Source organism: Streptomyces sp. NPDC086519, from assembly GCF_040686075.1.
Classification (GTDB): Bacteria; Actinomycetota; Actinomycetes; order Streptomycetales; family Streptomycetaceae; genus Streptomyces; species Streptomyces shenzhenensis.
In genome coordinates, this window is the sequence record NZ_JBFBJL010000044.1 from 1 (window position 1) to 55693 (window position 55693).

Here is a 55693-nt window from a genome sequence, read left to right on the forward strand (position 1 = left end):
GGTGCTTCCTGGGGGGGGGGGGGGGGGGGGGGGGGGGGGGGGGGGGGGGGTGGGGGGGGGGGGGTGGGGGGGGGGGGGGGGGGGGGGCCCCCCCCCCCCCGCGGCTCGGGGCCATGGCTGTCGTGCCGCCGGTAGCTGGGGCATGGTCTCCCCGAACAGCCACATTCGCCCTCCAAGCGGGAGAAAAAGGGTCTGATCGAGTGTGTATGGCATTCGGTGCGGAGGAGGGTGCGACGCCGGGGCGCGGAGAAAGTCTCACCCGATGGGAGCTTCCGCCGTGCCACTCGTTCGGGTGCCGCAGGCGCCGCCCGGCTTCACCGTGGCCCGCAGGGGCGTCACCAGGGGCTGACGCAGCAGCACCGGCCTGCCGTCCGCGTGCGGTTCGCGCAGGTGCAGCACCAGGGTGCGGCGGGCGCCCGCGGGCAGTTCCAGATCGAGCGTGTACACGGAGTGGCCGCGTTCGACGGCGGGTGCCAGCAGGGCGGGGCGGCCGTCCAGGGTGGCGCCGACGAGGTCGGCTCCGACCCCGGCGTAGTACGACACCAGGAGCCGGTTGTCACCCGGCCGGGTGCGGTGGGGCGGGTGGTCCTCCCGCAGCGTGACGTAACCGGGCAGGCCGGCGGACGGGGCACGGTTGGTCAGGGTCACGGTCGCGGTGACCGCGCGTGCGCCGTCGGCACAGCCGTTCGCCTCCCAGACCAGGCTCCGGTCCAGGTAGTAGTCCAGCTTCGAACCCGCCGCGTTGTTCACCACGAGTCCCGCGAAGGGGCCGGGCGTGTCCGGGAGGGTGCCCGCGTAGGGGCGCGTCTCCAGCAGCCGCTGTTCTGGCGGGTGCGCGCTCCACAGCTTCAGCCGGCCGTCGCGCTGGGCCTCGTGCACGGCCATGAGCAGGGCGGGCAGCCGGCGGGGGTCGTCGTAGGCGGCGAGCAGGGGCGCGGCGACGGCGCGTGCCGTGTCGACGAAGAAGGCCTTGCGCCGGGTGACGTCGTCGTAGCGTGCGTAACTGGCCCGCTCGGTGAGGTCCAGGACGTTGCCGGCGGTGAGCTCGGTGCCGTCGGCCAGGTGGGCCGGACCGGTGACCCGCAGGAAGCGGCCCAGCGTGGCCGGGTCGAGGGCGATCGCCCCGTCCACGCGCTCGCCGGTGTGGTCGCGCCAGGCCGCGGCCCAGATGCGGGCCGCGTAGGGGAAGTGCGGACTGAGGTTGGAGTTGGCCCACACCCGGGTGGGAGCACTGCCCGCGTAGCGGTCCGCGAACTCCGCGCCCAGGTCGATGTCGGCCTTCGCCGCCGCCATCTCGGTGTTGTTGCCGAACCGTTCGAACGACACATGGCCGTGGTCGGCCCGGAGCACCGCGAAGGCCCCCGCGACCCCTCCGGTGCCGCGTGCCTCGGCGGTGTTCTGGAACGCCAGGAAGTAGCGGCGTTCCCCCTGTTCGCCGAGCAGGGACGGCAGGAGGCGGGCCGCCACGGAGGCGTCGGTCATCGCCGGGGCGAGACGGTCGATCTGCTGCGCGAGGGCGGTCCGGGCGCGATCGGCCGCCGGCAGCCAGGTGGACCGGGGCAGCCCGCGCACGTCGGCCTGTACCCGGGTGGCGACGTCTGCCGCCCGGACGATGTCCGGGGCGTGTGCGCGCAGGGACGTCAGCGCCCCGGACACCCCGGCCCCGCCGTCCGGTGCCGGCAGGACGCGCAGCAGCGGGGACAGGACGCCGGCGGACAGCCGGTCCGCTGCGGACGCGGCGCCGCGCACGGTCTGCAGCGGGCCGCCGAGGAAGGGCAGGCGGGCGGCGGAGTACCAGGCCGGTCCGGTGGTGAGGCGGTGCGCCCGCGCGGCGTGCGCCGCCGCGGACCGCACGGCGCGCCGCTCTCCGGCGGCCGCGCCGGGAGCCGGTGCGGCCGCCACGGACCGGCGCAGGGCGTCGAGGTCCCGCTGGGCGGCGAGCAGCTCCGTGCGGGCGAGCAGTCCGGTGACCGCGATCCAGGCGGCACCGGCCACGGCCAGCGCCGCGACGGCTGCCAGGGCGTAGCCGCGCACGCGGCGGGGGACCGGCGCCCGGCCGGGCGCGGGCGCGCGGACGGCGCCCCGGCGGAAGCCGGGACGCCGGCGGAGCACCCTACGCGGGTCCCGGTCCGTCATGAACTGCGGCGGCGCCGCAGGGCCAGCATCGTGCCGCCGCCGAGCGAGACCAGACCCGCCGCGGCCGAGCCCTCGGCGAGAGGCGTGGGTCCGCCCTGGTCCGCGGCGTCCGCGTCCGCGGGCCGGCCGCTGTCGTCCGGCGCGTTGCCGGGTTCGTTCAGGTCTGCCCGGTGCTCCGGGCGCAGCACCCTGATCCGGGCGGAGGCCTTCCGATAGGGTTTCCGGCCGACCAGTTCGAAGGTGTGGAAGCCCGGGGTGGTGCGCCGCGGGATGGTCACCGTGCCGGTGACCACTCCGTGTGCGTTCGCCCGGAAGTAGCCCAGTACGACGACGTGCGACCTCAGGTCGGCCTCGACCTGCTGCCGGGGGGCGAAACCCGTGCCCCGGAAGCCCAGTCTGTCTCCGGCGTGCACGGTGGTGGCGCTGAGCGTCAGGGTCGGCGGCGGCGGGGGATACGGCTGCGCGGTCTCCGCGTGGGCGGGTTGCGCGCCCATCAGCGGTACGGCGACGAGCACGGCGGCCGATGCCGCCGATGCAAGCGTGCCTCGCCATTGGGGCGGTCTCGTCATGTTCGCTCTCCTCGACTCGGGTCCGGAACAGGCGACGATGTCGGCAGTCGTCATGACCTGGATACCTGGAAAAAGTGGGATATACGGCGCCATCCGGCGTGACATGGCCGAGGAGTCATCGGATGGGGGCAGCGGGTGTCCGCGCGACGGCCTCCTTGGGGGTGGCTCCCCCGTTCGGCGCGCGCGAGTCTCTATGGTCGGCTGCGTCCACAGGGAACAGAACATCCCGATACGGGTGGTTTCCGCAGTTCGATGAGGGGTGCAGCTTGGATCTCCACCGCTTCCTGAAGGCTCTTGCCGGACGCTGGCCGACCGTCGTCGTCTGTCTGGTTCTCGGGGTCGGGGCGGCGCTCGCCGCGACGATGCTGAGCACCACCGTCTACGAAGCCAGAACCCAGCTCTTCGTCGCGACCCGCGCCGGGGAGGGCACGGCCGAACTCAACCAGGGGCAGAGCTTCTCCCAGGCACGGGTGCAGTCGTACGCGGAGATCGTGACGTCCCGTCAGGTGACCGTGCCCGTGGTGGCGGAGCTGGGACTGCGCACCACGCCGGAGGAACTGGCGTCCCGGATCACCGCCCGGGCCCCCCTCAACACCGTGCTCATCGACATCACGGTCCGGGACACCGCGCCTCGACGCGCGGCGCGGGTCGCCAACGCCGTGGCGGAGCGGTTCATCGCGGTCGTCGAGAGGCTGGAGACGCCCAAGCGCGTGGCCGGCTCCCAGGGCGGGAGGCGGACCGGCGAGGGGACCTCCCCCGTGTCCCTCCGTGTCACCCAGGAGGCCGTCACCCCCGCCGGCCCCGTCTCGCCCCGCCCGCTGCTGAACCTGGCCGCGGGTGTGCTCGGCGGCCTGCTGCTCGGCGCCGGCGTCGTCGCGTTGCGCGAGACGCTCGACACCACGGTCAAGACGGTCGAGTCGCTGGGGGAGTTCACCAGGCTGCCGGGGCTCGGCTCGATCCCGTACGACAGGAACGCCCCCAGGCAGCCGGTCATCACCGTCGGCGGGCACTCCCGGCGCGCCGAGGCCTTCCGCAAGCTGCGCACCAACCTCCAGTTCTCGCAGGTCGACGACCCGCCGCGGATCATCGTGGTGACCAGCTCGGTGCCCGGTGAGGGCAAGACCAACACCGCGGTGAACCTCGCCCTCTCCCTGGCCGAGGCGGGCGTCTCCGTCTGCCTGGTGGACGCGGACCTGCGCCGCCCGTGCGTGGCCCAGGCCTTCGGTCTCGTGCAGGACGCCGGCCTGACCACCGTGCTCATCGGGCGGGCGCGGATCGCGGACGTCATGCAGCAGGCCGCGGACGGACTCTCGGTGCTGGCCAGTGGCGCCGTACCGCCGAATCCCACGGAACTGCTCGCCTCGGCGCGCATGGAGAAGGCGCTGAAGGAGCTGGCGGAGCTCCACGAGGTGGTGATCGTCGACACCGCGCCGCTGCTGCCGGTCGCCGACACCCTGGGACTCGCCTCGCTCGCTCAGGGCACGCTGCTGGTCGTCCGTGCCGCCCGGACCAGGCGGGACCAGGTGCGCACGGCGTTGGAATCGCTGGAGCGGGTGGGTGTGCGCGTCCTCGGCACGGTCTTCAGCATGGCTCCGGCCGCCCAGGGCGGCCGCTACGGCTACCGGAGCTACGGCGAGCTGCCCGCGCCCCGGACATCGGGTCCGCCCGGCGGGGCGGCCGTGCCGGCCCGGACCCCCGAGACGGATGCGGAATGACCCCGGTCCTGTTCGTCTGCACCGGCAACGTGCACCGCTCCGTGCTCGCCGAACGGCTGCTGGCCGCCCGGCTGCCGCGTGGTGCGGCCGTGCGGCCGCGGAGCGCCGGTACCCGGGCGTGGCCCGGTCCGGGCATGGAGCACGCCACCAGGGAGGCGCTGGAGCGGCTGGGCGGCGACGGCTCCGGTTTCGGCTCGCACCGGCTCACCGCCCCGCTCGTGCTGGGTGCGGAGCTGGTGCTCGGGCTGGCCCGGGAGCACCGCGAGGCGGCCGTGCGGCTCGCGCCGTCGGCGCTGCGGCGCTGTTTCACCCTGAAGGAGTTCGTGCGGCTCGCCGGCGGCCGGGCCGGGGACGACGCGCGGCGGCCGGACGGCGTGGGTGACTTCGCGGGCGTGGTCGCGGCCGCCGCCGCCCGTCGGGGGCGCGCCGCCCCGGTCCCGCCCGAGGAGGACGACGTCGCCGACCCCTGGGGGAGGCCCCGTGCGGCGCTGGACGAGTGCGCCCGGGAGATCGACGACCTGGTGGGACGACTTGTTCAGTTGTTCGGAATCCCTGCATCGGTGCAGGTCAGCGAGCACTTGCGTGTAAGGAACGGATAAGACTTGAGTCTGCTCCACTCAGGTCTGTTGACCCAGAGCGAAGCGTGATGCACACTTGAGCCTGTTCCACTCAAGTCAGTTGGAGGAAATCACCATGGCACGTGCGGTCGGCATCGACCTGGGCACGACTAACTCCGTCGTCAGCGTTCTTGAAGGCGGCGAGCCCACCGTCATCACCAACGCCGAGGGTGCCCGGACCACGCCGTCCGTCGTCGCCTTCGCCAAGAACGGCGAGGTTCTGGTCGGCGAGGTCGCCAAGCGCCAGGCGGTCACCAACGTGGACCGGACGATCCGGTCCGTGAAGCGTCACATGGGCACCGACTGGAAGATTCAGCTGGACGGGAAGGACTTCAACCCCCAGCAGATCTCCGCGTTCATCCTGCAGAAGCTCAAGCGGGACGCGGAGGCCTACCTGGGCGAGAAGGTGACCGACGCGGTCATCACCGTCCCGGCCTACTTCAACGACTCCGAGCGCCAGGCGACGAAGGAGGCCGGCGAGATCGCCGGTCTGAACGTCCTGCGCATCGTCAACGAGCCCACCGCCGCCGCGCTGGCGTACGGCCTCGACAAGGACGACCAGACGATCCTCGTCTTCGACCTCGGTGGCGGCACCTTCGACGTGTCCCTCCTGGAGATCGGCGACGGCGTCGTCGAGGTGAAGGCCACCAACGGCGACAACCACCTCGGTGGTGACGACTGGGACCAGCGCGTCGTCGACTACCTGGTCAAGCAGTTCGCGGCCGGCCACGGCGTGGACCTCGGCAAGGACAAGATGGCCCTCCAGCGCCTGCGCGAGGCCGCCGAGAAGGCCAAGATCGAGCTGTCCAGCTCCACCGAGACCTCGATCAACCTGCCGTACATCACCGCCTCCGCCGAGGGCCCCCTGCACCTCGACGAGAAGCTCACCCGCGCCCAGTTCCAGCAGCTGACCGCGGACCTCCTGGAGCGCTGCAAGACGCCGTTCCACAACGTCATCAAGGACGCCGGCATCCAGCTGGGCGAGATCGACCACGTCGTTCTCGTCGGCGGCTCCACCCGTATGCCCGCCGTCGCCGAGCTCGTCAAGGAGCTGACCGGCGGCAAGGAGGCCAACAAGGGTGTGAACCCGGACGAGGTCGTCGCCATCGGCGCCTCGCTCCAGGCCGGTGTGCTCAAGGGTGAGGTCAAGGACGTCCTGCTCCTCGACGTGACCCCGCTGTCCCTCGGTATCGAGACCAAGGGCGGCATCATGACCAAGCTCATCGAGCGGAACACGACGATCCCGACCAAGCGGTCCGAGATCTTCACCACCGCCGAGGACAACCAGCCCTCCGTCCAGATCCAGGTCTACCAGGGCGAGCGCGAGATCGCGGCGTACAACAAGAAGCTCGGCATGTTCGAGCTGACCGGTCTGCCGCCGGCCCCGCGCGGTGTCCCGCAGATCGAGGTCTCCTTCGACATCGACGCCAACGGCATCATGCACGTGACCGCGAAGGACCTGGGCACGGGCAAGGAGCAGAAGATGACCGTCACCGGCGGCTCCTCGCTGCCGAAAGACGAGGTCGACCGGATGCGCCAGGAGGCCGAGCAGTACGCGGAGGAGGACCACCGCCGCCGCGAGGCCGCCGAGACCCGCAACCAGGGCGAGCAGCTCGTCTACCAGACCGAGAAGTTCCTCAAGGACAACGAGGACAAGGTCCCGGGCGAGATCAAGACCGAGGTCGAGGCCGCCGTCGCCGAGCTGAAGGAGAAGCTCAAGGGCGAGGACACCGCCGAGATCCGCACCGCCACCGAGAAGGTCGCGGCCGTCTCCCAGAAGCTGGGCCAGGCCATGTACGCCGACGCCCAGGCCGCGCAGGCCGCCGGTGGTGCCCCCGCCGGTGACGGGGCCGACGACGTGGTGGACGCCGAGATCGTCGACGACGAGCGCAAGGACGGTGCCGCGTGACGGAGGAGACCCCGGGCTTCGAGGAGAAGCCCGACGTCCCCTCCGGCGCCACCCCCGACGACGCCGAGCCGAAGGCCGCTCCCGCACAGGGGGCGGCCCCGGCCGGGGACGCAAGCGCACAGCTCGCCGGTCTGACGGCACAGCTGGACCAGGTACGCACCGCACTCGGTGAGCGCACCGCGGACCTCCAGCGCCTGCAGGCCGAGTACCAGAACTACCGCCGCCGCGTGGAGCGCGACCGGATCACGGTGCGGGAGATCGCCATCGCGAACCTCCTGACCGAGCTCCTGCCCGTGCTCGACGACATCGGCCGCGCCCGGGAACACGGCGAACTGGTCGGCGGTTTCAAGTCGGTGGCCGAATCCCTGGAGACGGTCGCGGCGAAGATGGGCCTCCAGCAGTTCGGCAAGGAGGGCGAGCCCTTCGACCCGACGATCCACGAGGCGCTGATGCACAGCTACGCGCCGGACGTCACCGAGACGACGTGCGTGGCCATCCTGCAGCCCGGGTACCGCATCGGCGAGCGCACCATCCGCCCCGCGCGGGTGGCGGTCGCCGAACCGCAGCCGGGAGCGACGCCGGCGAAGGCCGAGGGGACCGAAGAGGCCCCCGCGGCGGCAGACGAGAAGGACAACGGCCCTGAGGAGGGCTGACGTCGTAGGTAACACGTGGAAGGAGGGGCGTCGGGGATGAGCACCAAGGACTTCATCGAGAAGGACTACTACAAGGTCCTCGGCGTCCCCAAGGACGCCACCGAGGCCGAGATCAAGAAGGCGTACCGGAAACTCGCCCGCGAGTTCCACCCGGACGCCAACAAGGGCAACGCCAAGGCCGAGGAGCGCTTCAAGGAGATCTCCGAGGCGAACGACATACTCGGCGACCCCAAGAAGCGCAAGGAGTACGACGAGGCGCGCGCCCTCTTCGGCAACGGTGGCTTCCGCCCCGGGCCGGGCGCGGGCGGCGGCAACTTCAACTTCGACCTCGGCGACCTCTTCGGGGGCGGCGCCCAGGGCGGGGGCGGTGGCTTCGGCGGCGGCTTCGGCGACGTCCTGGGGGGCCTGTTCAACCGGGGCGGCGGCACGGCCGGCCGGACCCAGCCGCGGCGCGGCCAGGACATCGAGTCCGAGGTCACGCTCAGCTTCACGGAGGCCATCGAGGGCGCCACGGTCCCGCTGCGGATGTCCTCGCAGGCCCCCTGCAAGGCCTGTTCGGGCACCGGCGACAAGAACGGCACCCCACGGGTGTGCCCGACCTGCGTCGGCACCGGCCAGGTGGCGCGAGGATCCGGAGGCGGCTTCTCGCTCACCGACCCCTGCCCGGACTGCAAGGGCCGCGGCCTGATCGCGGAGCACCCCTGCCTCGACTGCAAGGGCAGCGGACGCGCCAAGTCGTCGCGGACCATGCAGGTCCGCATCCCCGCCGGGGTGACCGACGGCCAGCGCATCCGGCTGCGTGGCAAGGGCGCGCCGGGTGAGCGCGGCGGCCCGGCCGGCGACCTCTACGTCATGGTGCACGTCGACACCCACCCGGTGTTCGGCCGCAAGGACGACAACCTCACGGTGACCGTCCCGGTGACCTTCACCGAGGCGGCGCTCGGCGGCGAGGTCAGGGTGCCCACCCTGGGCGGCCCGCCGGTCACCCTGAAGCTGCCCCCGGGCACGCCCAACGGCCGCACCATGCGCGCCCGCGGCAAGGGCGCGGTCCGCAAGGACGGCACCCGCGGCGACCTTCTGGTCACCGTCGAGGTGAGTGTGCCCAAGGACCTGGCGGGGAAGGCTCGTGACGCACTGGAGGCGTATCGCGAGGCGACCGCGGGCGAGGACCCGCGGGCCGAGCTGTTCGAGGCCGCGAAGGGAGCATGACAGAGATGGACGGCCGTCGACGCAGTGACAATTTCCGCGGGCCGTATGAACTGACCGAGGAGACCCCGGTCTACGTCATCTCGGTGGCGGCCCAGCTCTCCGGACTGCACCCGCAGACGCTGCGCCAGTACGACCGCCTCGGCCTGGTCTCCCCGGACCGCACGGCCGGGCGGGGCCGCCGCTACTCGGCCCGCGACATCGAACTGCTCCGCCAGGTGCAGGCGTTGTCGCAGGACGAGGGCATCAACCTGGCCGGCATCAAGCGCATCATCGAACTGGAGAACCAGGTCATGGCGCTCCAGCAGCGGGTCGCCGAGCTCCAGGCGGCGGTCGACGGCGCGGCGGCCGCGATGCAGCAGCGCGAGGCCGCCGTCCACGCCTCCTACCGCCGCGACCTGGTCCCGTACCAGGAGGTCAAGCAGACCAGCGCGTTGGTGGTGTGGCGCCCGAAGAAGGCCAAGGACTAGCCCCGCCCTCAGCGGCGAGGAGGGCCCGGAGGTTCACCCGAACCTCCGGGCCCTTTCGCATGCCGGTCACGGTTCCAGGACCGCCCAGGTCGACTTCGCGGACGCCGTCGGGGCCGGAGGCGGGCGCGCGGCTCCAGCTCTCGTCGGCCGTGGTGTTCGCGAACAACTCCCGCATGTAGGCGGGGGAGGCGCAGGTCGTGGCGGCCGAGGCGGCTACGGCGGTGCCGCCGAGCAGGGTGCCGGCCGTGGCGAGCACCACGGCGACGGCCGCGGTGCCTCTGGCTGAGTTCATTCGGTCCTCTGGTCGTACGGCCGCGCCTGGGGCGGCTGTCATCGATCACGACTCACGAGGAAAGGGCATGGTTGTACCGATCTTTGCCCTCCCGTGAACTCCCTTTGGATGGAGGGTCCGTAAAGAGTGTTTGGAGGGGGTTCCGCATCGCCTTCACAGGTGCAGCGGAGCGTGGCGTTGCGCACTCGTTAAGTAGTTCCGCTTGACGCCGGGTGTGGCGTACGCGTTGTCTTTTCAGACATCTGGGTCGCAGAGCAGCCCCACGTCCGGAACGCACCTGAAGTGAGCCCCCGTATGCGTCGTATAGCCATGTCCGTGGCCGCGTCCACGATGACCCTTTCGCTCGCCGGATGCGGTGTGCTCAACGCGACGGGATCGTCCACCACCGCGACCCCGACCAAGGGCAACGACATCACGGTGGGCGTGCTGATGCCGGACAAGATCAACACCCGGTACACCAACTTCGACTACCCGATCATGAAGTCGAAGATCGTCGAGCTCACGAACAAGCAGGGGCGGGTCGACTACGAGAACGCCGCGTCGTCCGCCGCCACGCAGACGAAGCAGATGCAGAAGATGATCGACGGCAAGGTCGACGTGATCATCCTGGACGCGGTCGACGCGCACGCCATCGCCTCCACGGTGAAGAAGGCCAAGGTGGCCGGCATCCCGGTCATCGCCTACGACCGCCTCGCCGAGGGCCCCATCGACTCCTACGTCTCCTTCGACAACGAACTCGTCGGCGAGGTCCAGGCCCGTACGCTCCTGGAGGGCCTCGGGTCGAACGTCGACAGCTCCGACAAGGTCGTCATGGTCAACGGCTCGCTGACCGACCCCAACGCCAAGCAGTTCAAGACGGGCGCGGTGTCCGAGCTGACCGGCAAGGTGACGATCGCGGCCTCGTACGACACCAAGGACTGGGACCCGGGGGTCGCCCAGAAGGAGGTCGCCAAGGCGATCGCCTCGATCGGCAGGGACAACATCGCCGCGGTCTACTCCGCCAACGACGCCATGGCGGCCGGCGTCGTCAAGGCCCTCAAGGCGGCGGGCGTCACCAACATGCCGCCGATCACCGGCCAGGACGCGGACCTCGACGCCATCCAGCGGATCCTCAGCGGCGAGCAGTACATGACCGTCTACAAGCCGTACCCGGACGAGGCCGAGGCCGCCGCCGAGATGGCCGTCTACCGGGTGCAGGGCAAGGACATCCAGTTCGACGCCCTCACCCAGGACACCGTCGACAGCCCGACCAACAAGGACATCCCGTCCCAGCTGGTGCAGGTCAACGCCGTCACCAAGAGCAAGATCAAGGACACCGTCGTCGCGGACGGCATCTACAAGATCTCCCAGATCTGCACGGCCGCGTACAAGACCGCCTGCGCGGAGGCGGGCCTGAAGTAAGCCCTGCCGACAGCCCCGTTCCCCACGCAGGGAACGGGGCCGCCGCGGCCGCCCCAGCGGCACGACCGCCCGCGGCTGAGGCTGAAGGACACGGTCGGACAGCGCCCCGTCAGGGGCGCGGGGCTGTGCCGGTATGCGGCTCCGCCGCGTGGGCGCGACCAGCCCTCACCGGCCTGCACCCGGCCCGGCTACGCGACCCTCGTGAACTCCACCGTCACCTCCGGCGCCCCTCCCGCAACCCCCCGGTAGATCCCCTTGTGCGGCGTGACGTCGTCGTAGTCCCGCCCCCGCCCCACCACCACGTGGTCCTCCCCGGCCCGCACCCGGTTCGTCGGGTCGTACCCGCACCACTCGCCGGCCCAGTACTCGACCCACGCATGGCTCTGCCCGGCGACCGGCCGGTTCAGCTCCGCCTCCCGCTCCGGGTGCAGGTACCCGGAGACGTACCGGGCCGGTAGCCCCAGCCCCCGCAGCAGGGCGATCGTGAGGTGGGTGATGTCCTGGCACACGCCCGCCCGCTGGGTCCACGCCTGGGCGGGGGAGGTGTTCACCCCGGTCGCGCCCGGAAGGTACGTCACCCGGTCGGCGACCAGCCCGGAGACGGCCATGGCGGCCTCGTGCGGCCCCAGCCCCTCCGCCGCGTCCCGCGCCTTCCTCACCAGCTTCCTCGGCACCGACGTACGCCCCGTCGGCGTCACGAACTCCACCAGCCGTGATCCCGTCGCCCGTTCGGCCAGCTCCGCCCACCCGGGCGCGTCCGGCAGCGGTCCCGGCGCCGCCGTCTCCACCAGGCTGGACGCGGTGATCGTCAGATCCTCGTGCGGCTCCAGGAGGTCGAAGCCGGTGACCTGGGTGCCCCAGTAGTCCCAGTACGACCAGACGGCCGTGGCCGGCTGCACCGTGACCCGCGCGTCCAGGGTGGTCTGCCCCGGCAGGGTCAGCGGGGTCATCCGGACCTCGTTGTGCGAGGAGGCCGCGGGCTGCGCGTAGGAGACCCGGGTGGTGTGCCGGATGCGGAGGCGACGAGCCATCTCAGGCTCCTTCCTGGGCCCACTGGACGAGCCCTTGGTACGGGAAGAACCGCTCCGCCACCGCGTCGGCGGACGCCATGCAGGCCTGCTGGAGGTCGCGCAGCAGCACGGGCAGCTGCTCCTCCAGGGAGGCGGTGTCCAGGTATTCCAGGCGGGTACGGGCCCGGCCGACCGGCGAGCGGGCCGGGTCCTGGCGGGGCCGGCCGAGCGCGGCCAGGCACTCCTCGGCCGTGGTCAGCGCGTGCAGCGCCGAACGCGGGAAGTCCCGGTCCAGGAGCAGGAACTCGGCCACTCTCGGGGTGTCCCCGAACCCGCTGTGCACCCGTGCGTACGCCTCGTCGGCGCCGCTCGCGCTGAGCAGCGTCGGCCAGTCCGGCGCGTGCGCCGCGTCCAGCACCCGCACGGAGAGCAGCCGTACCGTCATGTCCACCCGCTCCAGGCTCCGCCCGAGGACGACGAACCGCCAGCTGTCGTCCCGGCTCATGGTGGAGTCGGCCAGCCCGAAGAAGAGCGCGGCCCGGCTGCGGACCAGCTCCAGATAGGCGTAGGGGCCGGTGCGGCGGGCCGCGCGGCGCCGGTCGCCGAGCGCGTGCCAGGTGGAGTTGAGGCACTCCCACATCTCCGAGGAGATGGCCTCCCGGGCGCTGCGCGCGTTCAGCCGGGCGGCGCCCAGCGCGCCCTCGATGGAGCACGTGGAGCGGGCGTCGAAGGCGAGCTGGTCCAGCACCTGCTGCATGTCCACCTGTTCCGCGCCGGCGTCCACGCCGAGGATCGCGTACAGCGACCGGCAGGCGGCGTCCTCGTCACGCCAGGGGTCCTCCAGCATCCGGTGCAGATAGGCGTCGAGGATCCGGCCGGTGGCGTCCGCCCGTTCGACGTACCGCCCGGTCCAGGTCAGCGCCTCGGCGATTCGGGAGAGGATCACGTCGGTCACTGCTGCGCTCCTTCCGGTACGACCGCACGGGTCCCGTCGGGGCCGAGGCGGCGCGGGGCGATCGCGGGGATGGGGCCCGCGCCGACCGGCTCGGGGTGCTCGGCGGGTCCCTCGGCGAGCACCCAGGTGTCCTTGGAGCCGCCGCCCTGGCTGGAGTTGACGATCAGGTTGCCCTCCTGGAGGGCGACCCGGGTGAGGCCGCCGGGCAGTACCCAGATGTCGTCGCCGTCGTTCACGGCGAACGGCCGCAGGTCAATGTGGCGCGGTGCCATCCGGTCCCCCGACAGGGTGGGGGAGGTGGACAGGGCGACCGGGCGCTGCGCGATGAAGCCGCGCGGGTCGGCGGTGACGGCTTTGCGAGTGCGTTCCAGGGTCTCCCTGTCGGCCTTCGGGCCGATCACGATGCCCTGCCCGCCGGCCCCGTCGACCGGCTTCACCACCAGCTGGTCCAGCTGGTCGAGGACCGCCTCCAACTGCCCCGGTTCATCAGGGCGGTAGGACTCGACATTGGGCAGGACCGGGTCCTCGCCGAGGTAGTAGCGGATCAGGTCCGGGACGTAGGTGTAGAGGAGTTTGTCGTCGGCGATACCGTTCCCTACGGCGTTCGCGAGTGTGACGTTGCCCGCGATGGCCGCGCTCAGGATGCCGGGGCAGCCGATCACCGAGTCGGGGCGGAAGTGCAGCGGATCGAGGAAGTCGTCGTCGAGGCGCCGGTACACCACGTGCACGGGCACCTCGCCGCGCGTCGTGCGCATCCACACCCGGTTGCTCCGGCACACCAGGTCGTGCCCCTCCACCAGTTGCACGCCCATCAGCCGGGCGAGCAGGGCGTGTTCGAAGTAGGCCGCGTTGCTGGGCCCGGGGGTCAGGACGACCACCCGGGGATCGCTCGCCGCCCCGCCGGGCGCGGCGGCGCGCAGGGCGGCGAGCAGCCGTCCCGCGTACCCGTCCACCGGGAGGACGTGCTGCTCGGCGAAGAGCGAGGGGAAGACCCGGGTCATCGCCCTGCGGTTCTCGATGACGTACGACACCCCGCTCGGCACCCGCACGTTGTCCTCGAGTACCCGGAACGCGCCGGCCTCGTCCCGGACCAGGTCGATTCCGGCCACATGGACGCGCACCCCGCCGGGCGGCTCCACCGCGTGCGCCGCCCGGTGGAAGTGCGGCGAGCCCAGCAGCAGCCGCCAGGGCACCACGCCGTCCTCGAAGGCCCGGGCGGGTCCGTAGGCGTCGGCCAGATAGGCCTCCAGGGCCCGGACCCGCTGGGCCACGCCTCTTCGTATGAGATCCCATTCCAGGGCGTCGAGGATTCTCGGCACCAGGTCCAGCGGCCAGGGCCGTTCCTCGCCCGCGAAGGCGTAGGTCACCCCCCGGTCGGTGAAGGCCCGGGCCATCTGGTCGGCCCGGAACCGCAGTTCACTCGGTTCGATCGGCTGGAGCGCCGCCAGTACCGGCTCATAGGCGGTCCTGACCTCACCCGGCCGCACAAACATCTCGTCCCACGCGTCGGCCAACGCGTACGCGTCGAATATGTCCGCCATGCAGGGACGTTAGAGCGGGTACGTAACGCGGCGATCACTGACGGATTTCGGGGGTTCGCCATCCGCCGCGCCATGTGCCCGGGAGCGGCCCTCCCGTGCAACGTCCCTCCCCCGTGGACGCGTGGCACGGGGCCACGGCCCGAACGGGGGAGGCCGGTCCGGCGCCCCGTCGGGTGGCCGGAACCACCCGTGGGAAGCGCTCCGCACGATGCCTGGCCCGCTTCCCGGTCACCACCGTCATCTTGTTGCAGCGCGCGCTGAGGAGCCCGGTCGATATCCTGCTGTATCCCGATATTGCGACGGTCCGTGCGGGAGGAGCCGTGTTGCGGACCCGGTCCGGACCGCTCATAGTTGCGCTGCGGAAGAGGCAGCAAACCGGGGGGTGGAATGGGCGATGGCCGGGCACGGGACGGATGAACATCCACATGGTGCCGACCGGCTGTGCGCCACCGGGGATCGCGTGTACTCCCGGGCCGTGCGCCGGGGCCGGGTGCCGCGCACGGACGCCGACGCGGTGCCCTGCCTGCTGGAGCTGGCGCTGCTCCACCCCGACCCCGACGACATGGACTGGCTGGTGCCGACCGCCCCGCAGGAGGTCATGACCCGGCTGCTGCGCGGGGTGTACGACGAGGTGACGGACAGCCAGCGGCGGGTGGGGTCGGCGGTCGCGGCGTTCGAGTGGTACGCCGGTCTGGGAAGCCAGGTGCGGGCCGGGCCGGCCGCCGCGGAGGGCACGGCGGCCATCAGGGTGCTCGACGGGCTGTCACGGATCCAGGCGGCCATGGACGAGGCGACCCAGGCGTGCACGCAGGAGGTGCTGACCGTGCAGCCGGGCGGTATCCGCCGCGAGTCGGAGCTGACCGAGGGCCTGCACCGGGCCGTCGCCCTGCGCGGCCGGGGCGTGCGGATGCGCGACCTGTATACGCATGTCGCCCGGCACGGCCAGGGCCTGCTCAACTACCTGGAGCTGATGGGCGACGCGGTGGAGGCCCGGACGCTCGACGAGGTCATCGACCGGCTGATCCTCTTCGACCGCACGGTGGCCTTCATCCCCGCGAACGCGGACCGCACGATGGCCCTGGAGCTGCGCCACCCGGCGCTGGTGGAATACCTGGTCACGGTCTTCGAACGACTCTGGCGCCTGGCGATCCCGCTCACCGCGGCCCTCCCCGACACCGGCATCGAGGGCATCTCGCACCGCGAGCAGTCCATCGCGGCGCTGCTCGCGGAGGGTCACCAGGACGCGGTGATCGCGGAACGCCTGGGCATCAGCGTGCGCACCTGCCGGGCCCACATCGCCCGTCTCTCGGAGACGCTGGGGGCGGCCAGCCGTACCCAGCTGGGCGTCCGGATAGCACAGGTGGGCCTGGACCGGGCGCCCGGCGTGATCAGCCTTCCCGATCAAGGATCCCCGAGCGTCCGATGAGAGGGCCGAACTGTGCCCGGCTGTCGCTGCCGAGGGCGGTGGCGAGGGCGGTGGCGAGGCGGGCGAGGCCCCGCGGTGCACAGGTCCTCGATGCCGTGCTCGGCGCGGGGGCGGGGGTCACCGGGCGTGGCCCTCGTCGGGGAGCTTCTGGTCCAGGATCCCGGACTGGGCGATGAGATAGCCGAGTTGGGCGCGGCTGCCGCTGCCGAGCGCCTGGGCCAGCTTGGCGATGTGGGCGCGGCAGGTGCGGACGTTCATGCCCAGGCGCCGTGCGATGGCCTCGTCGACGTGGCCCTCGACCAGGAGCTTGGCGATGGAGTGCTGGATCTCGGTGATGCCGTCGGGGGCGGTCTCGTAGGGGGCGCCGGCGGTCAGGGGAATCGCCCGGTTCCACATGAACTCGAACACCTTGACCAGGTAGCGCACGAGTCCCGGGTGGCGCAGTTCCAGGGCGACCTGCTGGTCGTCGCGGGTGGGGATGAAGGCGACGGTCTCGTCGCAGATGATGAGGCGTTCCACCAGCTCGTCGATCGTCCGGTACTCCACCTTGCCGTCCGCGAAGTGCTCGACATAGGAGAGCTTCTCGGGGTTGTACCGGGCGGTGTGCTGGTACAGGGTCCGGATCCGCACGCCGCGTTCGATCAACGGCCGGTCGCGTTCCAGCCCCTGCAGGAACGTACGCTCGGAGAACCGGTTGGTCGGCTGGACCGTGAGCACCTCGCTCTGGCACTGGGTGGTGGCCTGGTCGAGTGCCGCGTTGATCTGGTCACTGCCCTCCAGTACCGAGATCGAGTGGGTGGGCGCGGCCGTCTGCGTACCGAGCCCGAGCGCCATGAACGGCTCGAAAGCTTCGGACAACTCGACCGACCGCCGCCGGCGCTCCGCTATCTCCTGTTCCAGGGGGTTGAGGCGCTGAGCCAGTACGACCGCCGGAGGGACCGGGCGCAGCCATTCCGGATCGTCGAGGTCGGGGCGCAGCAGGGCCAGCTCCAGCAGGCACGGAGCCGCTTCCGCGTCCGCGCGGGATATGCGTCCCGCGCGCAGGGCGGTCGCATAAAGTCGGCCACCCGCCTCACACAGTTCGGTCACCGCATGGGGATGTGCCGCTTTAGTCCACTTCGTTACCAAATCTCCACCCCCCAGGGTCCTGAACATGCAGGAACATGATGCACCGATCGTGTGGCCACGACGTGCCCGAATGAGCCATCGTCGTATCCAGACGGGGGAAAAGGGGACCTTCAAGTGAGGACGAAGCCGAAGATGAGCAAGAGATCGCTTCGCTCGAAGCTTGTCGCCGCCTTCTTCGCCGTTGTGGCCGTCGGCATGTTGGGCGGTCTCTCCGGTCCGAGGGGTGACGTTCGGGCGGACACGAGGTGGCCGGCGGCGGCCGAATCGACCACGCTTGCCGATGGCACTGCTTCTGCGGTCAACACCAACGAAAGCGCCGGGAGCTGACGACGTGACCACCCCACCCGACGACCGATCCTTCCGTCGTGAAATGGCCACCGCCTACCGCTCGGGCTGGCACTTCATCGACCTGGTCACCGCCATCCCCCACAGTGGTGACTCGTTGATGGTGACCGTCTTCGGCGAGCCGGTGGTCGTCACGCGGGACGAGGACGAGGACGTACGGGCCTACCGGTGCCTGCGCAAGCCCCGGGGTGCGCCGCAGCCCGTACGGTGTGCCATCCGGTACGGAATGATTTTTGTGAACCTGGATCAACGGGACCACCGGCTGGCTGAGCCGGACGTCCCGGACGTGAGGACCATCTCGGCCACCCCCCGCAGTGCCTGACGCGATTCCCCCGTCGTAAAAGATCGCTCAGGTGCTTCCCCCCGCAGCGGCGTCACCGTGACCTGAACACGGTGACGCCGCTGCAGTTTTCAGGGGACATGTCGTCGTATCGACTGGTTTCCGCCATACCCCACGGTGACTGAAACCGGCCGCCAGAACGGGTCGGTCACCCGGTCCCGCGCCCTCGCCCGTCACCCCCGCCCCAGCGCCCGCTCCACCGTGATCTCGACGACCACCCGGGACGGGTTCTCCCGGGGTGTGCGTCCGTACCGCTCGGCGTACCGCCGCTCCGCCTCCGCCACCTGCTCCGGCTCGGTGCGGACCCGCGCCCGCCCCTCCAGTGTCGCCCACCGCCGCCCCGCCACCTGGCACACCGCGACCCGCGCCCCGTCCGGCCCCGCGGCCAGTACATGGGAGACCTTCGCGCTCGTCCTGTTCGTGATCACCCGGGCCAGTCCCGCCGCCGGGTCGTAGGTCACCCCCACGGGGACGACGTGCGGGCTGCCGTCGGGGCGCAGGGTGGTGAGGGTGCACAGGTGCCGTTCCTGCCAGAAGATCAGATACGCCTCGTCCGGTGCGGCAGGGTTCACGCGGTATGTGCTCATGGCTTGGAAGGTAGTCCCCGGAAGGGCTCCCGATCGCACCTTGAGTGGAATAGACTCAACTTTGTGGACGTTGGCTGAGTCAGCCATACGACGCCGAGGAGGAGAGCGCGAACGTGGACGCCGAGCTGACCAACAGGAGCCGGGACGCGATCAACGCGGCCAGCAGCCGGGCCGTGACGGAGGGGCACGCGGACCTCACCCCTGCCCACCTGCTGCTGGCTCTGCTGGCGGGCCAGGACAACGAGAACATCACCGACCTGCTCTCGGCGGTCGACGCCGACCAGGCCGCCGTACGCCAGGGCGCCGAGCGCGTGCTGGCCGCGCTGCCCAGCGTGACCGGTTCCACGGTCGCGCCCCCGCAGCCCAACCGCGAGCTGCTCGCGGTCATCGCCGACGCCGGCGAACGCGCCAAGGCCCTCGGCGACGACTATCTCTCCACCGAGCACCTGCTCATCGGCATCGCCGCGAAGGGCGGCGCGGCCGGCGAGGTGCTCGACCGGCAGGGCGCCGGCGCGAAGAAGCTGGCCGAGGCCTTCCAGAAGGCGCGCGGCGGCCGCCGGGTGACCACCGCCGACCCCGAGGGCCAGTACAAGGCGCTGGAGAAGTTCGGGACGGACTTCACCGCCGCCGCCCGGGACGGGAAGCTCGACCCGGTCATCGGACGGGACCAGGAGATCCGCCGGGTCGTACAGGTCCTCTCCCGCCGTACGAAGAACAACCCCGTCCTCATCGGTGAGCCCGGCGTCGGCAAGACCGCCGTCGTCGAGGGGCTCGCGCAGCGGATCGTCAAGGGGGACGTGCCCGAGTCGCTGAAGGACAAGCGGCTGGTGTCGCTGGACCTGGGGGCCATGGTCGCCGGGGCCAAGTACCGGGGTGAGTTCGAGGAGCGGCTGAAGACCGTCCTCGCCGAGATCAAGGACTCCGACGGCCAGATCATCACCTTCATCGACGAGCTGCACACGGTCGTCGGCGCGGGCGCCGGCGGCGACTCGGCGATGGACGCCGGCAACATGCTCAAGCCGATGCTCGCGCGCGGCGAACTGCGCATGGTCGGCGCCACCACCCTCGACGAGTACCGCGAACGCATCGAGAAGGACCCGGCGTTGGAGCGCCGCTTCCAGCAGGTACTGGTGGCGGAGCCCACGGTCGAGGACACCATCGCCATCCTCCGTGGCCTGAAGGGCCGTTACGAGGCCCACCACAAGGTCCAGATCGCGGACGCGGCGCTGGTCGCCTCCGCGACCCTCTCCGACCGCTACATCACCTCCCGCTTCCTCCCCGACAAGGCCATCGACCTCGTCGACGAGGCGGCCTCCCGCCTCCGCATGGAGATCGACTCGTCCCCCGTCGAGATCGACGAACTCCAGCGCTCCGTCGACCGGTTGAAGATGGAGGAGCTGGCGCTGGAGAAGGAGACCGACCCGGCCTCCCGGGATCGCCTGGAGAAGTTGCGCCGCGACCTCGCCGACAAGGAGGAGGACCTGCGCGGCCTCAACGCCCGCTGGGAGCGCGAGAAGCAGTCCCTGAACCGGGTCGGCGAGCTGAAGGAGAAGCTCGACGAACTGCGCGGCACCGCCGAACGCGCCCAGCGCGACGGCGACTTCGACACCGCCTCCAAGCTGCTGTACGGCGAGATCCCGCAGCTGGAGAAGGAGCTGGAGGCCGCGTCCGAGGCCGAGGAGGAGACGGCCAGGGACACCATGGTCAAGGACGAGGTCGGCTCCGACGACATCGCCGACGTGGTGGCCGCCTGGACGGGCATCCCGGCCGGCCGCCTGCTGGAGGGCGAGACCCAGAAGCTGCTCCGCATGGAGGACGAGCTGGGCCGCCGCCTGATCGGCCAGACCGAGGCCGTACGCGCGGTCTCCGACGCCGTCCGCCGCTCCCGCGCGGGCATCGCCGACCCGGACCGCCCCACCGGCTCCTTCCTCTTCCTCGGCCCCACGGGTGTCGGCAAGACCGAGCTCGCGAAGGCCCTCGCCGACTTCCTCTTCGACGACGAGCGGGCGATGGTCCGCATCGACATGTCGGAGTACAGCGAGAAGCACAGCGTGGCCCGGCTGGTCGGCGCCCCGCCCGGATACGTCGGCTACGAGGAGGGCGGCCAGCTCACCGAGGCCGTCCGCCGCAGGCCCTACACCGTGGTCCTCCTCGACGAGGTGGAGAAGGCCCACCCCGAGGTCTTCGACATCCTCCTCCAGGTGCTGGACGACGGCCGCCTCACCGACGGCCAGGGCCGCACGGTCGACTTCCGCAACACCATCCTGGTGCTGACGTCGAACCTGGGCAGCCAGTACCTGGTGGACCCGGCGCTCAGCCCGGAGGAGAAGAAGGAGCAGGTCCTGGAGACGGTCCGGCGGTCCTTCAAGCCGGAGTTCCTGAACCGCCTGGACGACCTGGTGGTCTTCTCGGCCCTGGAGAAGGACGAACTGGCCCGGATCGCCCGCCTCCAGATCGACCGCCTCGCCAAGCGCCTCGCCGACCGCCGCCTCGCTCTGGAGGTCACCCCCGAGGCCCTGGCCTGGCTCGCCGAGGAGGGCAACGACCCGGCCTACGGCGCCCGCCCGCTGCGCCGCCTGGTCCAGACCGCCATCGGCGACCGCCTCGCCAAGGAGATCCTGGCCGGCGAGGTCAAGGACGGCGACACCATCCGCGTGGACGCCTTCGGCGAGGGGCTGATCGTGGGTCCGGCGACCGGGGAGGAAGCCGCGGGGGAAGCCGTGGAGGAGGCCGTGGAAGACGCCGGTCAGAAGCCCGGAAAGACGCTCTGAGCGGAATTCCGCCAACGGGAGATGAACCCGCCGGGGCGGGGGTTGCCACCCCCCGCCCCGGATGGGGGAGGATGGCGGAATCCGCATGAAGGGAAAAACACGGTGACCATCGACCCGTCCTCGATTCCGAACTTCGGGGGCCAGCCCGAGCCGCAGCCCCAAGGACCGGCGGGCCCCGTCGTCCCGGATCAGGATCTTGTGAAGCAGCTCCTCGACCAGATGGAGCTCAAGTACGTCGTCGACGACGAGGGCGACCTCGCGGCGCCGTGGGAGCAGTTCCGTACGTACTTCATGTTCCGTGGCGAGGACGAGCAGGCCGTCTTCTCGGTGCGGACCTTCTACGACCGCCCCCACAAGATCGACGAGAAGCCCGAGCTGCTGGAGTCCATCGACGACTGGAACCGGCGGACCCTGTGGCCCAAGGTCTACACCCACACCCACGACGACGGCACCGTCCGTCTCATCGGTGAGGCCCAGATGCTGATCGGCATGGGTGTCGACATCAACCACTTCGTCTCGTCCACGGTCAGCTGGGTGCGGGCCGCGATCGAGTTCGACAAGTGGCTGGTCGAGCAGCTCGGCCTGGAAGAGGCCGTCAACGAGGCCGAGGAGCCGGAAGACGGCGACGAGTAAGCAGCAGACCTACAGCGGTGTGTGCGCGTACAGGACCAGGTACGTGCCGTAGCCGAACGAGAGCCCGGCCAGGGCCGTGACCACCACCGTCGCGTGCCAGGGCCGGGCTCTCGCCGTACGGACCAGCGCCCGGGCCAGCGGGAGGAGCAGGGGGAAGGCCGGGAGCAGGAACCGCGGCTTGGACTCGAAGAAACCCGACCCGCCCAGCGCGATCAGCAGCAGTACGGCGGTGTAGGCGAGCAGCGGGAGCGGGACCCGGTCCAGGGCCAGAAGGGCGAACAGGACCACCGCCGCCGCCACGATCAGCAGGGCCATCGGGAAGACGAAGCGGTCCCCGCGCAGGAGCAGCGTACGGGCGAAGGCCAGTGATCCCCGGCCGAAGTCGAAGCGCGAGCCCCACAGCCGCTGCACGCCGAAGTAGCCGCCCAGCGCGTCGCCGGTGCGGCGCCCGACCCAGAGGACGTACGCGGTCCAGCCCAGCGGAGCCAGCGCGGCTCCCGTCCACAGCCTGTGGGCAACCCGGCCGCGGGCGCGGAACAGCTCACGGGCCGCGGCGAGCAGCACGGCCGCCGCCACCGCGAAGCCGTTCGGGCGGGACAGGCCGGCCAGGGCGGCCAGGCTGCCCGCCCACAGCCAGTTCCCGGCCAGGACCGCGTACAGCGCCCAGGCGGCGAGGGCGGTCAGGACCGGTTCCGTGTAGGCCATCGACAGCACCACGGAGTGCGGGAGCAGGCCCCACAGGAGGACCAGGGCGGTGCCCACCGCACGGCCGTGCAGACGGGCGCCCACCGCGTAGACACCGGCCGCGGCGACGGCTGCCGCGGCCCAGGACACCAGCAGTCCGGCGCCCGCCCCGCTGAGCGGGGTCACGGCCGTCAGGGACCGGATCAGCGCCGGGTAGAGCGGGAAGAACGCCAGGTCGCTGTGGATGATGCCGGGGCCGAAGTACAGGGTGCGGCCGTAGCCGTGCGCCGCGATCCCCAGGTACCACACCGAGTCCCACGACCTCCCCAGCAGGGTCAGCGGATGCCGGCCGCCCGCCCAGGCGGCCAGCGCCAGCACGGCCATGCCGGTGAGCCGGGCCGCCGCGAACAGCCCCACGGCGACCCCGCCGGCGGTGACGAGGGACAGCCGGGTGCCGGGCCGCTGCGCGACCGGCTGCTGGGCGACGGACGGGGCGAGGGCGGTGGTGCTGGCGTGGCTCACATTCGCACAGTGCCGGGGGAGTGCGGCGATGTGCGAGAAATGTACGCCCGATGGGGGAGGTGCCCCGCAGGGGCGCGGGACTGTATCGCTGCACGGCTCCGGCGCGGGAGGCGCGACCAGCCCCACGCACCAGCAGGCGGGACGGTCTCAGCTCAGCTCAGCTGCCGCAGCCGCTCCGCCGCCTCCTTCAGCACCTCCGCCCGCTTGCAGAACGCGAACCGCACGAACGGTGCCCCCGCCTCCCGGTGGTCGTAGAAGACCGCGTTCGGGATGGCGACGACCCCTGCCCGTTCCGGCAGCGAACGGCAGAAGGCGAAGCCGTCGCCCTCTTTGGACAGCACAGCCCCGAGGGGGCGGATGTCGGTGGTGATGAAGTACGTGCCGGCGGTGTCGTAGACCTCGAATCCCGCCTCCGTCAGGCCGGCCGCGAGGATGTCCCGCTTGGTCTGCATGTCCCGGCGGAACGCCTCGAAGTAGGCGTCCGGGAGGGCGAGGGCCTCCGCGACCGCGTACTGGAAGGGGCCCGAGGCCACGTACGTCAGGAACTGCTTCGCCGACCGCACGGCGGCGACCAGCTCCGGCGTCGAGGTCACCCAGCCGACCTTCCAGCCGGTGAAGGAGAAGGTCTTGCCCGCCGAGCCGATGGTGACCGTGCGCTCGCGCATGCCGGGCAGGGTGGCGACAGGCACGTGTTCCGCCCCGTCGTAGACCAGGTGCTCGTACACCTCGTCCGTCACCACCAGCAGGTCCCGCTCCACCGCCAGCTCCGCGATCGCGGTCAGCTCGGCGCGGGTGAGGACCGTGCCGGTCGGGTTGTGCGGGGTGTTGATCAGGAGGAGCCGGGTGCGCGGGGTGACGGCGGCGCGCAGTTCGTCGAGGTCGAGACGGAAGGCGCCGGCGTCGGGCCGGAGGGTGACCGGGACCCGGGTGCCGCCCGCCATGGCGATGCTGGCCGCGTAGGAGTCGTAGTACGGCTCCAGGGCGACGACCTCGTCACCGGGTTCGAGGAGGGCGAGGAGGGCGGCCGCGATGGCCTCGGTGGCGCCGGCGGTGACCAGGACCTCGGCGTCCGGGTCGTACGACAGCCCGTACCGGCGCCGCTGGTGTGCCGCGACCGCGGTGCGCAGCTCGGGGACGCCCGGCCCCGGCGGGTACTGGTTGCCGCGCCCCTCGCGCAGCGCGCGCACGGCGGCCTCCCTGACCTCTTCGGGACCGTCGGTGTCCGGGAAGCCCTGCCCCAGGTTGATGGAGCCGGTGCGCAGCGCGAGGGCGGACATCTCGGCGAAGATCGTGGTGCCGAACTCGGCCAGCCGGCGGTTCAGGAGCGGGCGTTCGCTGGAGGTCATGCCGGTCATCCTGCGCCCAAGCTCTGGAGTTCCTCAACTCGGCTTTGGCCGGTGTGCCGGCCGGGCATCCCCCGTCCACGCCGCGTTCTCGCGGCGGCCGGGGCGCCCACGGGGGGTCGCCTTCGGGGGAACGGAAAGAAGGTGACGTCATGGGCACCGTCTTCATCGTGGTGGTGGCCGGGATCATCTGCCTCGCGATCGTCGCGTCGGCGGTCCGCAGGGGCGGCAGGGGCGGCAGGGGCGGCAGGGGCAAGGGGGCGTACCGAGCGGGGGCGGCCTCCGCGTCCTCGACGTCCTCGGCCTACGACAGCTCCGGCAGCTGGTGGGCCGGGGACTCGGGGTCGTCGTCCTCGCACGGCGGGCATCACGGCGGCGGCCACTCCTGTGGCGGCGGGCACTCCTCGTGCGGCGGCGGGTCGTCCTGCGGGGGCGGGTCGTCGTGCGGCGGGGGCGGCTGCGGCGGCGGGGGCAACTGAGCCGCCCCCAGGGGGCGCAGGGCCGGGCGTCCGGGCGGAGAGCGGGGGAGCTCTGCCCGGGCGCCCCGGCGTGCGCCGGGAGGGGTGGGGCGCACAACTTGGCTGAACAGTTGAGCTGTGGAGCCCTCGGAGGGATGGAAACCCCACGAAGTTGGGTAAAAACGCTGTGGCGGCGCCACAGTTCATGATTCCCTCTAAATCACCAAAGCAGCGCCTCGGACGTCCTGACGACACCCTCCCCTGGCCGGGTCGGCCGGGCCGATCTCCCGGTGTCGACCGAGGTGCGCCGGACCACACTCCTCCTCTTTTGCGTGTTAGCGGAGCCGATCCATGCTCACGACCCTGAACACCACCTACACCGATACGCGCGCGGCCGACCTCGCCTGGGCCCTGGGGCGCGAACCGCTGCCCGCCCTGGCCACCCTCGACCTGGAACTGAGCCGCGCGAAGCTGCAGTTGAGACTGCTCGGCGCGTCCCACCAGGTGCTCCTGGAGGAGGAGCGGGGCGGCTGTTCGGAGACGGTGGCGTGCATCCCGGGGTCCAGCACTCCCCTGCCGCTCGGGGTCGCCAAACGCGTCGGCGACTGGGAGTACGAGTTCGCGGCCCGCGTCGAGGTGCTGTCACCGGGCTCCTTCGCGGGCCGCGCCCAGGAGTTGCTGGCCCTCGTCTCCGAGCATCCGCACGGCCTCGCCGGGGTCTTCCCGGGCAGCCCGCACGCCTTCACGGCGTTGCTGGCCCAGTGGCACGAGGGCCAGGTGCACTGGCGTACCTGGCACGCGTATCCGCAGGACGGCCAGCTGGTGGCGACCCGGACCCGGGTCGGCGTACGGGCTCCGGCGCCCCAGCCCGTGGCCGGATGACATAAACCAACAGTGCGTCAAAGGGCGCCGAGTTCCACACGTGTGGGTGACGAAGCGTACCGAGTGAGTGACGTAACGTCGCAGAGTGATCGATCCGCACGCACCCGCCCCTCCCGGCACACCGCCGGACTGGGGTGCCCCCGCGCCGCTGCCCGTGCGGCCGGGGACGGGCCGCTTCCTGGTCCTGGTGTGCGTGTTCGTCTGCGCGGCCTGCGGATTGGTGTACGAACTCGAACTCGTCGCCCTCGCCTCCTACTTGATCGGCGACTCGGTCACCCAGGCCTCCGTCGTGCTGTCCGTGATGGTCTTCGCGATGGGCGTCGGCTCACTGGCCGCGAAACGCCTGCGCTGGCACGCGGCGGCCGGGTTCGCCGCGGTGGAGGCCGCGCTGGCGCTGGTCGGCGGCTGCAGCGCCATGGCGTTGTACGCCGTCTTCGCCTGGACCGGCGACTGGGGCGGCCTGTGGGCCACCGGCCCGCGCTGCCTGCTGGTCGCCTTCTCCCTCGCCATCGGCCTGCTCATCGGCGCCGAGGTGCCGCTGCTGATGGAGCTCATCCAGCGCATCCGCCGTCAGGACGCGGGCGGCGCCGTCGCCGACCTGTTCGCGGCCGACTACGTCGGCGCGCTCGTCGGCGGCCTCGCCTTCCCGTTCCTGCTGCTGCCCTTCCTCGGCCAGCTGACGGGCACCCTGCTCACCGGCACCGTCAACGTCGTCGCCGGGGGCGCCCTGGTCCTCGGTCTGTTCCGCCGCGACCTGTCCCGCCGGACCCGCTGGACCCTCCTCGTCGCCAACGTCACCGTCCTCGGCGTCCTCGCCTCCGCCGCCGCCCTCGTCGGCGACTTCGAACGGGCCGCACGGCACGCCGTCTACGGCGCCGACGTCCGCCTCGCCCTCCAGACCGACGTCCAGGAGATCGTCCTCACCGGCGGCACCCACGGCCGCCCCCTCGACCTCTTCCTGGACGGCCGGCTGCGGGTCGGCGGCCGCGACGAACGCCGGTACCACGAAGCCCTCGTCCACCCCGCGATGACCGGCCCGCACGCGCGCGTGCTGATCCTCGGCGGCGGCGACGGCATGGCCGCGCGCGAGGTGCTGCGCCACACCGGCGTCGACCGCGTCGACATCGTCGAACTCGACGCGGGCCTGGTCCGCCTCGCCCGCCACGACCCCGCCCTCGCCGCGCTCAACGGCCACGCCTACGACGACCCGCACGTCCACGTGTTCACCGCCGACGCCTTCCACTGGCTGCGCGAGGCACCCCGCCGCGGCTGCTCCGACTACGACGTCGTCATCGCCGACCTGCCCGACCCCGGCATCACCGCCAGCACCAAGCTGTACTCCGAGGAGTTCTACGGCCTCGCCCGCCGCGCCCTCGCCCCCGGCGGCCGCCTGGTCGTCCACGCGGGGCCGGTCCAGGCCCGCCCCCACGCCTTCTGGACGGTCGCCGCGACGATGCGTGCGGCGGGCCTCGCCACCACCCCCTACCGGGTCCTCGGCCAGGACGCCGGCTTCACCCCGGGCCCCGACCGCTCGGCGGGCGAGTCCAGGGCCCCGCACGACTGGGGCTTCCTGCTGGCGACGGCGGGTTCCCGGGGGCCACCGTTAGGCCTCCCGGCCGACGGTCCGCGGCTGCGGACGCTGACGCGGGGGGCACTGCGGAGGGACGCGCTCAGGACTCCGGCGCCCGGTGTGCCGCCGTCGACGCTGGTGCATCCGCGGTACTGAAAAGCGGTCATCCCGGACGGCGGCCGTCAAGGAGGCGCGCAGCGTGCCGTGCGCCGGGGAGGGTGTGCCGGACCGGCTCGTGGGTAGGCTCAGTCGGCATGGAGCACCTGGTGTACGTCCCGGCCCCGGCCTCGCGGCTCAGGGGGGCGCTGGCCGACCCCGCGCGGGTCGCTCGGGCGGTCCCCGGCCTCCAGCAGGACGCGGGCGCCGCTCCCGGCACCGGCCGCCTCAAGGTCCGCGTCGGCAGCCACTCGATCACCTACCGGGGCTCTCTGCGCGTCAGCGCCCACGACGACGGCTCGTACGCGGTCGACGGTGACGCCACCGAGGCCCGCGGCACCGGCACGGTGAAGCTGGCGCTCACGTTCCGCCTCGCGGACACCGACGAGGGGTGCGCGGTCTCCGTGACCGGCACGGCCGCCGCCGGCGGGCGGGTCGCGGAACTGCCGGCGGAGGCGGTGGAGTCGGCGGCGACGAGGCTGCTGAACCGATTTGTGGAGGGGCTGGGGGAGGCCGCGGAAGAACCGGAACCGGCCTCGATCTTCGACACGGAGGTCCCGCCGCCGTCCCTGGAGCCCGAGCCGGAATCGGAGCCCGAATCGGAGCCCGAGCCGGAATCGGAATCGCAGACCGAGCCGGTGAGCGAGCCGGTGGTGGAGCCGCTTCCGGAGATCTTCGCCGAGGCGGCGCACGCGCGCCGGACGATGATCGGCCGCAGCGCGGAGGAGGTCGACCACGCGCCGCCGCGAGGGCGGTACGCGCCGGTCCCTGCGCCGCAGACGGTGGCAGGCGCGTCGGCCCTGCGGTGGGCCGCACCTGCGGCGGCACTCGCGCTGGCGTCGGCGATCGTGGTGACGAGGGCGCTGCGGCGCCGGCGTTGACGGCCGTCCCCCGGAGGGGGTACCCCCCTCCCACTCACCCGCACCCGAAACCGGACGCCCTCTCCCCAGTACTGTCATCCCGTGAGTAACGAAGACATCACGCTGACCGCAGGCGACGCCACCCTGCACCTGCACCCCGGCAACGGCGGCCGGATCGCCGGTCTCCAGATCGGCTCCCTCGAACTCCTCCGCCAGGGCGACCGCTTCGGCTGCTTCCCGATGGTGCCGTGGTGCGGCCGGATCCGGGACGGCCGTTTCCTCGACGGCGCCACCGTCGTGCAGATGCCCCTCAACTCCCCACCGCACGCCATCCACGGCACCGCCCGCGACGGCGCCTGGCGCACCGCACGCGTCTCGGCGGGCGAGGCCGTGATCACGCGCGAGCTCGGCGCCCCCTGGCCGCACCCCGCCCGCGTCACCCACGTCGTACAGCTCGCCGAGGACTCGCTGACGCTGGCCATGTCCGTGGAGACGTACGACGACTCCTTCCCGGCGCAGATCGGCTGGCACCCGTGGTTCAACCGGAACCTCGGCGGCCAGGACGTCCAGGTCGGCTTCACGCCCGCCTGGCAGGAGGAGCGCGGCGCGGACCACCTGCCCACCGGCAACCGCGTCGACCCCCGGCCCGGCCCCTGGGACGACTGCTTCGGCATGCCCGACGGCGTCGACGTCACCCTCACCTGGCCGGGGCAGCTGGAGCTGAAGGTCGCCTCCCGCGAGCAGTGGGTCGTGGTCTACGACGAGCAGGAGGCGGCGGTGTGCGTGGAGCCGCAGACGGGTCCGCCGAACGGGCTCAACACGCTGCCGCGGCTCGTCACCCCGCTGGAGCCGCTGGAAGCCACGACCACCTGGACATGGACGCGCCTCTAAGCTTGCTGCCATGACGGACGTACGCGCTGAGCTGCTGCAACAGATCAAGGACAAGGCCGTGGTGCACGGCAGGGTGACCCTGTCGTCGGGGCTGGAGGCCGACTACTACGTCGATCTCCGCCGCGTCACCCTCGACGGCGAGGCCGCCCCGCTGGTCGGGCAGGTGCTGCTGGACCTGACCGAGGGCCTGGAGTTCGACGCCGTCGGCGGGCTGACGATGGGCGCCGACCCGGTCGCCGCCAGCATGCTGCACGCAGCCGCCGCCCGGGGCCGTCGCCTGGACGCCTTCGTCGTGCGCAAGGCGGCGAAGGCGCACGGCATGCAGCGCCGGGTGGAGGGCCCGGAGATCAAGGGCCGGCGCGTCCTGGTCGTCGAGGACACCTCCACCACCGGCGGCTCCCCGCTCACCGCCGTGGAGGCCGTGCGCGAGGCCGGCGCCGAGGTCGTCGCCGTCGCCACCATCGTGGACCGCGCCACCGGCGCGGCCGAGAAGATCCAGGAGGGTGCCGGGGTGCCGTACCTGTTCGCCTTCTCGAAGGATGAACTGGGGCTGGACTGACACCCCGGTCGACGAGTGGGATTGACCCGGATTCGACCGGCACCCGGATTCGACCGACGCCCGGAGCATCGGTTCATGTCTGGAAAGATGGGGACGACGATGACGTCGCCCCCCAGGTCTAGGTCAGGGCCGTAAGAAGACAGCAGTACGCCGACCCGCACACTCAAGGAGCGGACAGATGCCCATCGCAACCCCCGAGGTCTACAACGAGATGCTCGACCGGGCGAAGGCAGGCAAGTTCGCCTACCCGGCCATCAACGTCACCTCGACCCAGACCCTGCACGCGGCGCTGCGCGGCTTCGCGGAGGCGGAGAGCGACGGCATCGTCCAGATCTCGACCGGCGGTGCCGAGTTCCTGGGCGGCCAGTACAAGAAGGACATGGTCTCCGGCTCGGTGGCGCTCGCCGAGTTCGCGCACATCGTCGCCGAGAAGTACCCGGTGAACATCGCGCTGCACACGGACCACTGCCCGAAGGACAAGCTCGACGGGTACGTACGTCCGCTGCTCGCGATCTCCGAGGAGCGGGTGAAGAACGGCCGCAACCCGCTCTTCCAGTCGCACATGTGGGACGGCTCGGCCGAGACCCTCGCCGACAACCTGGCCATCGCGCAGGAGCTCCTGGAGCAGGCCCGCCGCGCCAACATCATCCTCGAGGTCGAGATCACCCCGACCGGTGGCGAGGAGGACGGCGTCTCCCACGAGATCAACGACTCGCTCTACACGACCGTCGAGGACGCGATCCGTACCGCCGAGGCCCTCGGTCTCGGGGAGAAGGGCCGCTACCTGCTCGCCGCCTCCTTCGGCAACGTGCACGGCGTCTACAAGCCGGGCAACGTCGTGCTCCGCCCGGACCTGCTGAAGGAGCTGAGCGACGGCGTGGCCGCCAAGTTCGGCAAGCAGTCGCCGTTCGACTTCGTCTTCCACGGCGGCTCCGGCTCCACCGAGCAGGAGATCCTCACCGCGCTGGAGAACGGCGTCGTGAAGATGAACCTCGACACGGACACCCAGTACGCCTTCACCCGTCCGGTCGCCGACCACATGTTCAAGAACTACGACGGCGTCCTGAAGGTCGACGGCGAGGTCGGCTCCAAGAAGACGTACGACCCGCGCACCTGGGGCAAGCTGGCCGAGGCGTCCATGGCCGCGCGTGTCGTCGAGGCCACCCAGAACCTGCGCTCGGCGGGCAACAAGATCAAGTAGGTCGTATCACGGTCCGGACCCGGCTTCTGTCAGAATCTGCCGACAGTGCCGGGTCCGCTGTATACCTGGACCCATGCCTGACGTCCGGCTGGCCTCTTCCCAGGGCAAGTGGATCCTGCTCACCACCGTCCTCGGCTCCAGCATGGCGATGCTGGACTCGACGGTCGTCAACGTCGCGCTGCCCCGCATCGGGCGGGACCTGGACGCGAGCCTGTCCGCGCTCCAGTGGACGATCAACGCGTACATGCTGACGCTGGCCGGTCTGATCCTGCTCGGCGGCTCGCTCGGCGACCAGTACGGCCGCCGGAAGATCTTCGTGCTGGGCGTCGTCTGGTTCGCGGCCGCGTCCCTGATGTGCGGCCTGGCCCCGACCGACGCCGTGCTGATCGCCGCCCGCGCCCTCCAGGGCATCGGCGGGGCCCTCCTCACACCGGGCTCCCTGGCCCTCATCCAGGCCTCCTTCCACCCGGACGACCGGGCCCGCGCGGTCGGCCTGTGGTCCGGCTTCGGCGGCATCGGGGCGGCCGTCGGCCCCTTCCTGGGCGGCTGGCTGGTGGACGGCCCCGGCTGGCGCTGGGTCTTCCTCCTCAACGTCCCGCTGGCCCTGCTCTGCGTGCCCATCGCCCTGCGCCACGTCCCCGAGTCGGCCGACGGCCGGGCGCACGGGCGCTTCGACGTCCTCGGCGCGGCGCTCGGCGCCCTCGCGCTCGGCCTGGTGACCTTCGCGCTGATCGAGGCCGGGGCCGCGTCCCTGCTCGCCGTGGCGGGCGTCGCGGCGGCCGTGGCCTTCGTGTACGTCGAGAAGCGCCGCCGGGACCCGATGCTCCCGCTGGACATCTTCGGCTCCCGCCAGTTCACGGCACTCAACGTCGTCACGCTGTGCGTGTACGGCGCCTTCGGCGGCTACTTCTTCCTCACCGCGCTGCAACTCCAGGTGGTGGCGGGCTACTCGGCCCTCGCCGCCGGCACGGCCCTGCTCCCGACGACGGCCCTGATGCTGCTCTTCTCGGCCCGCTCGGGCGCCCTCGCCGACCGCATCGGCCCCCGCATCCCCCTCACCGCGGGCCCCCTGCTCTGCGCCGCCGCGATGCTCCTGATGCTGCGCGTCGGCGAACACGCGGACTACCTGACCGACGTCCTCCCCGCGGTCCTCGTCCAGGGCGTCGGCATGGTCACCCTGGTCGCCCCGCTCACCGCCTCCGTCCTCGCCTCCGTGGACACGTCCCGCGCGGGCATCGCCAGCGGCATCAACAACGCGGCGGCCCGCGCCGCCAGCCTGATCGCGGTGGCGGCGCTGCCGCTGCTGGCGGGGATGGGGCCGGAGGCGTACCGCTCGGCCCCGGCCTTCGACGCGGCGTTCGACCGGGCGATGCCGGTCTGCGCCGGCGTCCTGGTGGTCGGCGCGGTACTGGCCTTCGCGCTCGTGCGCCGACCCGCCCCCGACTGCCGGCGCCCGGAATGCCGCACCCACGGCTGCGTGGCGGCTCCGCCGCTGGAGGCCGGGCACCGTCCCGGAGCGCGGGCCGCCGGGGGCTGATCGCGCAGTTCCCCGCCGGGGCCCCTGCGGGGGAGGTGCCCGGCCGCCGCCGGTGAGTGTGTCCCCCGGCTCTAAGCCTTCAGCTCCTCGTAGGCCTCCGCGCTGCTGTCCCGCAGGAACTGCCGGCACCGCTCGTACTCGTCCTTCTCACCGATCTCCCCGGCGGCCCTGCCCAGCGCGGCGAGACAGCGCAGGAAGCCCTGATTGGCACGGTGCTGCCACGGCACCGGCCCGTGTCCCTTCCACCCGGCGCGGCGCAGGGCGTCCAGCCCACGGTGATAGCCGGTGCGTGCGTAGGCGTACGACTCGACGACCGCGCCGCGCTCGAACGCCTCGTCGGCGAGCAGCGCCCAGGCCAGCGAGAAGGTCGGGAACTTGGCCGCCACCTCGACCGGCGCCAGCGACTCCTCGTCCAGCAGGCGGTACGCCTCTTCGTTCTCCGGCAGATACGTCGGCTCCGGACCACCGAGCAGATTCGTGTGCGTCGTCATGGCGCCAGTCTGCCACCGACGACGCCCGCCGACGGTCCGCGGCTGAGCCGGGGAGGGAGGGGTGTGGGGGTGTGGGCCGTCCGGCGGCAGGCGGCCTTGCCGTATCCGGGTTACGTTGCGGAAGATGCCGGTGGGGACCGGGGCCCCCGTGTCGGCATCGGCAGGGGCGGACCGCTACCCGGAGTACAAGCAGGAGACAGCGATGTCCCATGAGGCTCTCGAAGCGAACGAGCCCGAGACCCCGCATCTCGACTTCGCCGGCACCACGCCGTACGAGGACTACGTCAAGGCGGACGTGCTCACCCACCTCCAGCACACCCTCTCCGAGGATCCCGGAGAGATGGTCTTCCTGGTCACGACCCAGGTGATGGAGCTGTGGTTCACCGTCATCGTCCACGAGTGGGAGACGGCCGCGGCGGCTCTGCGCGGTGACGACATCCCCACCGCGATCGCCGCGCTGAAGCGTTCCACCCGCGAGCTGGAGGCGCTGAACGCCTCCTGGAAGCCGCTCGGCCAGCTCACTCCCGCCCAGTTCAACTCCTACCGCTCCGCGCTCGGCGAGGGCTCCGGCTTCCAGTCGGCGATGTACCGGCGGATGGAGTTCCTGCTCGGTGAGAAGTCCGCGTCCATGCTCGTCCCGCACCGCGGCGCGCCGCGTGTGCACGCGGAACTGGAGAAGGCGCTGCACGAGCCGAGTCTGTACGACGAGGTGGTGCGGCTGCTGGCGCGCCGCGGCCACGCCGTCCCGGACGCGGTGCTACGGCGTGACGTCTCCGGGCGTTACGAGCCCGACGACGCCGTCGAGGCCGCCTGGGCCGCCGTCTACTCCGGTGCCGGCGACGCCGACCTCGCCCGGCTCGGCGAGGCGCTGACCGACGTCGCCGAGCTCGTCTGGCGCTGGCGCAACGACCACCTGGTCGCCACCCGCCGCGCCATGGGCGCCAAGCCCGGCACCGGTGGCTCGGCCGGGGTCGCCTGGCTGGAGAAGCGCGCCCGCAAGAACGTGTTCCCGGAGCTGTGGACGGCGAGGTCCCATGTCTGAGCTGGCCATGAGGGCGGAGAAGCTGGACGCCGCGGACGAGTTGGCCGGGGTGCGCGAGCGGTTCGTCCTCGACGAGGTCGTCTACCTCGACGGCAATTCCCTGGGCGCCCTGCCCGCGCACGTCCCCGGCCGCGTCGAGGACGTCGTCCGGCGGCAGTGGGGGGAGCTGCGGATCCGGTCCTGGGACGAGAGCGGCTGGTGGACGGCGCCGGAACGGATCGGCGACCGGATCGCCCCGCTGGTCGGTGCGGCGGCCGGGCAGATCGTGGTCGGCGACTCGACAAGTGTCAACGTTTTCAAGGCACTTGTGGGTGCGGTGCGGCTGGCGGGGGAGGGCCGTGACGAGATCCTGGTCGACGCGACGACCTTCCCCACGGACGGCTACATCGCCGAGTCGGCGGCCCGGCTGACGGGATGCGCGCTGCGCCCCCTCACCCCCGACGAGGTCCCGGCGGCGCTGGGCGACCGCACCGCCGCCGTGCTCCTCAACCACGTCGACTACCGCACGGGCCGGCTGCACGACCTGCCGTCCCTCACCGCCGCGGTCCACGCGGCCGGCGCCGTGTCCGTCTGGGACCTGTGCCACAGCGCGGGCGCGCTGCCGGTGGGCCTCGACGAGCACGGGGTCGACCTGGCGGTCGGCTGCACCTACAAGTACCTGAACGGCGGCCCGGGTTCACCCGCGTACCTGTACGTCCGCCGCGAGCTTCAGGACCGCTTCGACTCCCCGCTGCCCGGCTGGAACTCGCACGCCGAGCCCTTCGGGATGCGCTCGGCGTACGAACCGGCCGCGGGCGCGCTGCGCGGCCGCGTCGGCACCCCGGACATCCTCTCCATGCTGGCCCTGGAGGCGGCGCTGGAGGTGTGGGAGGGGGTACCGATGGCGGCCGTACGCGCCAAGTCGCTCGCCCTGGCGGACTTCTTCCTGGAGTGCGTCGAGGCGTACCTGCCGGCGGGCCGCGTCGCGTGCGTGACGCCGGTGGCCCACGAGGAGCGCGGCAGCCAGATCGCGCTGCGCTGCGCCGACGCCGGGGACGTGATGAGACGGCTGATCGAGCGGGGCGTGGTCGGGGACTTCCGGCACCCGGACGTACTCCGCTTCGGCTTCACCCCGCTGTACGTCGGTTTCGCGGACGTGGAGCGGGCGGCGCGGGTGCTGGGGGAGGTGGCGGGAACGGCCGCGTGACGGTCGTCGCAACGGCCGTCGGGACGGCTCTCGCCGAGCGACATGACGACATAGCGATCCCGGCATGGGGGCCGGGACGGTACAGAACCGAGCAATCCTCACCGTGCGTGACATCCGCGTGTCCCCGCACGTCACCGGCCTGATACCGTCCCGGCCAACGGGCGTAGTCCCCATCTGGTCCGCCAATGTATTTACGTCGCTGAGAGGTTGGAGCATGCCGGACGACGCCGCAGCAGCCCGGGCCGCCGCCGAGGAGGAGTCGGCCTTCTCGCACCCGCACGTCGAGCCCGACGCCACGGCCGCGTACGGCGACCACCCCGACCAGGTGATCGACTTCTACGCCCCGCGTACCGACGAGCCTCTGGCCCCGCTGGTCGTGGTCCTGCACGGCGGCGCGTGGCGTGCGCCGTACGACCGCGGCCACATCACCCCGTTCGCCGGCTACCTGGCCCGGCGCGGCTTCGCGGTGGCCAACGTCGAGTACCGGCGCGGCGCGGCGCTGCCCGCGCAGGGCGGTACGGCCCCGGTGGCGGGCCGCTGGCCGGACACCTTCGACGATGTGGCGGCGGCGCTGGACGCCCTGCCGGCCCTGGTCCGCGAGGCGGTGCCGCGGGCGGACCTGCGCCGTACGGTCCTCACCGGCCACTCGGCGGGCGGCCACCTGGCGCTGTGGGCGGCGGCCCGGCACGTCCTCCCGGCGGACGCCGCGTGGCGCACCTCCGGTCCGGCTCCGCTGCGGGGGGTGGTGGCCCTGGCCCCGATCGCGGACTTCGCGACGGCCGAGAAGCTGGACGTCTGCGGCAACGCGGCGCTGCAACTTCTGGGCGGGGAGGACAAGTTCACCGACCGGCAGCGTTACGCCGACCCGGCGCTCCTGCTCCCGACCGGCATCGCGACCACCCTGGTCCAGGGCCGCACGGACGTGGTCGTCCCCCAGGCGGTCGCCGAGTCCTACGCGGAGGCGGCGGCCAAGGCGGGCGAGGTGGTGGGCCTGACGCTCCTGGAGGACGTCGGCCACTTCCCGCTCATCGACCCGGCGGCGGACGCCTGCGCGGTGGTGGCGGAGGAGATCGCCCAACTGGGCTGGTGAGCCCGACCGGCCTGGTGAGTCCGACCGGCCTGGTGAGTCCGACCGGCCTGGTGAGTCCGACCGGCCTGGTGAGTCCGACCGGCCTGGTGAGCCCGATCGGCTTGGTGTGCCCGACTGGCTTGGTGTGCCCAACCCGTCTGGTGAGCCCAACCCGTCTGGTGTGGCCGACCGGCCTGGTGGCCGCCCGTCCCTGAGCCTTCCCCGCATACCCGTAGTACCTGAGAGCTACCTCGCAGGTGAGTTCTCAGGCGGGACGCGAACGACACGGCCCGCTCCGTAATTTCCCGATCAGACAAGCCCGACGGCCGGGCGACTGAACGGGGAGGGCGGCCGACCATGACGGCGGTGGCGGGGGAGCGGAAGAGGCCGGGACGGTGGCGCCTCGGCTGGGGCCGGGACTGGCGCTGGGACCGGGGCCCGCGCTGGGGCGGGCGTCCGCGTGGGCGGCTGCGCCGCACCCTGCTCGCCACCCTCCTCACCGCCGCCGTGGTCCTGCCCCTCTCCGCGGCCGTCCGGCCCCGGATCCCCGCCCCGCCGCCCGCCGCTCTCCCCGCGCGCCTCACTCCGGCCACCCTCGCCACCGCCTACGAGGCCAACCGCGACAACGCCGCCGAAGCCGCCCGCATGGCCGCCGCCCACGGCGACACCTCCCGCGCCGCCGCGGACCGCGCCCTCGCGTCCGCCGCCCGGCACCTGCTCCGTTTCGACGCCCGAGGCGACGGCCAAGTCACCGAGATATTCGGCGACTTGCCGCACGCGACGCGCATCGCCGTCCTGGTCCCCGGCTCGGACACCACCCTCGACACCTACGGCCGCTTCCACGCCGCGGCCGAGTCCCTGTACCGACGCCTCACCGCCGAGGCACCCGGCGGCACCCGCACCGCGGTCGTCGCCTGGCTCGGCTACCGGACCCCGGCCACGATCAGCGCCACGGTCCTCACCCCGGGACGGGCCCGCCAAGCGGCCCCGCACCTGCGCGAGTTCATCCGCGAACTGCGCGCCCTCACCGCCCCCGGCCCGGCGGCCGTCGCCCTCCTCTGCCACTCCTACGGCACGGTGGTCTGTGCCCGCACCGCCCCCACCCTCACCGGCCTCGGCGTCACCGACATCGCCCTGGTCGGCAGCCCCGGCACCGGCGTCGGCTCGGCCGCGGCCCTGCACACCTCCGCCCGTGTCTGGGCGGCCCGGGGAGCCGACGACTGGATAGCCGAGGTTCCGCACGTCCACGCCGACCTCTTCGGCACGACCGTCGGCTTCGGCACCGCCCCCGTCTCCCCGTCCTTCGGCGCCCGCGTCTTCGCGGCGGGCCCCGGCGGCCACAGCGACTACTTCACCCCGGGCTCGGCCTCCCTGGCCAACCTCGCCCGGATCGTCCTCGGCGAGACAACGGAGGTCACCCGTGCGTAAGCCGCCGACACCCCGCACCCGGAAGGCCGTACGACCCGTAGCGCGACCCCTGGCGGCGATACGACACCTCGCCCACCGCATCGACACCGCCACCCCACCCGACCGGGACCGCGCCGTGGACGCCCTCCGCGCGTTCGCCGTGCTCGGTGTGGTCCTTGGCCACTGGCTGGTCACCGCGCTGGTGGCGGACGGCGGCGAACTGCACACGAGCAGCCCCCTCCAGCAGCTGCCGCGGCTTGCCCCGGTCTCCTGGCTCTTCCAGACCCTCGCCGTGTTCTTCCTGGTCGGCGGCCACGTTGCCACCCGCAGCCACGCCACCGCCCAGGCTCAGGGCACCCCCTACCACCGCTGGCTGACGTCACGTCTGTCCCGGCTCTTCAAACCGGTCGCCGCGCTCCTCACCCTCTGGACGCTCGCGACGACCGCCCTGCTTCTGTCCGGCACCGACTTCGCCACCGTCCGCACCCTGGCCAAGCTCGCCCTGTCCCCCCTCTGGTTCCTGGTGGTCTTCGCGGCGCTGACGGCGGCGACTCCGCTCGTCGCCCGGCTCAACCCGCTGTGGCCGCTGGCCGTCGTCCTCCACGTGGACCTGCTCCGTTTCGGCCTCGGCGCCGCGCCCGCCGTCGGCTGGGTGAACCTGGCGGCGGGCTGGCTGGTGCCGTACACCCTGGGCGCCGCCTGGACCCGCGGCGAACTCGACCGCCCGCGCGCCGGCTGGGTGCTGCTCGCCGGCGGTACGGCGGCGACGGCCGGCCTCGTCGCGTGGGCGGGCTACCCGGCGTCGATGGTCGGCGTCCCCGGCTCCACCGTCTCCAACCTGGACCCGCCCACGCTGGCCGCCGTCACCTTCGGCCTGGCCCAGTGCGGTCTGGCCCTGCTGCTGCGCGAGCGGCTGCGCCATGCGATGCGCCGCCCCCTCGCCTGGGCGGCGGTGGCCTTCGTGAACCTCTCCGCGATGACGATCTTCCTCTGGCACCAGACGGCCATGATGGCGACCACGGCCGTCGGCCTCATGCTCGGCCGCCTCCCCGGCCTCCACACACCCCCCGACGGCCTCGCCTGGATCGCGGCCCGCCTGCTCTGGCTCCCGGCCTTCGCCCTGATGCTGGGTGTCTGCTGGGCGGCGTTCCACACGTACGAGCGGGGCCGCCCCCGGACCCGCTCGCGCGTCGTCCGGACCCGGCCCTCGTCCGATCGGACGACCCCGGCGGGAGCCCGCCGTGTCTAGGCTGATCGCTGTGACGGAGACGGGGACCCGGCGGGCGGACTGGACCGGCCGCCCGCTGCGCTGGCTGCGGATACTCCGCGACGACCTGTGCACCGCCCGCCTGGACCCGCTGCCCCCCTCCGTATGGCTGCGCTGGCTGCCGCACGGTGTGTTGTGGGTGGCGGCGATCTGCATCACGATCGGCGGTGTCGCGCAGCTCCAGCACAACGGGCATCTGGGTGCCGGTCTCGCCTCCCTGTTCGGGTCCGCCCCGGGCGGCGCCGTGCTCCTCGCGATGTGGCGGCCCGTCCCGGCGTGGTGGCTGTCGACGGGGGCCATGCTGGTGGGCGCCATCACGCTGCACGGCCGGCTGGGCACGACACCGGTGGTCCTGTTCACCTGGCCCTGGACCGTGGCCGGGATCTTCGCGCAGCTGCTGGTCCTGCTGCTGCTCACGCTGCGGGTCCGTGCCCGCGTGGCCTTCGAGGCACTGGCCCTGACCGCAGTGGTCACCTGGCTTCTCGACGGCGTCTGGGGTGCGCCGCCGCACCAGTCCACCTCGGTGATCACCGTCGTCCTGGCCGCGATCGTCGTGGCGCTCGGCACGGCCCTGCGCGGTCGCCGCGAGGCGCGCGCGGAACTCGGCCGCCAGGCCTCGCTCACCGAGGAGGAACGGGCCCGGCGCACCCTGCTGGAGGAGCGCAGCCGGATCGCGCGCGAGCTGCACGACGTGGTCGCCCACCACATGTCGGTCATCTCCATCCAGGCACAGGTCGCCCCGCACCTGGTGGAGAACCCGCCGGACGAGCTGCGCGAGAACCTCGAAGGCATCCGGCACAACGCGCTGGAGGCGCTGACCGAACTGCGCCGGGTGCTCGGCGTCCTGCGCTCCGAGAGCCCCGACGAGGATGCCTCGGACGCCCCCGGCACCGGCCCGCACAGCCCGCAGCCCACGCTGGACCGGCTGGACGCGCTGGTCGAGAACACCAGGGCGGCCGGTCTGACCGTCACCGCCAGGATCAACGGTGAGCGGCGCCCGATGCAGTCGGGCGTGGAGCTGTCGGCGTACCGGATCGTGCAGGAGGCGCTGAGCAACGTCCTGCGGCACGCGCCCGGGGCGAGTGCCCATGTCGAGATCGAGTACATCCCCTACGGACTCCTGGTGTCCGTCGCGAACTCCCGGCCGACCCGGCCCGCGTCGCCGTCGCCGGGCGCCGGGCACGGACTGCTCGGGATGCGGGAACGGGCCGCGATGCTCGGCGGGTCGCTGACGGCCGCACCCCGGGCGGACGGCGGCTACCGGGTCTTCGCGGAGCTCCCGGCCGCCGCGCCCGGCACCGGCCTGGCACCCCGGCACCCCGCGGACCCCGCCACCGGCACGGACCGTGCCCCCGATCAGAAGGACGACCACGTATGACGAGCAGCAGTGGCGAACCCATCCGCGTGGTCATCGCCGACGACCAGTAGTTCTCTGGGGCGCCGCGAGCGTGCGGCTCAGGTTCATGCAGCTCAGAAGCGGTCGGGACGACCATAACGGATGCAACAGATGTGGTGCACTAGGCCCGCTTAATGGTTCACCCATTGAGGTCTGGACCGGGGAAGTCTGCTGTCATGACAAGCGCTGCCGAAGAGTCGGGCGAGCACCGGAGGCGTCCCGCAGGGTGGCGGTCACGGCTCCCTGGCCTTCGGAGTCACGCCCGTGCCGCCCACAGCGGGGACTTTCTACTCCGAGCATCTCGGTACGCTGCTCCGCACACGTCCGCCAACGCACTTGAACGGCGGTGTGAACAAGGGGAGTTACATGACGCGTTGGACAAGTCTCCTGCCGCTCGGCGGCAGGGCCAGGGAGGTGGCCAGGGTCCTCATGGGCCCGCGCATTTAACCCCTCCCGCTTCCTCGCGGCGTTCGCGCCGGTCAGAGCGAATCTGACCGATCGAAGAGCCGAGCCCTCTGACCATCCAGCCAACTTCACAGAGAACGGCAACCGAGCCCACAGCCACTGCCGCCCAACGCAGCGGAGAGTCCTCCGGAGGCACGGCCAGCACCGCCAGGCCGGCCAGAAGGCAGAGGAGACCAAGGTCGTAGCCTGCTGCCGACACCAGTGCCCACTTCCGAAAGCTTCGGTTGCTCTCGCGAAGATCCTTGAGTAAGCCCTCGCGGCGATAGGGATGCGCCCAGTCGGGAAACCACTCCATTAGGTCCCTTGGGGTGACCAGTTGCCGACGCGCCCAGAACATCGCCTGCACGGCCAGGATGAGGAAGATCGCTGCAAGAAGGAAGAGCAGCTCTGCAAGCTCCCGGTACCGAACGGCGGAGGATTGCAGCGAGAGCGTCTGCACTGACACAGCCAAGGCAAAGCCGGCCAAGAACGGAGCCGCCACGCTACCCATCTGGTGCAAGGCTTCGGCTGATCCATAGTGCGCGGGGATCTCGCCGCGCCACCAGTAGTCGCGCTTGCCTTCGGCGTCTGGCGGCTGTTCATCCGTCGCCTTCGGTCTACGCTCACTCACCGTTTGAACCTCATAGGGCGCTCGACCCGGGGCTTGTCTTTTGGCCGGCCGGCGCGAGCCGGGTCCACCAACGCGCCGTAGTGCGCGGCGAGTTCGGCATACGCCTTGTTGATTTTGGGGTCGTAGAGGTCGGGCTTGCCGACCCCGGTGCGCAGGTTGTCCGGGACGAGCCGCTGGGTGACACCGCCGAAGAACCGGAAGGCTTCGACGTGGGCCTCGGTCCAGGCGTGCTGGTCGAGGTGGATCACGGGGCGGACGAACATGTGCCGTGAGCAGGCCAGGATCATCGCAAACGCCCAGATCCGGTGCCGCTTGCCCGAGCGCGGGTTGATCCACTGGCCCAGGAAGCCGGCATCCGCTGCACGACCCCGGAGAAGCGCGACCAGATCGCCAACCGCAAGAAGCGCGGTTCCAGCGGTGGCCGGCCACCGCAGTTCGACGCGGCCGACTACAAAAAGGCGCCACGCGGTGGAGTGCGGAATCAATCGCCTCAAGCGCCACCGCGCGGTGGCGACGAGGTACGAGAAACTCGCCGTCCGCTACGAGGCGACCGTGCTGGTCGTAGCCATCAACGAGTGGCTGCGACCAGCACCTTCGCAACACGCCCTAGCCGAGCGCCACTGGCGATGACCGCCTGTTTCGGAACTGTGACGATCGACATTCCGGCTCCCTCACCTGCACTGTCGTACGCCCCGCCACGACCTGCACACTCGGTGTATACATGTCGTGTATACGCGGTGCGTATAGTGTAGGTCATGTCTATCGGTCACACCCTCTTGGGAATCCTGGAGGCCGGCCCGCGCCACGGCTACGACCTCAAGCGGGCCTTCGACGAGAAGTTCGGTCACGACCGGCCGCTGCACTACGGCCAGGTCTACTCGACGATGTCCCGGCTGCTGAAGAACGGTCTTGTCGACGTCGACGGGATCGAGGCGGGCGGCGGTCCCGAGCGCAAACGCTACGCGATCACCGACGCCGGCATCACCGACGTAGAGCGCTGGCTGGCGACCCCGGAGAAGCCGGAGGAATACCTCCAGTCGACCCTCTACACCAAGGTCGTCCTCGCCCTGCTCACCCGGCGCGACGCCACCGAGATCCTCGACACCCAGCGCTCCGAACATCTGCGCAGCATGCGGATCCTCACCGACCGCAAGCACAAGGGTGACCTAGCGGATCAAATGATCTGCGACCACGCCCTGTTCCACCTGGAAGCCGACCTGCGCTGGCTTGAACTGACCACCGCCCGACTCGACAAACTCCGTGAGGCTGTAACCCGATGACGACCTCTCCCCCCGGTTCCCTGCTCACCGCGCACGACCTGCACAAGGCGTACGGCCCGACGCACGCGCTGGACGGCGCCGAGTTCTCCATACACCCCGGCGAGGTCGTCGCCATCATGGGCCCCTCCGGGTCCGGCAAGTCCACGCTGCTGCACTGCCTCGCGGGAATCGTGCCGCCCGACTCCGGGTCGATCACCTACCACGGGCGCGAACTGACGACGATGAGCGATGCCCAGCGCAGCGCGCTGCGCCGCTCCGAGTTCGGGTTCGTGTTCCAGTTCGGTCAGCTGGTGCCCGAGCTGACCTGTGTGGAGAACGTCGCCCTGCCGCTGCGGCTGAACGGCACGCCCCGCAAAAACGCCGAGCGGACCGCGCTCAGCTGGATGGAGCGCCTGGAGGTCGACGGCCTCAAGGCCAAGCGTCCCGGCGAGGTCTCCGGCGGCCAGGGCCAGCGCGTTGCCGTGGCCCGCGCGCTGGTCACCGGGCCGCGCCTGCTGTTCGCCGACGAACCCACCGGCGCGCTCGACTCCACCAACGGCGAACGCGTGATGGAACTGCTGACCGAAGCGGCCCGCTCGACCAACGCCGCCGTCGTCCTCGTCACCCACGAGACACGCGTGGCCGCCTACTCCGACCGCGAGATCGTCGTCCGCGACGGCAAGTCCCGCGACATGGAGCGCGCCGTATGAGTCCTCGCCAGTGGGCCAGAGACCTGGCCATGGGGGCCCGCTTCGCCGTCACCGGCGGACGCGAGGGCTGGGTTCGGATGACGCTCACCGCCGTCGGCGTCGGCCTCGGCGTGGCACTGCTCCTGCTGTGCACCGCCCTGCCCAACGTGTTCGCCTCCCGCGACAAGGTGGAGGACGCCCGCTTCGACTACACGTACTCCGACAAGGTTCCGCCGAAGGCCGACAACACCTTCCTGATCGCCGACACCGACACCACCTGGCACGACGACGACATCCGCGGCCGGCTCGTCGTACCCGAGGGCAAGCGGGCGCCGCTGCCCCCGGGGGTCGACAGCTTCCCCGGCGAGGGCGAGATGGTGGTCTCCCCCGCGCTCAAGGACCTGCTTGCCTCGGACGGTGTCAAGCTGCTGCGGGAGCGGTTGCCCTACAAGATCACTGGCACGATCGGCGAGAGCGGACTCATCGGATCCCACGAACTGGCCTACTACGCGGGCGCCTCGGGGCTGAAACTCACGGACGTCTCCCCGGTGCACCGGCTGACCGGGTACGGCAGGCCGGACGCGACACCGGAGAAGACCGACCCGGTGCTGCTGCTCATGATCCTGGTCGTGTTCGTGGTGCTGCTGACCCCGGTCGCCGTGTTCATCGCCGCCGCCGTCCGCTTCGGCGGCGAGCGCCGCGACCGCCGGCTGGCCGCGCTGCGCCTGGTCGGCTCGGACAGCCACATGACCCGGCGGATCGCGGCGGGCGAAGCACTCGCCGGAGCCCTGCTCGGCCTGGCCGTCGGCACCGGCTTCTTCCTCCTGGGCCGTCAGACGCTGGGCTCCACCGAGGTGCTGGGCGTGAGCGTCTGGCCCAGCTACCTCGATCCCTCCCCCGTGCTCGCCGCGCTGGTCGCGGTTGCGGTGCCGGTCGCCGCCGTACTCGTCACGCTGCTCGCGATGCGCGGCGTGGTGGTGGAACCGCTTGGCGTCGTACGCGCGGCCAAGCAGCGCCCTCGCCGGCTGTGGTGGCGGCTGCTGCCGCCGCTCGCCGGCCTCGTGATGCTCTACCCGATGATCGGCAAGGGCCGCAAGAACGGCGACTTCAACCAGTACCTCGTCATCGGCGGCGTGTTGCTGCTGCTGATCGGCATCACCGCGCTGCTCCCCTGGGTCGTGGAGGCGGTCGTCGTCCGCCTCGGCAAGGGAACGCTGTCCTGGCAACTCGCGGTACGGCGGCTGCAGCTGAGCAGCGGAACCGCCGCACGCATGGTCAACGGCATCGCCGTCGCCGTGGCGGGAGCCATCGCCCTGCAGATGCTGTTCACGGGAACGCAGAGCCAGTACACCAAGGCCACCGGCAAGGACCCCAGCCGGGTCCAGATGCAGGTCGACTTCAGCGACCGCAAGCCGCTGTCCGGTGTCGAGCGCCGATTCACCGGCACCAAGGGGGTACGGGCCGCGGTGGCCCTGGCCAGCTCGCAGTACGGGGACGCGCGTCGCGACCCGGAGAACACCAACGGCCTGACCGTGGGCAACTGCACCGCACTGCGCGAACTCGCCACGCTGCCCTCCTGCAAGGACGGCGACGTGTTCGTCACGCGGACGAGGAGCGGCTACACCTCGACCGGCAACGCCGACGAAATCGCCGTGGTGAAGCCCGGCCGGCAGCTCTACATCGACCCGTCGTACGGCGACGCCACCGAACGCGGCATCGAAGTTCCCTGGACCGTTCCGGCGAACGTGCGCGTGGTGGACGCACGCAAGGACTCACTGCAGGACGCCAACAGTCTGCTGGTCACCCCCGCCGCCCTGCCCGCCAAGGCCGCGCCCGCGTTGTTCTCGGACGGGGTCTACCTGCGTCTGGACCCGTCGGTGCCGGACTCACGGGAGTACATACGCAACACCGTCGCCCGGATCGACCCCCTGGCACACACCTACAGCTGGTCGGCGACCCAGGAGGACGTCAAGTACACCTCCATCCGCACCGGCCTGTTCGTCGGCTCCGCCTTCGTGCTGGCACTGATCGGCGCCAGTCTGCTGGTCTCCCAACTGGAGCAGCTGCGCGAGCGCAGGAAGCTGCTCTCCGCGCTGGTCGCCTTCGGCACCCGGCGCCGCACGCTGAGCCTGTCGCTGCTGTGGCAGACGGCCCTCCCGGTCGGACTCGGCCTCGTACTGGCCACAACGGTGGGTATCACCCTCGGCTCGGTGCTGCTGAAGATGACCCGCACACCGGTGGCCATGGACTGGGCGAGCGTCCTGACCATGACCGGCGTGGGCGCGGCCGTGGTCGGCGTGGTCACGCTGGTCAGCCTGCCGCCGCTGCTGCGCATGATGCGCCCGGAAGGCCTGCGCACCGAATAACCCCTCACGCATCCCCCGAAGTGGGCTCCTCCTGCCAGGAGGAGCCCACCCCTGCACGCAGGCAAGCCCGGTCGGCATCAGCACAGTCACCGTCACGGCAACCTCGGCGCACAGCAGGTCGATCTGAGCCTCCAGGCCCGGCTCGACCTCGTCGCGCAGGACGGTGACTTGCGACCTTTCTGGTCTCCTCGGGCAGTGTCGCCGCTATCCACCGCCGCAGACTCGACACCGACACGGTCAGCCCGTGCTCGTCCCGCAGCCGTTGGTGGATCGTGGAGACGGTCACCGTCCCCAGCAGGCTCTTGATGTAATCACCGTGCTTGTCGATCTCCGGCCAGGTCACCTGCCGCAACCGCCTGTCGGCGAGCTCGGGGAACCAGCCCTTGATCAGCCCGGCCCAGTCCTGCCCGGTCATCGCCGGGCCGCCCGGGGTCATCCCTGCGGCCTCCGCAGGGGCCAGGTACTTCCTGATCGTCTTGCGGTCCACTCCCAGCGACGCGGCCAGCTCGCTCTTGGAACGGCCCGCATACCAGTGGACGTAGATCTCGGTCACATCGACCACGTTGAACGTTCTCCTCGCCATCGCGCGCTTCCCTCGACCTCGAACCACTGATCGAGGAAGCGTCCGTCGTCTCGACGGCCAGGACTATGACCCCCGCCACCCGTCGTCCCCATGGGGAATTACGTGACCGCGGGGGTGGGGAATAACGTGACGCGGAACCCGCCCCACCTGGGGAATTTCGTGATCGCCCACAATCGGTGCTTGATTGCCGAGGACGGGACGGTTCGCTTGCTCGGATCATCCCTCACGGGTGTCGGGCGCCACCAGACGGCGATCGTCACCCCGGACGCGGAAATCATGCGCGCATACCGGACCCGCTATCAGAACTTGTGGAACTCGGCTGAGCGGGTGGAGCCCCAGCCGGTCCGGGACGCCGGTCCCGGCACCGGCTGAGGCGCAGGAACTCGCCTGCTCAGCCCCTGTCACGACCTCAGCCGCGTTGATTCAGGGCTCGGGTCAGGTCACGGTTTGCTGCCCGTGCGGCATCGAGGTCAGCCCGGGTGTCCTCCAGTGAGGCGGTCAGATCGACGGTTTGTTGTTCCAGGCGGGTGATCGTCCGTTGAAGTTCCTCGATGTCAGCGGGGGCGCCGAGGCCGGACTCGTGCCAGACCTGTTCCCCCAGCGCCTCGGACAGGCGCTTCTCCATCTGCTGGATACGGGCGACGAGCCGGGTGTTGCGGGCCTGGGCGTTGGCCAGGTCGGCTTGCAGCGAGGCCCGGCTGACCGGGGTGGCGCCCGCCGGGTCGTGAGCGGCGGGTTCGAGTTCGGCGGCGTGAACTAGGGCGAGCAGGTCTCGGTGGCGGTAGAGGAAGGTGCGGTCCACCCCGGCCTGCCGGGCGATGCCGGAGACGCTGATGGGCGAACCGCTCTGGGACGCCGCCTTGAGGGCCCTGGTCACCCGCTGGCGTCGGCGGTCGGTGCCGTCCTGGCGGCCTTGGCGCAGCGTGCTCATGCCGACCTCCGGGGGCGGACGTCGGGAAGGGGCTGGCCGATGCGGGGCATGCTGAGCAGCACGGTCCGGCTGCGGCGGACCACGGCAACGGCTTCCTCGATCTGTGCCTGTTCTTCGACGCTCAGGTCACCGAGGTCGGCCTTGACCCGGGCGATCAGCCGTCGCACCCGGCGGATTTCCTCGTCCGAGGGCATGGCCTCGCTGCGTGCCCAGTCGTCCGCCTCGAAGGCGGACCTCAGCCGTTCACGGCTGCGTAGCAGGTCGGCGAGGTATGCCTGAAGTTCGGGGAGGTAGGAGACATCGGTGCGGAAGTGATCGCAGCCGACACAGCGGAACCGGATGGGGCAGCTCTGTCCGCCGGCCGCGACGTTCGACGGCTCCTGACACACGCCGTAGGGGACGCTGACCTCGCCGATCGCGCGCCGGACGTGCTCGGAGTCCAGCAGCGACTGCGCCTGGCGCCAGACCCGGGTGCCGTGACGGTCGAACTGGAGGGCCACCACCCGGTCCACGGCCTCACGCCTCCGCTCCTGGCTGACCCGGTAGTAGTTCTGCGTGACCTTGAGGTCGGTGTGGTCCATCAGCTCTTTGAGCACGTCCGGGGCCACGCCGGCATCGGCATGCCGCTGGGCGTAGGTGTGCCGGTAGGCGTAGGGGAAGATACGGCTCTTGTCGAACGGCAGCAGGCGCGTGACCGGCTCTCCTGCTTCTTCCACGGTGACGGGGACCAGGAAGTCGGGCAGGGAATCGACCCAGGTGCGGTGGCCTTCCGAGATCGAGTAGATCGCCTTGGTGCCGCGCGGGTTCTTCCTCGCAGCCGGCAGCAGTTTCAGCTCGCTGACCGGAGTGTGCGGGAACAACGTGCGGACGCGCTCTTGCTGGCCGGTGATGACGGCCGCGGTGGCCTTGCCGATCGGCAGGCGACGCCCCAGGCGGTAGGACTTGAAGTTGTCGTAGACCAGGACGGGCGAGCCGTCCGGGTCCTGTGCCAGGCAGTCCAGCGGCAGCTCACGGATCTCCTCCGGGCGCCGTCCGGTGTCCATCAGAAGCTCGGTGCCCACCCGTACCTCGCGCCCGGCCGTCTGCTCCAGCACGTCGAGGTTGTCGCACAACTGGCGCATCACCGCATCGGGGAGGTCCTTGCCGGCCTCGGTGTCCTCCGGTTCGTCCGGGGTGTCCTCCCGTTGCAGCCGAAAGTCCGCGGGCAGTCCTTCCATCACCTGACCCGGGTGGGTCAGGCCCAGGGTGCGGATCCGGGTGAGTACCAAGGCCACGTCGCGCACCATGTGGCTGCGGGTGCGCGCGCTGATGGTGCCGTTCTCCGCCAGGAAGGCCAGCCGGTTGCAGAAGGCGACAATATCGCCGCGGTGCAGCACGGCCGGTTTCTCGCCGCCATCCTGGCGCTGCAGCCGCAGGCTCTCCGACAGCCGGGTCATGGCCGCCACGTACGGCTGCACCGCGGTGTGGGGCCGGGCGCCCCGCCGACGCGGCAGATCGTCATAGGCCCAGATCTTCACCGCCTCCCGCAGGCAGCTCTGCGAGATACCGGTGAAGTCCAGCGTGCCGCCATGGCCGGTGAAGACATGCAGGTCCCAGACGTCCTTGTGGCGTTCCGACTCCGGGGTGGCCCCCAGCCGGGTCAGCCAGACCAGCGTCGTGCGCACCACGCTGCGCATCCCCTTGGTACGCGTGAGACTCTCGAACTTCGCCGGGTCGGCGAACACTTCCAGGCTCTGTGCACCGTCGGCACGCAGATGGTCGCACAACGGGCGCAGGAAGTGGTCCCAGGTCTTGGAGCCTGTCTCGGTGCGGGCCTGCAGACCGTAAAGGATCTCCGCGACCACCCTCTCCGGAAGCCCCCGCAGGTTGACCTCCCGGTTTGCGTTAACCGCCGACTCAGTCCGCCGCCATGCTTCCTCGTCCGTCGTTTCCCCTCGCCGCCGGGCGGCCTTCCACCGCAGGTGGTGGGCCTGGCAGTAGCGTGCTCGCGCATACTGGCGCTGCCGGTAACAGACTTCGACCTCGCACTCGCCCAGGCTCTCCCGGGGCTTGACTGCGGGGTGGCGCAGGAACTCCTCGAGGGGCAGCTTGAGCGTGTCCACGCGCTGGCGGTGGTGCGCATCGCACAGCGCCACGGTCGATGTCTTCCACGGGCGTTGGCAGTCGGGCACCCGGCATGGCTGCTGGCGCACGCCGAGCATGCGGCCCTTGGCGACCTTGATGAAGTCCTCGAAGCTCTGCCCCGAATCCTTCCAAAGGAGCTCGCAGCCCATGCACAGGGGTCGGCCGAACCGGGCGCCGCGCACGCAGCCGTTCACGCTGCAATCCGGCATGCCCAGCACCGGGTGGTTCTTCGGATAGAAGATCACCCGCAGGTCCCAGTCCCACCGCACGAGCTGGAGGAATTCGGGATCCAGGGCTGCGACGATCTCCCGGGTGCGGATGTCCTCCGCCTGCCCCGTGGCGGCCAGAGGAGCCAGGGCCATCACTGTTCCCCTCGCCCGGTCAGTTCCCGTGGTGAAGGCACCCGCTGGATCGCTTCGCGCAGACGGTCGCGGTTCGGAATCAGGTACGGCACGGCGGATGACGGATGGGACTGGCCCAAGAGCATCTGCACCTCATCCCATGACCCGCCGGCGTCCGCGACGTTGCTGCCGAACGCCCGCCGGGCCATGTGCGGGGGCACTTTCCGTGACAGCCTCGCCCGCCGGCCCAGCCGCTCAAACAGCTCACCCATCGCCTCCGGCGGCATCGGCGCCCCCACCGGCTCGCGGAACAGGTTCACCAGCAGGAAGTCACTGCCGCCCGCACCAAGGATCTCGTACCGCTCGTCCAGGTACTGGTCGAAGCCCTGGACGACGAGGAAGTCCAGGGGCTGGATCCACTCCTTCTTCGACTTCGACCAGGCCCGGTTCGTGTTGCTCCGCCGCCGGACATGCACGTGGGCGCCCTTGTGGTCGCAACCCAGATGCCGTGAGTCGGGCAGCAAGTGACAGTCGTTGCGTCGCAGGCCGGCGACCTGGCCGCGGCGCAGTCCCACCCGGGCGTGCAACAGCACGATCAGCCGGTCGCGGGCGCTGCGGCAGGCAAAAAACATCGCCACGAGTTCCTCGTCCGAGGCCCGGTCTACATCCGCCTGCGGCTCCTGCAGCCGGTGCCGTGCCCGCAGCCGGTAGTACAGGCCGGTGTCCTCGCCCTTGGCCTCCTCCGGAAGGTCCCGGCTGTCCGCGAGCTCGTAGATCTGCCCCAGCACCGACCGGGGCGCCGCGTCCACCGAGACCGCGTACGACAGCAGCCCCCGCACTGCGGCGAGCACGCCGTTGACCCGCCGCTCGCCCCGGACCGGCCGCATCCCCGGGCCGCACACCACCGTCCCCGACTCCTCGTCCAGGCGGGGCGGGGTGTAGCGCAGCCACACCATGAACAGCCCCATGTCCCGGGCCGCCTCCGCCCACTCCCGCCCGGTCGCCTGGCACCAGCGGAAGTAGAACGCTGCCCCTCCGGCGTACGACCGCGTCGTCAACTCCGCCCGGCTCCGACCGAAGCGAAGAAACCGCAGCCACTGATCCGCGACAGGGACCACCTGGAACTCATCGTCGAGAACAGTCCAGTACCGCGTGCCCGAAGGCAGATCCACGGGAAACGCCCGCATGCGCAACTCCATTGACGTGAGACCGATACAACAACCCGCCACAGAGCCACACCCCCCGAGAACGAGTCTCAGGCGATCAACGAACCCTTCCCATGTCACGTCACACCACACTGCTTCTCGCCCCAGAGAACAGCAGATGGTCCGGCAGGGCTTCACCGTCCTGCTGAACGCCCAGCCCGGCATCGAGGTGGTCGGCCAAGCGGTGGACGGTCTCGACGCGGTGGCCAAGGTCGCCGAACTCGCCCCGGACGTCGTCCTGATGGACATCCGCATGCCCGAACTGGGCGGCATCGAGGCCACCCGCCGGATCGTCGGTGAACGCCCGCACATCAAGGTGCTGGTGCTCACCACCTTCGACCTGGACGAGTACGTGTACGAGGCGCTGCGCTCCGGCGCCTCCGGGTTCCTGCTCAAGGACGCGTCCGCGGACAAACTCGCCGAGGCGGTCCGGGTGGTGGCGGCCGGCGACGCGCTGCTCGCGCCCGGCATCACCCGGCGGCTGATCACCCAGTTCTCCCAGCTGGACGGGGGCGGGGTGCGCGCCCCGCTGAAGGCGCGCGTCGGCGAGCTGACCGAGCGCGAGACGGAGGTCCTCACCCTGATCGCGCAGGGCCTGTCGAACGCGGAGATCGCCGAGCGGCTGGTCGTCGCCGAGCAGACCGTGAAGACGCATGTGGGCCGGATCCTGGTGAAGCTGGGCCTCAGGGACCGCACCCAGGCCGCGGTGTTCGCCTACGAGTCCGGGCTGGTACGTCCCTCCGGTTACTGACCGGAGAACTCCCGCCCCTCCCCGGCGTACCCGTAGTACCTGAGAAGGACGCCCGAGGACCCGCCTCACTGGTGACGACGGCTGCCCACGCCTGCGCCTACGGTCGGGTACGTGACCGAGACGACCCCTTCGCAGCCGATGCAGCCGATGCCGCCGCAGCCGCCGGACGGCGCGTTCGAACCGTACAAGCCGCGCAGCCCGGAGGTCCGGGCGGTGCTGGACGCCCTGGGCAGGTTGCGGCAGGACCTGTTCAAGGACGCCTTCGCCTACCGGCCGCTGCCCCCGATGAGCATCGACCGCTCATTCGTCCGCCGTCTCCCCGTCCGGTGGCGGGAGTACGCGGCCTGGACCCCGCATCTCGTGGTGGCCGCGGCCGGCGCGGTGGCGCTGCTGGTGACCGTCGCGGACCGCCCGGTGGGATCGCCCGGGGGCCTGCTGTCCGGCCTGCTGGTGGTGGCACCGGTGCTGCTCACGCTGGCGCGTCCGGTCGCCGCCTTCTGGCTGTCGCTCGCGGCGAGCTGGGCCGGCTCCCTGCTGAGCAGCTCCTGGGACGACTGGCCGTGGACGTCGGGCAGCTTCCTCTCCCACCTGGTGGTGCTCGCGGTCGTCGCGGTCCGCACCCGTCCGCGCACGGCGGCCTGGATGTGGGCGATCACCGCGTTCTACGGTTTCACGACCGTCTCGACCCTGGGCGCGGGCCACTACGACAACGACGTCGGCTCGATGCTGGTCCTCTCCGCGATAGCCCTGCTGGCCGTCACCGTCCGGCAGATCCGCAGGGAGGCCGAGCAGACGGTGACCGCGCAGCAGACGCAGACGGCGCACGAGCGTTCCCGGCGCACGCTCCTCGAAGAGCGCACGACGATCGCCCGCGAACTGCACGACGTGGTCGCCCACCACATGTCCGTCGTCGCCATCCAGGCGGAAGCCGCCCCCTACCGGGTGGAGAACCCGCCGCCGGAGTTGGAGAAGGCGTTCGTCACGATCCGGGAGAACGCGGTGGCGGCGCTCACCGAACTGCGCCGTGTGCTGGGCGTGGTCCGTGCCGAGGACTACGAGGCGCCGGACGCCCCGCAGCCCACCCTCGCCGAGCTGGACGGGCTGCTCGACAACGTGCGGCAGGCGGGGCTGACCGTCGACAAGGGGGTGACCGGCGCGGTGCGTGAACTCCCGCAGGGCGTCGAGCTGTCGGCCTACCGGATCGTGCAGGAGGCGCTGAGCAACACCCTGCGCCATGCGCCGGGAGCGAGCGCCCGCGTCGAGATCGGCTACGTCATCGGCGGCCTGGGCCTGCGGGTGGTCAACGGCCCGCCGCCGCGGCCCGCCCTCATCAAGCCGTCCCCGGGCGCCGGCCACGGCATCACCGGCATGCGCGAGCGGGTCTCCATGCTGAACGGCGAGATGACGGCGGCCCCGACGTCCGAGGGAGGCTACGAGGTGACGGTCTTCCTGCCCGTCGCCACCGCCCGCGAAGGTGACGCATGAGCATCGGCACCATCCGTGTACTGATCGCCGACGACCAGATGATGGTGCGCGAGGGCTTCTCGGTCCTGCTGAACGCGATGCCGGACATCGAGGTCGTCGGTGAGGCGGTCAACGGCCGTCAGGCGGTGGAACGCGTCCGTGAACTCGCCCCCGACGTGGTCCTGATGGACATCCGCATGCCCGAGCTGAACGGTATCGAGGCGACCCGCGAGATAGTCGCCGCCGACACCACGGCCAAGGTCCTCGTCCTGACCACCTTCGACCTCGACGAGTACGTCTACCAGGCCCTGCGCGCCGGAGCCTCCGGCTTCCTGCTCAAGGACGCCTCGGCCCGCCAGCTCGCCGACGGCGTCCGGGTGGTGGCGGCCGGCGAGGCGCTGCTGGCCCCCTCGGTCACCAGGCGCCTGATCACGGAGTTCTCCAAACTCTCCGACACCCCGCGCCTGATGCCCACGGCCCACGCGGCCTACGGCGACCTCACCGACCGGGAGACGGAGGTCCTGGTCCTCATCGCCCAGGGCCTGTCCAACGCGGAGATGGCGGAGCGTCTGGTGGTGGCCGAGTCGACCATCAAGACCCACGTCAGCCGGATCCTGGTGAAGCTGGGCCTCAGGGACCGTACCCAGGCGGCGGTGTTCGCGTACGAGGCACGGCTGGTGACGCCGAAGTAGGCGGGGTGGCACACATGCCATGAGCACAGGCGTTGTTGCGATTCGGTCGCGGGCGGTACAGGGGTGGACACGGTGTGCTCAAGTCGTGTTTGAATGGTGAAGAAATCAGCCAGGTGGCTGGTTCCAGCCGTCCCCGTCCCCGCGTCTTTCCCCTTCTGGCCGACTCCCGTTTCCCCGGCGGGAGTCGTCGCCGTCCCCGTTTCGCGCGAAGAAAGCTGCCGCGATGACCGCTGATGTGTCCGAGTTCCACTATGGCCTGGTAACTCCGATAGCCGCCTACCTCATGGCATGTCTGGGCGCCGTGCTGGCCCTGCGCTGTACGACCCGCTCGATCGGTCGCGGGCGCGAGGAGAAACGATTCGGCTGGCTTGCTCTGGGCGCGGTGTCCCTCGGCTGCGGCATCTGGGCCATGCACTTCATCGCGATGATCGGCTTCAGCGTGGACGGCGCCCTGGTGAGCTACGACGCCGGCCGGACGGTGCTGAGCCTCGGCGTCTGCGTCGCGGTGGTCGCGCTCGGCGTCTTCCTGGTCGGCTACCGGGGTTCGGGCCCCGTCACCCTGGGCACCGCGGGCGTCCTCACCGGTCTCGGCGTGGCGGCGATGCACTACCTCGGCATGACCGCGATGAACACCGGCGGCACCGTGCACTACGACACCACGGTCGTCGTCCTCTCCGTGGTGATCGCCGTGGTCGCCGCGACCGCCGCGCTCTGGGCGGCGGTGTCGATCAGCGCGGTCTGGGCGACCGTCGGCGCCAGCCTGGTGATGGGCGCGGCCGTCTCGGCCATGCACTACACCGGCATGGCCGGGGTGAGCGTCCACGTCGTGCAGGCGCAGGCGGCCGGCCAGTCCTCGACGAGCCTGCTGGCCTTCCTGCTGGTCATGCTGGCCGGCCCGGTGGCAGCCCTGATCCTGGCCGCGGCGATCGTCATGTTCGACCCCGAGGTGGTGGGCGGCGGCCGACGCGACCGGACCGCCACGGGTCCCTCGGCCCCGGGCCTCCCCGCGCCCCAGCAGCAGCCCTGGGCCCCCACCGACCGTCCGCAGTCCCTGGCGGACCGGCGTTACACGTCCTGACCCCGAGCGCTCGGCGTCATCCCGGCCGTGGCGACGCCGGGCCCCAAGGACCGTACCCAGGCGGCGGAGTCCGCCCCGAGGCAGGGCCGGTGACACCGGGGCACGAAGAGGGTGCCGGTGTCACCGGGGCGCGTAGAGGGTGCCGGCCCGGGCCAGGACGGTGCCGGGGCGCCGCCGGCTCCGGTCAGTCGTGCCGCGGCGCTCTCACCCTCACCACGCGGGACGTGCCGAGCACTCTGCCCTGCGCGTTCAGTGCCTCCACCCGGAAATACGGTCCGCGGGCCTTCGTGGTGACGGCTGTCTCGAACCCGGAGCGTGGGGCGTGCCGGACCACGACCGACAGCGAGCGGGGGCCGGCCCCGGCGAGTACCCGCCACGCCCTGGTCTGGGTCGAACCGTTCCAGGAGGCGTAGACGACGCTCCCTGCGCCGCGGGTCCGTGCCGCGGCGTCCGGGGGGTAGTACGGGGTGCCGGTCCATTCGTTCCGGAAGGCTCGGTACGAGATGTCGGCGCCCGGCAGCCGCGCGTCGTAGAGCAGGTTCCGCGAGGGGTTTTCCTGGGTGTTCCCCTCGCCCGCGTACTCGGAGTAGTACGGGCTCTGGCCCCATCCGACGAACGCGTCGCCGTTGGGAAGGGCCTGGGTGTTTCCCTGGGTCGGTGACTCCAGCGGCGGCTGGTGGTAGTACGTCCTGTCCACGGTCGCCTTCCGGCGGCGGAAGTCGAGGTTGAGGACCAGGCCGTGCGAGACCTGTTCGGGGGCGCCGTCGGGCAGGTCGCAGCAGCCGTCGTCGAACATGCTGATCCGGTTTCCCGGCCGGTACCGGGCATCGTGCTGCCAGTAGAAGTCCGCGCCGGGGCCGAAGGTGAAGTCGCTCCTCTTCCCTCCGATCTGGTAGCGGATCCGCCCGGA

The 55693-nt window shown here is 71.5% G+C and carries 51 protein-coding genes and 2 pseudogenes (1 of these 53 cut by a window edge); 35 read left to right on the plus strand and 18 right to left on the minus strand.

The window, feature by feature from the left end; all coding sequences use genetic code 11:
• Nucleotides 1-255 precede the first annotated feature (255 nt).
• Nucleotides 256-2112, minus strand: coding sequence for a DUF4012 domain-containing protein (locus tag AB0P24_RS32660; protein ID WP_365800361.1), 1857 nt, complete (start codon nucleotides 2110-2112; stop codon nucleotides 256-258).
• A 20-nt stretch (nucleotides 2113-2132) separates the two neighbouring features.
• Complete coding sequence (locus AB0P24_RS32665; protein WP_365800363.1) at nucleotides 2133-2705, minus strand: hypothetical protein; 573 nt, start codon at nucleotides 2703-2705, stop codon at nucleotides 2133-2135.
• 266 nt (nucleotides 2706-2971) lie between these two features.
• On the opposite strand from AB0P24_RS32665, the gene AB0P24_RS32670 reads away from it, so the two are divergent.
• The 6 genes from AB0P24_RS32670 to AB0P24_RS32695 all read left to right on the plus strand — a co-directional run bounded on the left by AB0P24_RS32670 (nucleotide 2972) and on the right by AB0P24_RS32695 (nucleotide 9275).
• The gene (locus AB0P24_RS32670; protein WP_365800365.1) at nucleotides 2972-4420 is read left to right on the plus strand and encodes a polysaccharide biosynthesis tyrosine autokinase; all 1449 of its coding nucleotides are present in this window, start codon (nucleotides 2972-2974) and stop codon (nucleotides 4418-4420) included.
• Entirely contained in the window at nucleotides 4417-5019 is a 603-nt protein-coding gene (locus AB0P24_RS32675) for a low molecular weight phosphatase family protein (RefSeq protein WP_365800367.1), read from the plus strand. Before AB0P24_RS32670 ends, AB0P24_RS32675 begins: the two co-directional genes overlap by 4 nt.
• 94 nt (nucleotides 5020-5113) lie before the next feature.
• Complete coding sequence (dnaK, locus tag AB0P24_RS32680; RefSeq protein WP_365800369.1) at nucleotides 5114-6946, plus strand: molecular chaperone DnaK; 1833 nt, start codon at nucleotides 5114-5116, stop codon at nucleotides 6944-6946.
• Nucleotides 6943-7599: a nucleotide exchange factor GrpE gene (gene grpE / locus AB0P24_RS32685; protein ID WP_365800371.1), complete on the plus strand. Its 657-nt coding sequence runs from the start codon at nucleotides 6943-6945 to the stop codon at nucleotides 7597-7599. The genes dnaK and grpE overlap by 4 nt, the downstream gene beginning before the upstream one ends.
• A gap of 36 nt (nucleotides 7600-7635) precedes the next feature.
• A complete protein-coding gene (dnaJ, locus tag AB0P24_RS32690) occupies nucleotides 7636-8808 on the plus strand; it encodes a molecular chaperone DnaJ (protein ID WP_365800373.1) in 1173 nt (390 codons plus the stop codon).
• A 5-nt stretch (nucleotides 8809-8813) separates the two neighbouring features.
• Nucleotides 8814-9275: a helix-turn-helix domain-containing protein gene (locus tag AB0P24_RS32695; protein WP_365800490.1), complete on the plus strand. Its 462-nt coding sequence runs from the start codon at nucleotides 8814-8816 to the stop codon at nucleotides 9273-9275.
• On the opposite strand, the gene AB0P24_RS32700 is transcribed toward AB0P24_RS32695, so the two are convergent.
• A complete protein-coding gene (locus tag AB0P24_RS32700) occupies nucleotides 9223-9567 on the minus strand; it encodes a hypothetical protein (RefSeq protein ID WP_365800374.1) in 345 nt (114 codons plus the stop codon). The two genes, AB0P24_RS32695 and AB0P24_RS32700, sit on opposite strands and share 53 nt — an antisense overlap.
• A 294-nt stretch (nucleotides 9568-9861) precedes the next feature.
• Between AB0P24_RS32700 and AB0P24_RS32705 the strand changes: the two genes are divergently transcribed.
• A complete protein-coding gene (locus AB0P24_RS32705) occupies nucleotides 9862-10968 on the plus strand; it encodes a substrate-binding domain-containing protein (RefSeq protein WP_365800376.1) in 1107 nt (368 codons plus the stop codon).
• A gap of 188 nt (nucleotides 10969-11156) precedes the next feature.
• Here the strand turns inward: AB0P24_RS32705 and AB0P24_RS32710 are convergent, their stop codons facing one another.
• From AB0P24_RS32710 to AB0P24_RS32720, 3 genes are read right to left on the minus strand one after another with little or no spacing between them, the layout of a single operon-like run.
• Entirely contained in the window at nucleotides 11157-11999 is an 843-nt protein-coding gene (locus AB0P24_RS32710; RefSeq protein ID WP_365800378.1) for a transglutaminase family protein, read from the minus strand.
• Nucleotide 12000: 1 nt separating this feature from the next.
• Complete coding sequence (locus AB0P24_RS32715; RefSeq protein ID WP_365800380.1) at nucleotides 12001-12933, minus strand: alpha-E domain-containing protein; 933 nt, start codon at nucleotides 12931-12933, stop codon at nucleotides 12001-12003.
• Nucleotides 12930-14474: a circularly permuted type 2 ATP-grasp protein gene (locus AB0P24_RS32720; RefSeq protein ID WP_365800382.1), complete on the minus strand. Its 1545-nt coding sequence runs from the start codon at nucleotides 14472-14474 to the stop codon at nucleotides 12930-12932. Before AB0P24_RS32720 ends, AB0P24_RS32715 begins: the two co-directional genes overlap by 4 nt.
• 394 nt (nucleotides 14475-14868) lie before the next feature.
• On the opposite strand from AB0P24_RS32720, the gene AB0P24_RS32725 reads away from it, so the two are divergent.
• Nucleotides 14869-15900, plus strand: coding sequence for a helix-turn-helix transcriptional regulator (locus AB0P24_RS32725; protein ID WP_365800384.1), 1032 nt, complete (start codon nucleotides 14869-14871; stop codon nucleotides 15898-15900).
• Between the two features lie 117 nt (nucleotides 15901-16017).
• Here AB0P24_RS32725 and AB0P24_RS32730 read toward each other — a convergent pair whose 3' ends face one another.
• Complete coding sequence (locus AB0P24_RS32730) at nucleotides 16018-17055, minus strand: helix-turn-helix transcriptional regulator (RefSeq protein WP_365800386.1); 1038 nt, start codon at nucleotides 17053-17055, stop codon at nucleotides 16018-16020.
• 105 nt (nucleotides 17056-17160) lie between these two features.
• On the opposite strand from AB0P24_RS32730, the gene AB0P24_RS32735 reads away from it, so the two are divergent.
• Both AB0P24_RS32735 and AB0P24_RS32740 read left to right on the plus strand, forming a co-directional pair.
• On the plus strand, nucleotides 17161-17355 hold the full coding sequence (locus AB0P24_RS32735; RefSeq protein WP_365800388.1) for a hypothetical protein: 195 nt from the start codon (nucleotides 17161-17163) through the stop codon (nucleotides 17353-17355).
• A gap of 43 nt (nucleotides 17356-17398) precedes the next feature.
• The gene (locus tag AB0P24_RS32740) at nucleotides 17399-17695 is read left to right on the plus strand and encodes a (2Fe-2S)-binding protein (protein WP_167449907.1); all 297 of its coding nucleotides are present in this window, start codon (nucleotides 17399-17401) and stop codon (nucleotides 17693-17695) included.
• Nucleotides 17696-17886: 191 nt separating this feature from the next.
• On the opposite strand, the gene AB0P24_RS32745 is transcribed toward AB0P24_RS32740, so the two are convergent.
• Complete coding sequence (locus AB0P24_RS32745) at nucleotides 17887-18300, minus strand: TIGR03618 family F420-dependent PPOX class oxidoreductase (RefSeq protein ID WP_365800390.1); 414 nt, start codon at nucleotides 18298-18300, stop codon at nucleotides 17887-17889.
• Nucleotides 18301-18413: 113 nt separating this feature from the next.
• On the opposite strand from AB0P24_RS32745, the gene clpB reads away from it, so the two are divergent.
• Together clpB and AB0P24_RS32755 are read left to right on the plus strand one after the other, a co-directional pair.
• Complete coding sequence (gene clpB, locus AB0P24_RS32750) at nucleotides 18414-21071, plus strand: ATP-dependent chaperone ClpB (protein ID WP_365800392.1); 2658 nt, start codon at nucleotides 18414-18416, stop codon at nucleotides 21069-21071.
• A gap of 102 nt (nucleotides 21072-21173) precedes the next feature.
• A complete protein-coding gene (locus AB0P24_RS32755) occupies nucleotides 21174-21704 on the plus strand; it encodes a YbjN domain-containing protein (protein WP_365800394.1) in 531 nt (176 codons plus the stop codon).
• Between the two features lie 9 nt (nucleotides 21705-21713).
• Here the strand turns inward: AB0P24_RS32755 and AB0P24_RS32760 are convergent, their stop codons facing one another.
• Both AB0P24_RS32760 and AB0P24_RS32765 read right to left on the minus strand, forming a co-directional pair.
• Nucleotides 21714-22910, minus strand: coding sequence for a hypothetical protein (locus tag AB0P24_RS32760; protein WP_365800396.1), 1197 nt, complete (start codon nucleotides 22908-22910; stop codon nucleotides 21714-21716).
• 152 nt (nucleotides 22911-23062) lie between these two features.
• The gene (locus AB0P24_RS32765; RefSeq protein ID WP_365800398.1) at nucleotides 23063-24265 is read right to left on the minus strand and encodes a pyridoxal phosphate-dependent aminotransferase; all 1203 of its coding nucleotides are present in this window, start codon (nucleotides 24263-24265) and stop codon (nucleotides 23063-23065) included.
• 140 nt (nucleotides 24266-24405) lie between these two features.
• Here AB0P24_RS32765 and AB0P24_RS32770 point away from each other — a divergent pair, with 140 nt between their 5' ends.
• From AB0P24_RS32770 to AB0P24_RS32805, 8 genes are all read left to right on the plus strand, one after another.
• Nucleotides 24406-24732: a hypothetical protein gene (locus tag AB0P24_RS32770; RefSeq protein ID WP_365800400.1), complete on the plus strand. Its 327-nt coding sequence runs from the start codon at nucleotides 24406-24408 to the stop codon at nucleotides 24730-24732.
• Nucleotides 24733-25062: 330 nt separating this feature from the next.
• Complete coding sequence (locus AB0P24_RS32775; protein WP_365800402.1) at nucleotides 25063-25593, plus strand: DUF2617 family protein; 531 nt, start codon at nucleotides 25063-25065, stop codon at nucleotides 25591-25593.
• A gap of 85 nt (nucleotides 25594-25678) precedes the next feature.
• A complete protein-coding gene (locus tag AB0P24_RS32780) occupies nucleotides 25679-27319 on the plus strand; it encodes a polyamine aminopropyltransferase (RefSeq protein ID WP_365800404.1) in 1641 nt (546 codons plus the stop codon).
• Between the two features lie 98 nt (nucleotides 27320-27417).
• Nucleotides 27418-28200 carry an SRPBCC domain-containing protein gene (locus tag AB0P24_RS32785; protein WP_365800406.1) on the plus strand — a complete coding sequence of 261 codons (783 nt, stop codon included), beginning with the start codon at nucleotides 27418-27420 and terminating at the stop codon, nucleotides 28198-28200.
• A gap of 81 nt (nucleotides 28201-28281) precedes the next feature.
• The gene (locus AB0P24_RS32790) at nucleotides 28282-29070 is read left to right on the plus strand and encodes an aldose 1-epimerase (protein WP_365800408.1); all 789 of its coding nucleotides are present in this window, start codon (nucleotides 28282-28284) and stop codon (nucleotides 29068-29070) included.
• A gap of 10 nt (nucleotides 29071-29080) precedes the next feature.
• Complete coding sequence (gene pyrE, locus AB0P24_RS32795; protein ID WP_181805166.1) at nucleotides 29081-29629, plus strand: orotate phosphoribosyltransferase; 549 nt, start codon at nucleotides 29081-29083, stop codon at nucleotides 29627-29629.
• A gap of 178 nt (nucleotides 29630-29807) precedes the next feature.
• A complete protein-coding gene (fbaA, locus tag AB0P24_RS32800; RefSeq protein WP_365800410.1) occupies nucleotides 29808-30830 on the plus strand; it encodes a class II fructose-bisphosphate aldolase in 1023 nt (340 codons plus the stop codon).
• Nucleotides 30831-30903: 73 nt separating this feature from the next.
• A complete protein-coding gene (locus AB0P24_RS32805) occupies nucleotides 30904-32367 on the plus strand; it encodes an MFS transporter (RefSeq protein WP_365800412.1) in 1464 nt (487 codons plus the stop codon).
• 71 nt (nucleotides 32368-32438) lie between these two features.
• On the opposite strand, the gene AB0P24_RS32810 is transcribed toward AB0P24_RS32805, so the two are convergent.
• Nucleotides 32439-32858, minus strand: a complete 420-nt coding sequence (locus tag AB0P24_RS32810; RefSeq protein ID WP_365800414.1) for a DUF3151 domain-containing protein — start codon at nucleotides 32856-32858, stop codon at nucleotides 32439-32441.
• Nucleotides 32859-33060: 202 nt separating this feature from the next.
• Here AB0P24_RS32810 and AB0P24_RS32815 point away from each other — a divergent pair, with 202 nt between their 5' ends.
• From AB0P24_RS32815 to AB0P24_RS32840, 6 genes are all read left to right on the plus strand, one after another.
• A complete protein-coding gene (locus AB0P24_RS32815; protein ID WP_365800416.1) occupies nucleotides 33061-33900 on the plus strand; it encodes a tryptophan 2,3-dioxygenase family protein in 840 nt (279 codons plus the stop codon).
• Nucleotides 33893-35086 (plus strand): kynureninase, encoded by a 1194-nt coding sequence (gene kynU, locus AB0P24_RS32820; protein ID WP_365800418.1) that lies wholly within the window; start codon nucleotides 33893-33895, stop codon nucleotides 35084-35086. The genes AB0P24_RS32815 and kynU overlap by 8 nt, the downstream gene beginning before the upstream one ends.
• A 214-nt stretch (nucleotides 35087-35300) precedes the next feature.
• Nucleotides 35301-36176 (plus strand): alpha/beta hydrolase, encoded by an 876-nt coding sequence (locus AB0P24_RS32825; RefSeq protein ID WP_365800420.1) that lies wholly within the window; start codon nucleotides 35301-35303, stop codon nucleotides 36174-36176.
• 336 nt (nucleotides 36177-36512) lie between these two features.
• Entirely contained in the window at nucleotides 36513-37583 is a 1071-nt protein-coding gene (locus tag AB0P24_RS32830) for an alpha/beta hydrolase (protein WP_365800422.1), read from the plus strand.
• Between the two features lie 49 nt (nucleotides 37584-37632).
• On the plus strand, nucleotides 37633-38811 hold the full coding sequence (locus AB0P24_RS32835) for an acyltransferase (protein WP_365800492.1): 1179 nt from the start codon (nucleotides 37633-37635) through the stop codon (nucleotides 38809-38811).
• Nucleotides 38812-38821: 10 nt separating this feature from the next.
• Nucleotides 38822-40207, plus strand: coding sequence for a sensor histidine kinase (locus AB0P24_RS32840; protein ID WP_365800424.1), 1386 nt, complete (start codon nucleotides 38822-38824; stop codon nucleotides 40205-40207).
• Between the two features lie 445 nt (nucleotides 40208-40652).
• On the opposite strand, the gene AB0P24_RS32845 is transcribed toward AB0P24_RS32840, so the two are convergent.
• Both AB0P24_RS32845 and AB0P24_RS32850 read right to left on the minus strand, forming a co-directional pair.
• Nucleotides 40653-41300, minus strand: coding sequence for a hypothetical protein (locus AB0P24_RS32845; protein WP_365800426.1), 648 nt, complete (start codon nucleotides 41298-41300; stop codon nucleotides 40653-40655).
• Nucleotides 41301-41320: 20 nt separating this feature from the next.
• A pseudogene (locus AB0P24_RS32850) lies at nucleotides 41321-41650 on the minus strand (DDE-type integrase/transposase/recombinase); the annotation flags it as partial.
• Nucleotides 41651-41653: 3 nt separating this feature from the next.
• Between AB0P24_RS32850 and AB0P24_RS32855 the strand changes: the two are divergent.
• The 4 genes and pseudogenes from AB0P24_RS32855 to AB0P24_RS32870 form a co-directional block, all read left to right on the plus strand.
• Nucleotides 41654-41930, plus strand: a pseudogene (locus AB0P24_RS32855) (transposase); the annotation flags it as partial.
• Nucleotides 41931-42055: 125 nt separating this feature from the next.
• Nucleotides 42056-42580, plus strand: coding sequence for a PadR family transcriptional regulator (locus AB0P24_RS32860; RefSeq protein WP_365800428.1), 525 nt, complete (start codon nucleotides 42056-42058; stop codon nucleotides 42578-42580).
• Nucleotides 42577-43269, plus strand: coding sequence for an ABC transporter ATP-binding protein (locus tag AB0P24_RS32865; protein ID WP_365800430.1), 693 nt, complete (start codon nucleotides 42577-42579; stop codon nucleotides 43267-43269). The genes AB0P24_RS32860 and AB0P24_RS32865 overlap by 4 nt, the downstream gene beginning before the upstream one ends.
• Nucleotides 43266-45614, plus strand: a complete 2349-nt coding sequence (locus tag AB0P24_RS32870) for an FtsX-like permease family protein (RefSeq protein WP_365800432.1) — start codon at nucleotides 43266-43268, stop codon at nucleotides 45612-45614. The genes AB0P24_RS32865 and AB0P24_RS32870 overlap by 4 nt, the downstream gene beginning before the upstream one ends.
• 4 nt (nucleotides 45615-45618) lie before the next feature.
• Here the strand turns inward: AB0P24_RS32870 and AB0P24_RS32875 are convergent, their stop codons facing one another.
• Entirely contained in the window at nucleotides 45619-46197 is a 579-nt protein-coding gene (locus tag AB0P24_RS32875) for a hypothetical protein (RefSeq protein ID WP_365800434.1), read from the minus strand.
• 180 nt (nucleotides 46198-46377) lie between these two features.
• Here AB0P24_RS32875 and AB0P24_RS32880 point away from each other — a divergent pair, with 180 nt between their 5' ends.
• Nucleotides 46378-46569, plus strand: a complete 192-nt coding sequence (locus AB0P24_RS32880; RefSeq protein ID WP_365800436.1) for a hypothetical protein — start codon at nucleotides 46378-46380, stop codon at nucleotides 46567-46569.
• Nucleotides 46570-46606: 37 nt separating this feature from the next.
• On the opposite strand, the gene AB0P24_RS32885 is transcribed toward AB0P24_RS32880, so the two are convergent.
• Genes AB0P24_RS32885 through AB0P24_RS32895 form a run of 3 tightly spaced genes read right to left on the minus strand, consistent with a single transcriptional unit; the run spans nucleotide 46607 to nucleotide 50780 of the window.
• Nucleotides 46607-47128 carry a hypothetical protein gene (locus tag AB0P24_RS32885; RefSeq protein ID WP_365800438.1) on the minus strand — a complete coding sequence of 174 codons (522 nt, stop codon included), beginning with the start codon at nucleotides 47126-47128 and terminating at the stop codon, nucleotides 46607-46609.
• On the minus strand, nucleotides 47125-49617 hold the full coding sequence (locus AB0P24_RS32890; RefSeq protein ID WP_365800440.1) for a hypothetical protein: 2493 nt from the start codon (nucleotides 49615-49617) through the stop codon (nucleotides 47125-47127). The genes AB0P24_RS32885 and AB0P24_RS32890 overlap by 4 nt, the downstream gene beginning before the upstream one ends.
• Nucleotides 49614-50780: a site-specific integrase gene (locus tag AB0P24_RS32895; protein ID WP_365800442.1), complete on the minus strand. Its 1167-nt coding sequence runs from the start codon at nucleotides 50778-50780 to the stop codon at nucleotides 49614-49616. The genes AB0P24_RS32890 and AB0P24_RS32895 overlap by 4 nt, the downstream gene beginning before the upstream one ends.
• A 136-nt stretch (nucleotides 50781-50916) precedes the next feature.
• Between AB0P24_RS32895 and AB0P24_RS32900 the strand changes: the two genes are divergently transcribed.
• From AB0P24_RS32900 to AB0P24_RS32915, 4 genes are all read left to right on the plus strand, one after another.
• Nucleotides 50917-51549: a response regulator transcription factor gene (locus tag AB0P24_RS32900; RefSeq protein WP_365800444.1), complete on the plus strand. Its 633-nt coding sequence runs from the start codon at nucleotides 50917-50919 to the stop codon at nucleotides 51547-51549.
• Between the two features lie 138 nt (nucleotides 51550-51687).
• A complete protein-coding gene (locus AB0P24_RS32905; RefSeq protein ID WP_365800494.1) occupies nucleotides 51688-53034 on the plus strand; it encodes a histidine kinase in 1347 nt (448 codons plus the stop codon).
• On the plus strand, nucleotides 53031-53705 hold the full coding sequence (locus AB0P24_RS32910; protein ID WP_365800446.1) for a response regulator transcription factor: 675 nt from the start codon (nucleotides 53031-53033) through the stop codon (nucleotides 53703-53705). The genes AB0P24_RS32905 and AB0P24_RS32910 overlap by 4 nt, the downstream gene beginning before the upstream one ends.
• A gap of 223 nt (nucleotides 53706-53928) precedes the next feature.
• Nucleotides 53929-54783, plus strand: coding sequence for an MHYT domain-containing protein (locus tag AB0P24_RS32915; protein WP_365800448.1), 855 nt, complete (start codon nucleotides 53929-53931; stop codon nucleotides 54781-54783).
• 184 nt (nucleotides 54784-54967) lie between these two features.
• On the opposite strand, the gene AB0P24_RS32920 is transcribed toward AB0P24_RS32915, so the two are convergent.
• Nucleotides 54968-55693: the 3' portion of an arylsulfotransferase family protein gene (locus AB0P24_RS32920; RefSeq protein ID WP_365800450.1), read on the minus strand. 693 nt of this gene lie beyond the right edge of the window; 726 of the gene's 1419 nt are visible here — the last part of the coding sequence; its start codon lies off the right edge, out of view; the stop codon is at nucleotides 54968-54970.

Bases quoted from the DNA above. Each gene is read 5' to 3' on its own strand.
- AB0P24_RS32825 (WP_365800420.1), top strand. From the start codon at position 35,301: ATGCCGGACGACGCCGCAGCAGCCCGGGCCGCCGCCGAGGAGGAGTCG.
- AB0P24_RS32770 (WP_365800400.1), top strand. From the start codon at position 24,406: ATGGGCACCGTCTTCATCGTGGTGGTGGCCGGGATCATCTGCCTCGCG.
- AB0P24_RS32810 (WP_365800414.1), bottom strand. From the start codon at position 32,858: ATGACGACGCACACGAATCTGCTCGGTGGTCCGGAGCCGACGTATCTG.
- AB0P24_RS32895 (WP_365800442.1), bottom strand. From the start codon at position 50,780: ATGCGGGCGTTTCCCGTGGATCTGCCTTCGGGCACGCGGTACTGGACT.
- AB0P24_RS32875 (WP_365800434.1), bottom strand. From the start codon at position 46,197: ATGGCGAGGAGAACGTTCAACGTGGTCGATGTGACCGAGATCTACGTC.
- AB0P24_RS32710 (WP_365800378.1), bottom strand. From the start codon at position 11,999: ATGGCTCGTCGCCTCCGCATCCGGCACACCACCCGGGTCTCCTACGCG.
- AB0P24_RS32865 (WP_365800430.1), top strand. From the start codon at position 42,577: ATGACGACCTCTCCCCCCGGTTCCCTGCTCACCGCGCACGACCTGCAC.
- AB0P24_RS32905 (WP_365800494.1), top strand. From the start codon at position 51,688: ATGCAGCCGATGCCGCCGCAGCCGCCGGACGGCGCGTTCGAACCGTAC.
- AB0P24_RS32885 (WP_365800438.1), bottom strand. From the start codon at position 47,128: ATGAGCACGCTGCGCCAAGGCCGCCAGGACGGCACCGACCGCCGACGC.
- dnaK (WP_365800369.1), top strand. From the start codon at position 5,114: ATGGCACGTGCGGTCGGCATCGACCTGGGCACGACTAACTCCGTCGTC.
- AB0P24_RS32860 (WP_365800428.1), top strand. From the start codon at position 42,056: ATGTCTATCGGTCACACCCTCTTGGGAATCCTGGAGGCCGGCCCGCGC.
- AB0P24_RS32705 (WP_365800376.1), top strand. From the start codon at position 9,862: ATGCGTCGTATAGCCATGTCCGTGGCCGCGTCCACGATGACCCTTTCG.
- AB0P24_RS32695 (WP_365800490.1), top strand. From the start codon at position 8,814: ATGGACGGCCGTCGACGCAGTGACAATTTCCGCGGGCCGTATGAACTG.
- AB0P24_RS32675 (WP_365800367.1), top strand. From the start codon at position 4,417: ATGACCCCGGTCCTGTTCGTCTGCACCGGCAACGTGCACCGCTCCGTG.
- AB0P24_RS32815 (WP_365800416.1), top strand. From the start codon at position 33,061: ATGTCCCATGAGGCTCTCGAAGCGAACGAGCCCGAGACCCCGCATCTC.
- AB0P24_RS32740 (WP_167449907.1), top strand. From the start codon at position 17,399: ATGGCCACCGCCTACCGCTCGGGCTGGCACTTCATCGACCTGGTCACC.
- dnaJ (WP_365800373.1), top strand. From the start codon at position 7,636: ATGAGCACCAAGGACTTCATCGAGAAGGACTACTACAAGGTCCTCGGC.
- AB0P24_RS32745 (WP_365800390.1), bottom strand. From the start codon at position 18,300: ATGAGCACATACCGCGTGAACCCTGCCGCACCGGACGAGGCGTATCTG.
- AB0P24_RS32765 (WP_365800398.1), bottom strand. From the start codon at position 24,265: ATGACCGGCATGACCTCCAGCGAACGCCCGCTCCTGAACCGCCGGCTG.
- AB0P24_RS32870 (WP_365800432.1), top strand. From the start codon at position 43,266: ATGAGTCCTCGCCAGTGGGCCAGAGACCTGGCCATGGGGGCCCGCTTC.
- AB0P24_RS32725 (WP_365800384.1), top strand. From the start codon at position 14,869: ATGGCCGGGCACGGGACGGATGAACATCCACATGGTGCCGACCGGCTG.
- AB0P24_RS32700 (WP_365800374.1), bottom strand. From the start codon at position 9,567: ATGAACTCAGCCAGAGGCACCGCGGCCGTCGCCGTGGTGCTCGCCACG.
- AB0P24_RS32665 (WP_365800363.1), bottom strand. From the start codon at position 2,705: ATGACGAGACCGCCCCAATGGCGAGGCACGCTTGCATCGGCGGCATCG.
- AB0P24_RS32785 (WP_365800406.1), top strand. From the start codon at position 27,418: ATGGAGCACCTGGTGTACGTCCCGGCCCCGGCCTCGCGGCTCAGGGGG.
- AB0P24_RS32730 (WP_365800386.1), bottom strand. From the start codon at position 17,055: ATGTTCAGGACCCTGGGGGGTGGAGATTTGGTAACGAAGTGGACTAAA.
- fbaA (WP_365800410.1), top strand. From the start codon at position 29,808: ATGCCCATCGCAACCCCCGAGGTCTACAACGAGATGCTCGACCGGGCG.
- AB0P24_RS32900 (WP_365800444.1), top strand. From the start codon at position 50,917: ATGGTCCGGCAGGGCTTCACCGTCCTGCTGAACGCCCAGCCCGGCATC.
- AB0P24_RS32910 (WP_365800446.1), top strand. From the start codon at position 53,031: ATGAGCATCGGCACCATCCGTGTACTGATCGCCGACGACCAGATGATG.
- AB0P24_RS32805 (WP_365800412.1), top strand. From the start codon at position 30,904: ATGCCTGACGTCCGGCTGGCCTCTTCCCAGGGCAAGTGGATCCTGCTC.
- AB0P24_RS32720 (WP_365800382.1), bottom strand. From the start codon at position 14,474: ATGGCGGACATATTCGACGCGTACGCGTTGGCCGACGCGTGGGACGAG.
- pyrE (WP_181805166.1), top strand. From the start codon at position 29,081: ATGACGGACGTACGCGCTGAGCTGCTGCAACAGATCAAGGACAAGGCC.
- kynU (WP_365800418.1), top strand. From the start codon at position 33,893: ATGTCTGAGCTGGCCATGAGGGCGGAGAAGCTGGACGCCGCGGACGAG.
- AB0P24_RS32735 (WP_365800388.1), top strand. From the start codon at position 17,161: ATGAGCAAGAGATCGCTTCGCTCGAAGCTTGTCGCCGCCTTCTTCGCC.
- AB0P24_RS32830 (WP_365800422.1), top strand. From the start codon at position 36,513: ATGACGGCGGTGGCGGGGGAGCGGAAGAGGCCGGGACGGTGGCGCCTC.
- AB0P24_RS32915 (WP_365800448.1), top strand. From the start codon at position 53,929: ATGACCGCTGATGTGTCCGAGTTCCACTATGGCCTGGTAACTCCGATA.
- AB0P24_RS32775 (WP_365800402.1), top strand. From the start codon at position 25,063: ATGCTCACGACCCTGAACACCACCTACACCGATACGCGCGCGGCCGAC.